Genomic DNA, 55,662 nt, shown 5'->3' on the forward strand with positions numbered 1-55,662 from the left:
ACGTTGGCGCCACCATTATACTACGCCCCACGCCCGAAACCTCCCCCTCCCCGTCATCTCGCGGAGCTCGAGCTCCATCACGATCCGCCGCGCCGCCTGCGGCGTGACGTCCAGCGTCTTGGCCACCATCCCGGCCGACACCAGCGGTTTCGCCATCACCAGCTCGACTAGCTCCGGTAACCTCGATGAAGTGCGACGCCCCTCCAGCTTCCGCTCGAACATTTTTCGCGCCAACACCAACCGGTCATGTTCTTTCATGCCGATCTCTGCGGCCGCGGTAAGGCCCCGGGCGATAGCGAGCAGCCGAGTCTCCCTGCAGCGATGCCGGCGCCGATCGACGGGGATCGTTTTGAGGCCAACATTGACGGCCGCGAGATGGGCGCCGGTGGTGATGCCGGACTGCCTCAGGATCGACGCGGCAAGCAGCCGGCCGAGCCAGGGTGCGTGCTGAAGCACGGACAGCTCGTTCCAGGCATCGAGGGCGATGATTGCTTGCAGCACTGCCGGCAGGTTTTCTGCCTGACGCAATACGCCACGCCATTCCTCCAGCCGGGCATCCTCGTACCAGTCGAGATCGTAAACGAGCGGGTTCCTCTCGGCAGACCGGCTGTCCGCTGCTTGGCTTGGTCGCATAGCGTCATCGATTGCCGCCTTGGAGCGGGCGAGCACCGCATCGATCGCGGCGTAGTCGATGTCGGGGAGATCCTCGATGTCTTCAACATCTTCCCCCTCCCCTATTGGATCGGTGGCGACCACCCGCCTGGTGGCGCCGACCACCGGCGTTTCATCCGTTTGGGCCGCCGTGATTTCCGCTGTTGTTCGAAGAGTGCGAATTCCGTCAGGCGACAGCGCCCAATCTGCGGACTGGCCGGTGATCCGCCGACGGGTGCGCAACACATCGTGGGCGATGGTCAGTTCGTGGGTGGGAGTGCGAATATCTTTCGTGGCGTCATGGAGGACGACGTCTTCGAGTTGAACGAGTTCGCCGTCGATCCACAACGAGGCGCAGGCATCGGCGAAGTGGGTGCGTTCGATCCAGCCCGCGCCAACTGGGGAACGGGCTATGCGCTCGTCCAGACGCGTCAGCGCGATAGCGGCGCGGAAAGCCGGCTCCATCAGGGCTGTCATGCTGATTTTCGCGAGATCGTAAGCCATTGAAATCATGATAAACGAATCGTTAAACGAACTCTATCCGAATATTGCGGTTCCTAACCGCGTATGATTTTGGCTTGGATTATCTACCATCGATAAGTAACCCTTATCGGAAGTGAAGTAGAGCTCCAAGAGCAATGTATCACCACATTGGACTTCTTGTGCGACGATTACTTTAAATTCTACTCCCATTAAACCCCCAGAGGAATGGACGCTGTAGAATAATGAACGTACGACTATAATCTGGCTGCGATGAAGGTGGACCTTCGCAGATTCAGCTCGCTTCCCGCTTGAGAGCGCTCAAATGGTCGAGGCAGGCTTCTTTCACCAGTTCGAGCAGGAGACTGGTGCGCTCTCCAAGCCACGCAAGCGCCTCAGCGCTGATTTGGAAGTGCTTTGAATATCGAGCCTTCACATAGGCTTCGCCTAATATATTGAACCAGGCTCGTTCGCGATGCTGGTCGCGGGGAAATGCGTCAGTCAGCCGGCGATCTTGTTCTTCGGCCAATGAGCGGAGGAATTTGACGTTGTGCGATGGTGGCGCGTAGTTCGTCAGCGTTAACAATACGCACGAATAAGCTTGTTCAAGCGCTTGATGCAATTCGAAGGCAGCGACACGAAGATTCCCGTTGGCCGCGTAAAAGCGGCTTCCTTTCATAAAGGTTTCGGCGAGTTCGAACCTATCGTCAAAGTACTCCTTCGCAATCCGCAATCTATCCGCCGGCGAAAGGATGCCAGGCTCCGCCAACGGCTCATCGTCGAGTTCATAGAGAACGACGCCGTCATGGCGAATTTCGGAAAAGAAGTACCGCCCTTCCTTCAGAGAAGAATTCACCTCGCGTCTGGAATGCACAATAAATTTGACAGGTGTATCGATCAGAGGATCTCGGTTCAGTCTATCCTCGGCCTTGTGCCAGAACGCCGCGAAATCGCATAGCTTACGGTGGTTGACGATGACCAGCAGATCGAAATCCGACCGGTAGCCCTTCATCGTGAACGGCTCGTCGACCCAACCGCCCTTCGCGTAAGAGCCGAACAGGATGATCTTCAGAATGCGCCCGCGCTTCTTGAAGTCTGCCGTCCCCTCCTTCAACGCATCCTCGAACTCCTCGTGCAGGATTTCGATAGCGCGCGCCAGCTCTCGCTGCTTGCGGGGCGGGATATGATCGAGAGAGGACTTCATCATGGACAGGGCGATTATTCCAAAGGGCAATAGTAAGGGCAGAGAAGTCTAAGCCGTTGGAGATTCTACATGAAGCATCGAAAACGGCAACCGGACGGCCATCGCCAAATTCTCGTCGCCGGCGAACTGGAGCTTCCATTTCTGCAATTCAAGAGTGATTTGGGGCCGCATTCTGCGCGTTTCGCGGCCCGTTCGCCCTCCAACCGCGTCTTTCGCGCTTCCTCGCGCATGCCTGTGCCTCCGCACTTCACAAAAGTTTAAAGTATAGTTTCCTCTTTCGACGCGTTCCGCGCTTGGAATGTGCACAGGCCGCAATCTATCCTTCCCGCAACGGTTGTCCATAGAACCCGCGTGTGGCCGCTGCGGCCAGGCGCGCTCAGGCAGCCGGGGAAGCGTCGAAGCATCGCCCAGGCACGCGCAGGAAGCCGTTCGAGGAGCTGTCATGACCATCCAAACCGCATCCGAGCTCGTGATGGCACTTGCCGACCAGGTGACGCGAAAGAACAGGCCTCTTGGGGATCTGGCTGACCAAACGGGCCTCCCTCTGGAGCGCCTGCGGCTACTCCACCGCGGCGCCTGGGAGACGCTGACTGTGATGGAGATCGCCGCCATCCTGGAGGCCCTCGAACTCGACCTCAGAGACCTCTGACTGTTCGCCGCGGAGCAGGAGTGCGCTTGGATGTACAAACTGTCCCGCCCACAAGCCACTGCCATCCTCTTTCGCCACGCCCTCAGCGACGGCGTAAGCGGGCAGCACGGCGGCGCCCGACGGCTGGACGGCGGCAAAGGCGAACCCGGAGGAGATCAATGCGGTGCCAACATCCAGGGCCGCATCTCCCACCTCGGCCGCGCAGACGACGAAGGTGGCATCGTCCTTTGCCGTCCCGACCGGCTGGCACGCGATGGTGTTCGTGGAGAACAGCGCCGCCAATGCACCGATCGAGCGCAGCCCGCAATCGCCCTCTTCGCCGTCAGGCAGCCTGTATCGCGTATCCCGGAGACAGGCTTGCACGCCGAACAGCCTGAATTTCGAATCTTCGTGAACCCACGTGTCGCCCGTCTCGAACTGGACCGCAGCCGGAAAGGACATAGCCCCCCCATCTGCGGCCGCCGGCCATGAAGATAACAGCATGAGGAGCGTCGACATCTCAGTCCGCATTCTGGAACCCCATCGATCGAGAGAGAGCCTGAGAGGCCTCCAGGTCCTGGCGCCGGGAACGGCCATCCGGCGTTCGGGCAATCGCGGCAAGGCCCAGGTACACCATGCTGTCGTCATCGTAAACCGTCCGAAGCGGCTCCCCCTCGCCGCCGACCAGCAGGAAACAGGAGGCTGGCAGGGCTCGATCGCGGTCTTCGTCGAGAACGAGGGTCTTGCAGAGAACGACGCTGGCACGGCGGTTGTAGACGACACCGGCATAGTCTTTCGCCGCGTCAGCGCAACGCCACACCTGGATGCGATTATAGACCACGGACTCCGAGGGACACGGATTCAAGCCGCGCAGCCTTATTCGCCAGCCCGCGAGCGCGCGCTCTATCGGGCCGTCGATGATCACATCGCTCGTGAGCCTTTCCACCGTGCGCGCGGCCAGATTTCCGGCGGCGTCGAACCGTTCGAGGACAAAGATCTTGACGCCTTCCACAGCGAACTGACGCAGATAGCGCGGCGGCGGCTCCGCATAGGGATCCACGCCCTCGGCGGCGGATGCGGCGATCCCCGGCCCCAGAAGGAGCGTGACAGTCGCTATAATTTTGGGTTGCACTCTAAAGATCATCTCGACCTTCCCCTGTTGACACGAATTTATCCGGCGAATAAATTATAGTTTATTCGTATCGAGCATCAACCGGGAATACGCTTTGAAAATCCACCTCTCCGCACTCCTCGTTCTTCTCTCGGCCACGACCGCGAATGCCTGCGCGCCTGTCGAGACCCACCGCGTTTCCAAGATGATCGAAGCCATTGCGAAGGAAGAGGCGCTGGACCCGGCACTCGCGCTCGCCGTGGCAGAGGTCGAGAGCGCTGGCGGCAAGCGGCAGGTCTCCGAGGCCGGCGCCGTCGGCATCATGCAGCTGATGCCGGAAACCGCTTCGGACTATGGCGTTGCCGATCGCTGCGACCCGGAATCCAACATTCGCGCCGGTGTCCGCTATCTCAAAAAGCTCTACAGCGAGTTCGACGATCCGCTGCTGATGCTCGCCGCCTACAATGCCGGGCCCGCGCGCGTCTATGAGAAGGGCGGCATCCCGGAGTTCAACGAAACCACCCTCTATATCGCCAAGGTCATGAACCGCTGGTCGCTGAACGCCAAGGCGTCGATCGCCGCGGAAAAGCGCGGCGGAATCCGCCTTGCCCGCGAGGACACGGTCGCCCTCGCCCCCTCGCCCTGGCGTGACCAGCACGTCTGGACGGCCGAGTAGCGCCGCCTCCTCCATTCTTTGCTCCAAACCGAAGGACATACGCATGAGCATCTTACCCGTCCCGTCGCGCGCCCGCAGAAAGACCATCCTGTCCCTGGCTGTGCTTGCGACCTCCATCGCGCTTGTGCCGGAGCTCGCTTATGCGCAGTCGGCCGCCCCCGTCGAAGGCATTCTCGAATGGTTCGTCGGCGTCCTGCAGGGTAGCGTCGCGCGCTCGCTCGCCATTATCGCTGTCTGCTTCCTCGGCTTCCTGTTCCTGACCGGGCGCATGGCCTGGCAGGGCGCGATCTCCATCGTGATCGGCATCGCGATGATCTTTGGCGCAGCAGAACTGGTCGATGCCATGAAGTCTTCGGCGGGTATCTGACATGCGCGACGATGCGCCCGATGTCGAACCGCTTATCCAGCCGCTGACCCGGCCGCCGATGTATTTCGGGGTCGACATCATGGTGTTCGTGGTGAACGGCATCTTCGGGATCGTCGTCTTCATCGCATCGTCGAACTTCCTCGCGCCGCTGGTCGTCCTGCCGATCCATTTCGTCGGGCTCTACCTTTGCCAGCGGGACATCCACATCGTGCGCGTCGCACAAGTCAGCCTGTCCATGCGGCGGGCGGTCCGCAACAGACGCTTCTGGAAAGCCGTGAGTTACGCCCCATGAGCATCGTCAATCACGACCTGAAGTTCGGCCGGGAGCGTGGACGGGACCTGGGGATCGGCACCCACGTCCCCTACCTCCGGCACGTCGATGAGGAAACCATCGTCACCAAGGCGGGCCTGCTGCTGCAGGTGATCCGGCTGTCTGGTTTGCCCTACCAGACGATGGATCAGGCGGAGATCAATGCCCGTCTTGCCAACCGCAACATGACCGTCCGCTCGCTCGGATCATCGCGCTTCGCCCTCTATGCCACCATCATCCGCCGCCAGATCGAGCCCGACATCGAAGGCGACTTCGATAATCCCTTCGCCGCGGAGCTGAACGCCCGCTACATGGCCGGGCTGAAGCACAGGACGATGTTCGTCAACGAGCTGTATCTCACGGTTATACGGCGGCCGATGACCGGCCGGGCGGGCAAGGTCGATCGTCTGTTCGATGCTTTCCGCAAGGCAGATGGCGGCGCCGAAGCGAGGGATGAGGCCCTACGGGACCTCAATGACATGGTCGCGGGGATCGTCGGCGATTTCCGATCGTATCGGCCTGAGGTTCTCTCCTGCGTTACGCGCGACGGAGGGCTCTATTCGGAGCCAGCCGAGTTCTTCGCCAAGATCCTCGCCGCCGGCGATGCGCGCGCAATGCCCCTGCCCCGCATGTCGCTCGCCGACTATGTCGGCACCGGCCGGATCCTGTTCGGCCGCAAGGCGGCGGAAATCTGGTCCTCGGACGGCACGCGTTCCAAGGTCGCAGCGATGGTGTCGATCAAGGAATACCCTCCGATGACAACGCCCGGCCAACTCGACGGGCTGCTGCGCCTTCCCTACGAGTTCATTCTCACGCACTCCTTCGCCCCCGAGGATCGCACGACAGTGACGGAGGCGATCGCGACGATCAGCCGGCAGATCTCCAACTCCGACGACGGCGGGACTGCCGTGGAAGACGATATCGAGACGGCCCGCGACCGGCTGGCCTCGGGCGAGGTCGTGTTCGGCAAGCACCATATGACGGTGGCCGTGCTCGAGCGTGATCTCTCCCGTCTCAACCGCGCCGTCGCGGATGTCACGGCCGAACTGGCGCGCATGGCCGTCGTCGCGGTTCGCGAAGACCTAAACCAGGAGGCGGCCTGGTGGGCGCAATTGCCGGCGAACTTCGCCTATATCGCGCGCCAGGGGCTGATTTCGTCCGTCAACTTCGCCGGGCTGTTTTCCGCGCACAACTTCCCATCGGGCCAGACGCACAAGGTTCATTGGGGGCTGCCGATTTCGCTCCTGGAGACTACCAGCCAGACCGCCTATTTCTTCAACTTCCACGAGGCCGACGTCGGCAATTTCACGGTGATCGGCCCGACCGGCTCGGGCAAGACGGTGGCGCTTTCGTTTCTGCTGGCGCAGGGCATGCGCGTTGAACCGCGGCCACGCTGCGTCTTCATCGACAAGGATCGCGGCGGCGAGATTTTCGTGCGGGCCATGGGCGGGCGATACGAGCGGCTGTCGCCGGGCGGGCCGACGGGCTTTGCGCCGCTGCAGCTCGACGATACGCCGGCCAACCGAAGTTTCGGCAAGACCCTGGTCTCCTACCTCGTCACGCCGTCTGACCGGGTGCTCAATGCCGAGGAGATGGCCGTCATCTCCGATGCCGTCGACAGCATCTACACCGATTTCGAACGCCCACAGCGCCGCCTCGACATGCTGGCCGAGGCCCTGCGCGGGCGGATGCGATCCAGCATCGGCGACCTTGCCGACCGCCTTAAAGAATGGACGAGCGGGGACAAGGGCTGGCTCTTCAACAATCCGGCCGACAGGATCGATTTTGCCGGCGCACTGATTGGTTTCGATATGACGGAGATCCTGTCTGATCGGCGAACCCGCTCGGCGGCCCTTCTCTACATGTTCCATCGCATCCAGGAGATCCTCGACGGCCGACCCTCGATGATCTTTCTTGATGAAGGCTGGCGACTCCTCGACGACGACGTCTTCGCCTCCTTCATCAAGGACTGGCTCAAGACCATCCGCAAGATGAACGGCATCGTCGGCTTCGGCACGCAGTCGGCCGCCGACGTCGTGCGGTCAGATCTCAGCAACACGATCATCGAACAGACGATGACCAACATCTTCTTCCCCAACGCCGCAGCCGACGAGGACAGCTACCGCAAAGCCTTTGGCCTTTCCGAGAAGGAGTTCCGTTTCGTCAAGCAGGCAGACAAGGCGAGCCGAACCTTCCTGGTCAAGCACGCCCAGGATTCCATCATTGCCCGCCTCGACCTCTCGGCGATGCCGGATCTCGTGAAGGTCCTGTCGGGGCGCCCCGAGACCGTGCGCGAATGCCAGGCGCTACGGGAGGTGCACGGCGAAGACCCGGCCGCCTGGCTGCCCCATTTCTGCGGATGGGACATCGCGAGGGCCGGGAATGCGTAGCCGGGTGCCCCTCCTTCTCGCGATCGTGATGGCAGCCATCTCGACCCCCGCAGCTTTGGCGGATATTCCCGTGCGCGACGACGACGTTCAGGAAAAGCGCGCGGAGGATGAGGGCCATTCCCGCAAGGACACGGAGACCCAAGGTCACCGGCTTAAAGGACAGACAGTCACGAACTGCAACATCTCCCGCAAAGAGAAGAGCCGGCGCCTTTATCGCTCTCCCGCACAGGCGGTGAAAGAGGACGCCGGAAACGTCGCGTTGATCCGGCACTATGCGCAAAAGCACAATGTGCCGGTGGGCCTTGCGCTCTCGGTGGCGCATGCGGAGTCCGGTATCTCCACGTGCTCCGGCTCGCCGACCGGCGTCAAGGGCGTGATGCAGCTGACCAAGCGGACCGGCCGAGGCATGGGCTTCGACCGCGATATCAACGAGGAGAATATCGAGGGCGGCGTCAAATATCTGGGGCTGGGGGTCAACAAGTGCGGCAGCACCGACTATCGCTGCCTTGCCTCCTGGTATAACGGCTCAACGCCCGACGAGCAGCGCAACTGGGCCGGCAAGGTCGGACGCAACCACGCCTGGTTCAATGCCTATGCCGGGGGCTCAAATATCGACGACATTCCCTCACCGGCGTTCAAGTCCTACGTCGACTATGGCTCCGGCACCACCCGCGGCTCCAACCGTGCGGCGGCCCGGGCCGTCGATCACGGTGTTTTGGGGATCGACGCGGCGACGGCACGCGCCCGGGACGCAGGACGCCGCATCGATGCGCTCTCGGCCACCGTCGGCGCTTCGGAGATCTACCAGGATGCCTGGGACGACAACACGCAGGCCCGCGCACTCAATGCCGAACTGCTGAACACCCTTATCTCCACCCGAACCCTTTTCAACGAGCTGCTGCAGGCGCGCCTGCAGATGCGGCTTTCGAAGGCGTCGGAAACGTCCAAGGCCCTGAAGGCCGATACCAAGGCCAATCCCTACAGCTGCGATCCCGTCATCCTGACCGAGATGAAAGCGCCGCTCGAGGCGTGGCCCGAGTGTGCCATCGGTCCGGTCGGTCAAGGCGAAGCGTCGGTCATACCCTCCGGCACGTCGGACACGGCGATCAGCAATACGCTCCTTTCCATCCAGAACGCCGCCAACGCTGCCGAATAGGAGGCATCATGAACAGGCTTCTCACCGTCTTCACCGCCCTCACCCTCGCATCGCCTGCGCTTGCCGACATTCCGGTGATCGACAAGACGAACCTCGCCGTTGCCAGGAAGAATGCCCAGAACACCGGTGAGATCATGAAAACGAACGCCGACATTCTGGCAAAGACGAAAGAGATCCTTGAAGCGCTTTCCGGCAACCGCGATGGTTCCATGGGCATCTCGTCGGCCGGCCTCGGCGGGAATATGTCGATCTCCGCCGCACCGTCCTTCTCCTCGATCATGAACGGCGGCACGCTCTCCTTCGGTGGCCTCAGCGCCGATGCCCAGAACATCGCCGCGACGCTCATCAACGGACTTCAACTTGTCAAACAGGTCAAGGCGATCGTCGAAGGCGAGGATTCCGGGGCAATGAACAATGCGTTTTCCGGCGCGGTCAACACGGTTGCCCTGCTCTCCGCGCTGACCCAGCAGGCCTCGAACGGGGTGTCGCAGCGGGAGCAATCGCTGCAATCGGCAACCGGCCAGATCGGTTCGGCAGAGGACGTCAAAGGCTCCGTCGATGCCAATACCCGGATGCAGCTGGAGACGGCGCGCACCATCAACGAGCTCATCGGCGTCTCGAATGGCGCGGTTTCGGCGCTGAACACCGAGATGCAGATGCGGCTGACGCAGCAGTCGGAGACCGCCAAGATGCTGCAATACAAAGACGTCAATCCGTTCAAGTGAGGCCGCATGCGATCGTTCGTTGTCATCATGCTGTCCGGCCTCGTACTTGTCTCCGGCTGCCAGGCGAAGGGGGAGAAAAAGGCCCCCTGCCCCCCGATATCCGGATACGCCGAGAATGAGGATCTGTGCGGGCCGACACTGCCGGTCAACGCCGTCTTCACGCCTGTCCTGAAGGCGTGAGCGCATGGCGGCGACCACGATCATCTCCGACATCTTCTCCAAGATCGACGCTATCGGCGAGACGTTCATCAAGAACGCCTATGACGGGCTCGCGCTGCAGGTGAATGTCCTGTTCGGGTCGATGCTCACCCTCTACGTGATCTGGTGGGGCTATATGATCCTCACAGGGCGAGCCGGGTTTTCCGTGCCGGAAGCAGCCTGGCGGCTCGGCCGCGCCTTCTTCATCTACTTCATGGCGACCAACTGGGCGGCGTTTTCGGCAACGCTCTATAAGCTGGTGCAGTCCGTGCCGAATGTGATCTCCGACACGATCATCGCATCGATCGCCGGCTCCGGCGGCGTTCTTGACGGCGGAACGGACGACACGACCGGCGTCGTGAAGATCCTCGACGCTGTCTTTGAAACCGCGGGCAAGGTCTATGAACAGGTTGCGACCGGCACCTTCGAATATGTCGGCGCGCTGATCGGCGCCGTGGTCTTCGTGGTTGCGATGATCTTTATCGCGGTGGCGGCTGCCGCGATCCTGGCCGCCAAGCTGATGCTGTTCATCACGCTGGCGCTCGCGCCGGTGTTCATCATCCTGGCGCTTTATCGCTGGACCTTCCGCTTTACCGATGGCTGGCTATTGCTGATGGTCAATCTGATGGTCACGCAGACCTTGATGATGGCGTTTCTCGCTTTCCTCTATCAGTTGATCGAGCTCGCCATCAACACGGCCAACAACACCGCGACGGAGAGCAAGCTTTCCTATGTCGCGCCCTTCGTGATCGTGTGCCTTCTCGGAATCGTGGTCTTCCGGTTCATTCCGGCTTTCGCAGCGGCTATAACGGGAAGCGCCGCGCCGGGTGAGGGAACCGCGTCATTTCGCGGAGGCAAGGAGACGATTATCCGCTCCACCAACCAGTTTTCGAGTCGCGCACGAATCTTGAGGACCGGCTTTGCTCGTCGACGGACATCTCTTGATGTTGTGAAGGCCCGCGCGCGCGCGCTCCAGCGGGAAACTGAGAAGAACGGCCATCTTTGAGGCGAAGCAACGATAAGCAAGACTTATCAGATTCGGCTTTTGCGAAGGAGTTTACATGCACCCTTGGAACGATCCGCGTCGTTATCATGCAGCTCTGCATCAGCAGGCTCAGATCAACAAAGAGGCTGCAGAGCGCGATCGCCTCGCGGCCAAGAAAGGCGGCGGTTTCGGTTGCCTCGTTTTTCTACTCGTCGTGCTCTTCTTCAAGCCTCTCGCCGAGTATTTCATCGATCTTTACAACACGCTGGCCGGGTACGCGCATAGCCTTGCAGCACTGCTCGACTTCTGAATGGGAGGTTCACGATGATGAAATCTGCTTCGGCAATCGCCGCCATCCTTGGGATGCTGCCCACCTCGGCATGGGCGCAATCGCCCAGCTCGATCCTCCCTTTGGTCACCGGCGCCTATGCACCGGCCGAAGCCGGCTGCGAAGCGGCGGCGGCGGCGTTCATCTACATCGAGGACCAGGGGATCGGCGCAAACAAGACCTCCGGAAAGGTGCTGTCCGTCAAACAGGACGGCGGCTCTTATGTGCTCGATGTCCTGTGGATCGAAGCGGGCGCCGATGAAACGGACGGGGACCGCGACACGGTCCGGATCGAGGTCGAGACCGAGCGTTCCTTCTTCTTCTCGAACACAGCCTCGGAGAAGACGCTGATGCGGTGGTGCAGCTAACGCCGCGGCGGCGCACCCAAGGCGGACGCCCTTGATCAATCGATGATCGGGGTGCCAACGAACCGATCCAGGCGCGGCGCCGTCACACGACCCGCCTCGTAAACTATAATTAACTCCGCCCTTGCGGGCGGTTGTTGGACACCAAGATGAGCAGTGTAGAATTGACCGGCCAAACACATGAGACGCCCCCGCATGATCTCACCGCCTACTGGAAAGCAGGTGCCTCCTGGGAGATCGAGCTTTACCGGAAGGAGCGCCGCTCGCGGCGCATCGCCTGGACTGTCGCTACAGTCGCCGGCGCCTCCACGATGCTCAGCCTCAGCGCCCTCAATCTCCTTGTGCCTCTGAAGCAGTTTGAAGCTGTGGTCGTCATTGCAGACAAGACCACGGGCTTTGTCGAGGTCGCCCGCTCCCTGGACGAAAGCAAGCTGTCGGAAAACGACGCGATCAAGACGGCTAACATCGTCCGTTACATCCGGGCGCGCGAGACCTACGATCCCCGGGCGCTGAAGGACAATTATGATCTCGCCCAGCTCTATTCGACCGGTCAGGCCGCTTCGGATCTCCGCCAAGACTTCGAGCCTTCGAACCCACGGTCCAAGGACAAGGTGCTCGGCCGCAACACCCGCATCGCCGTCACCGTCAAGTCGGCCTCATTCCTCAATGCGTCGACGGCAACCGTCCGCTTTTCGACCGAGACACGGCGTGAGAACACCCTGCAGCGAGAGCATTGGGTCTCGGTGGTTCGTTTCCGCTACACGACAGCGCCCCTGAAGAACGAATACCGTTTCGACAATCCGCTTGGCTTCCAGGTGGTCGAGTACCGGCGTGACCAGGAAACGCTGCCTGAGACCCTGCCGGCGGACAAGGCGGTACAATGATGCACAAATCGCTCTCGCCCTTTGCAGCGCTCGCCGTGCTTGCCCTCGCCAACGCGTCCGGGGCCGCTGATCCTCGCATCCGCTACATCACCTTCAACAACAATGCGGTCGTGACCGTGCCGGCAGGTCTCGGCGTGTCGACGATGATCCAGCTGGGCAGCGCCGAGACGATCGAGACGATCTCAGCCGGCGATACGGCCAGCTGGTCGATCGTTCCAAAGAAGGGATCCGGCATTCTCTTCGTGAAGCCCTTGCGGGAAAATGCCGAGACGAACGTCAACATCGTCACCAACCAGCGCGTCTATGCACTGCTGTTGAAGGGCTCGGCCGCCGAGGATCTGCGCGCGGCGTTCCAGGTCCGCTTCAAATATCCCGACGAGGACGTTAACGCCCGACTGCTCGCCGCCGCGCAAGAGAGCGTCAAGGATCCGCTCCTCAAGGATCTCGATCCGAGCCGCCTGAACTACGACTACGTGTTCCGGGGCGATTCCAGCCTAAAGCCGCGCGTCGCCTTCGACGACGGCACCCAGATGTATCTGGAGTTCCCGAACGAAATCCCGGCCATCTTCGTGGTCGAGGGCAAGCGGCAGGAGTCGCTCGTGAACCTTCGCACGCAAGGCAGGTACGTCGTCATCGACAAGATCGCCGCGCAGTTCACGCTGCGCGCCGGCGACAGGTGGCTTTGCCTCTATAACCGCCAGGCCAACCGTCAAGCCTTCGATCTCATCGAGGACGCCTACGGGCCGAAACGTCTCGGCGGAACGCAGGAGCGCCAGCGATGAGCAGGATCGACTTCGATCACCTCGACGGACGGAGCAGCGTCGCACGCGAACGCGAGGGGCGTCTCGGCAAGCTCGCCCTTCCTCTCCTCCTTGCCGTCGGCGCGGGCGTGCTGGCCTATGTGAACTGGCCGGGCGCGCAACAGACATCCGCCTTAATCGATGGCACGGGAGAGACCTTCGAAACTTCCAATGCCAGCATCCGCAATTTTCCCGAGGAGCCGGTGAAGCAGGCGGCCGATCCGAACCTGGTGCAAATCCCGATGAAAGAGGAGAAGAAGGTCGATGCCAGCACCGTCAACGTCACGGTCAACCAGGGCGACGATCTGGAAAAGCTGCGCCAGCTCGAGGAGGCGCGTCGGCGGGCAGAGGAAGAGCGGCGCCGCGCCGAAGAAGAGGCGCGTCTCGCCGAACTGGAAGCGAAACGTCGCGAGGAGGAAGAAAAGGCGCGGTGGGAGCGGCTACGCTCGGACCAGATCATCATCGACGGCAATAGCCGCGAGAGCCTCGCCGGCGAGGAGCAATCAGTGACGATCGCCGAAGACGGCCAGCTCGTCGCCGTGCCCGGCGCTGAAAGCGATGCGAACAAGGCTTTCCTGGCACAATCGGAAAAGCGGGCCGCCGGCATCGTCAAGGCGACGCGTTTCGATCGAACGGACGCGCTTGTTGCCCAGGGCACGATGATCAGGGGGTTTCTGGAAACGGCGATCAACACCGACCTTCCCGGGATGGTGCGCGCCGTCGTGCGCGAGGACGTTCGCTCGCTCGATGGCACACGCATTCTAATTCCCAAGGGGTCGCGCCTGATCGGGGAATACAAGTCCGGGATGGCGCGAGGCCAGAAGCGCATCTTTGTCGTCTGGTCGCGGGTCATTCGGTCCGACGGCCTCTCCGTCGAGATCGCCTCGCCGGGCGCAGACCGTCTTGGCCGCGCGGGACTTACCGGGAAGATCGACACGCATTTCTGGAAGCGTTTCGGCTCCGCGATCATGCTCTCGGTGATCGGCGGCGCCGCAGAGTTCGTCTCGGCGCTGGGCGATACGGCCACGGAGGCCGCCCGGACTATCTCCACAATCGATCCGATCACCGGCGCGGTCACGACGATCACGACCGAACCGAGCCGCACCGCGAGCGAGGCGCGTTCGATTGCAGCGGAAAAATCATCGGGCATTCTCCAGGAGATCGCCAATGAGGCCTTCAAAAACAGCGCCAAGATCCCGCCGACCATCCATGTCGCCCAGGGCGAAGCCATCATCGTCTATCTGCGGCGCGATCTGGATTTCTCGGATTTCTATGCCGACCCGCTGCGGGAGGAGATGACGCGGCTGCGGCGCGGCGGAGCGATCCGACGCAGCGTCGATCCGACCCCCTACTACCCGATTGCGCCGGTCTACAAATGAGCCCGTTCCCGTTTCTCGTCAAAGCGTTGGAGCGGCTGCGGCCCTACCTCTCGGATGAGCGCGTCTCGGAGATTTCCATCAATCGTCCGGGCGAACTCTTCATCGAGCGACTTGGCGTGAGCGAAATGGAGCGGGTTGTCGACGGCCGGTTTACCGCCGAGTGGATACGAACCTTGAGCGAGCGCGTGGCGGGCTCCACCGACCAGGTCGTCAACGATGAACATCCCATCCTGTCGGCGTCTCTGCCGACAGGAGAGCGCTTTCAATGCGTTCTGCCCCCGGCAGCGCCCGAAGGCGGTGCGATCTCCATCCGCAAGCAGGTCATCCATGACATCGGACTGGAGGTCTATCGGGAATGCGGCGCGTTCGAGCAGACCCGGATCGGGCGGCGCCTCGTGCTTTCGGCTGTCGAAGAAGAACTCACCGCCATGATGCACGCCGGCGTCGACGCCATGGAGTTTCTTCGCACAGCGGTGCGCTCGCGCGTTTCGATCGTCGTGTCCGGTGGCACGTCGACGGGCAAGACCACCTTTCTCAACGCCCTCCTGAAGGACGTGCCGGCGGACGAGCGCATCGTGACCATCGAGGACACCCGCGAATTGAAGCCAACTACCCGGAACACGGTGGCGCTGCTTGCGTCGAGAGGGAGCCAGGGCCGCGCCAAGGTGACGCCGCAGGAACTGCTGGAAGCCTCCCTGCGCATGCGCCCGGACCGGGTGATGCTGGGCGAGCTCCGCGGCACCGAAGCGTTCTCCTTCCTCCAGGCGATCAATACCGGGCATCCCGGGTCCCTGACCACGGTCCACGCCAATTCGGCACGCTCGGCGTATGAGCGCCTGGCGCTCATGGTGATGCAGAGCGGCATTGCGCTGCAGAAACGGGACATCATCGACTATCTGAAGGACGTCATCCCCGTGGTCGTGCAGCTTGCGCGCCTCCCGGACGGACGCCGGGTCGTCTCGGAAATCGTCTTCACGAAGGCAGACAGGCTTTGAACCCGGCAATCCTCCTGCTCGGGCTGGTTCTCGCCGCAGCCATCTCCGCGGTTGCGGCCTCTCTGGTTTACGCCGGTCTCGTCTATGCCTTCGACAACTCGGCCGCGATGCTTCAGGCGTTACAGGACGATATGCTTGCATCCTACCGGGCCGCGCAACTCGATCTTGCCGTTGGAAAATGGCATAGGCCTGCCATCGCGGCCGCCTCCGGCCTGATCATCGGCGCGTCGGTGCTCGTCGCCGCCTTAGCCGGAAAGAGAAAATCGACGGATGCGCGGTTCCTTAAACCCTTCGAGGCTCAAGCCCTCGGCCTGACGCGAACCGGCGGGGTTTTCGTCGGGCGGATCGGCGGCAGCCTGGTCAAGGTCCCGGGCCGGTTCACCGAGCGTGGATCCGCGCGGCGCCGACGCACAAGACCTCTGCTGCTCGGCGGAAAGAAGCTCTGGGTCGATGGCGACGACGTCGGCGGCTTCGTCATCGGCCCGCCCCGATCGGGTAAGGGCGCCGCATTGATCATCCCCAACTGCCTGCTCTGGCCGGATAGCATCGTCGTGCTCGACATGCGCGGCGAAACCTACGAGGCGACGGCCGGCTATCGCTCGAAATTCTCGCGCGTCCTGCGGTTCTCGCCGGCGGACGAAAAGGGCGAAACGGAATGCTATAATCCGCTCGACTTTGTCGCCATCGATCCCGATCAGCGCGACATCGACATCAACGCAATCGCGGCGGCCCTTCTGCCCACGCCGAAGGGCGATACCTACTGGGTCTTCGATGCGCGGGCCCTGCTGGCCGGCGTCATATCCTGGGTTCTGGAAAACCCTGACATTCCCGACGACGACAAGAACCTTGGAAGGGTTCTCCTCATCACCGAGGGTGGCGACCGGTCGCTGCGCGCCTGGTTGGAGGAGGCCACCGACCCTGCTTTGCGCGCAAGATGGGTCAGTTCCTTCACCTACACGACGCTCGCCCGCTTCGCGGTCATGGCCAGCAAGCAGTTCGACGGCGTCTACGGTGCGCTTGCAGCGGCAGTGCGCCCGTTCAAGAACAACCGCATCCTGCGGGCAACGGCGCGATCGACCTTCGACATTCGCACGATGCGCCGGGAAAACATGAGCTTATACCTGGATTTCCGCATCCAGCAGGTCGGCTCGATCGGGCCGATCTTCAACGTGCTGATGGTCCAGTTCATGGATTACATGTCGCGCACCATGATGCGCCAAGGCGAACGCAGGGTGCTGGTTCTTCTCGACGAGTTTCAGAACCTCGGCAAGCTGGAAAACGCCCTTACGGCCGCGAGCGTCCTAGGGGGCTATGGGGTGCCGTGCTGGTTCTTCGTCCAGTCGCTTCGCGCCGTCGACAATGTCTACACGCGCGAGGGCCGGCAGACGCTCGTCAACTCTGCCCGCGTCCAGATCTTCCTCGGCGCTCAGGATCCGGAGGATCAACGCTATGTTTCGCAACTGCTCGGCGAACGGAAGGACGTGACGATCGACAAGGCCATTTCCACGGGCGCCACCCTCTTTGATCGGAAGGGGGCGACCATGTCGCACAGGTCGGCGATGCGGCCGTTAATGCGTCCGGACGAACTCGGCGCGATGAACGAGAGCCGATGCATCATCAAGATCAGGAACCAGCAACCGATCTTCGGCGTCCGGAATCTCTACTATGCCGATCGACACCTCGCGCCGCGCGCCTGGCGACCGCTCCGCCAGGCAAAGGAACTCCGTGTGACAGGTCCGACGACAGAGATCGTCGCGCAGGAGGCCGTGCTCGACCACTCTCGAATGGCAGCGATCGTTCCTGGCGGCGCTTTCGTGGACAAGCACGCGGCATCGACTACTGCCAGCGCAACTCCGCGCTTATCGCACGAACGACGACGCTCTCTCGATTACAGGGACGCTGGAAAAGTGGCCATTGGTGTTGCCTCGGGGTCCCCGCCCCCGAATTTCAAAGGTGCCATGGAACGAAGCGCCATCCGGAAGGCCAGTGCAGAACAAGCGCTAGCCGCTGTTCTATCTCAGCTGGAAGAAACTCCGAAGAAGAAGCGCGCAGTCCGGAAACTACGAAAGGACATTGCTGGAGCCTTTTCCGACGACTAGCGCCGGCGCGACCGCCGTCGCAAGCCGTTGTATAGCGTCACACATTCTGTCGTACTTTGTCCTGCCCTGATGTAAGGATTGAGGGAGAAGATCCGACGTGTCCTGGGGAGGAGAAGACCGATGATGCCGAGCGCACAGATCAAGGCGCCGAATGCCGTTGATATTGAGGTTGGACGGCGCATTCGGCAGCGCCGCGCAATTTTGGGCTTTACTCAAGCCGCGCTAGCGGAACATCTGGGGATCACCTTTCAGCAGGTCCAAAAGTACGAGAAGGGCACCAATCGCGTCGGGTCGAGCCGATTGCAGACCGTAGCGCGGTTTCTGGATGTCCCGATTTCTTACTTCTTTGACGACCTTGAGACTCGACGTTCCGTCCCGTTGGATGATGCGACTGTCACGGTTGCAAGCTTCTTAAGTTCGGGCGACGGCTTGGCACTGAACCGCGCCTTTTTGAACATCAAGAGCGAAAAAGTTCGGCGGACGTTCGTCGCTATGGTCAAGTCGCTTGCCAACGACCAGGACAATGATGAGGGCAACAGCGAACCTTCGGCAAATGTGTAGGCTTGATTGCTGCTGAGCATTCGGCGCTGGCCCATCCACATAAGGCCACACGACCGACTGTGCTCCGAGCACCCTGGCTTTGAAGCAAGGCGTGAATGAGAATCAACTCGGAGGCGGGGGGCGGCTTATCAAGTTATCCGGATCTCGTTCGCTATCCGCCGCCTTGCCGCCAAGCTCGGCATCCACTTCCTTCTCCGCCTGAATCCAATGATCAAGAGCTACCCCGTCGGGGGTGCCCTCTCTCTGCCAAATCTCATGCGCGCGTTCCCGGATCCGATCTTCTCGGTCTAGGGCCATTGGACCATCTCCTGTTGCATTGTCAGGATCAACCTTCCCCGTCTCTGGATGTTCCAAGAGAGAGCGTACTGACCAAGTTGATCACGGTGAACTGCGCTGGTCACCTTCCAGTCGTGCTGAGCTGTCCAGCGATCGGGGTAAGAACACAGTGGAACCGCCCAACGGAGAGACGACTTGCTCTCCTCGACCGCCAACGCCAAGAACGAGACCATATGGACTTTACATACAGGTCAGATGGACTATCTTTGGTCTATAGGAGACCATTATGCAGCTCGTCGCCAAGCCGCACAAACCTACGGAACTCAATGCCGTTGCGCTGAAGGCCTACGCCAGGGTGGCCGATGCCTGGTCGCTTAGTCTTCGAGAGGCTGCAGCTCTCGCTGACATGTCGGAGAGTACCTGGAAGCGCGCGCGCAAGCCGGGTTTTGCGGGCGAACTGACGAAAGACCAGCTCCTGCGATTGAGCGCAGTGATCGGCATCTACAAGTCGCTCGAACTTTACTTTTCGGAGCAACTCGCCCGAAGCTGGTTTACCCGACAAAATGCCGGCCCGCTCTTTGGCGGCGCGCGCCCCGTCGACACTGCCATCGACGGTGGCCTCCCGCAGATCCTGGCGATCCGGACCTATCTGGACGCGCTACGGGGCGGCGCATGAGAAAGACCGAATTGTCGGTCCGCGGTCTGGTCCGGTTATTGCCCGCAACCTATCACAAGCCGCCAGCACTCCGCGGGCTGGTCGATACCGACGAAGAGCTGGACGTCCTCGCCGAGATCGAAGGCATGACCAGTGCCCGCCTGCTCGCCGAACGCGGGCGCAATCCACATCTCGATCCGCGGGAACTTGCCTGGCGGCGGCGTACCCACGACCTCAGAATTTATGGTGACACGCATGTCAATGCGGCCTTCACCTATACCAGGGCCGGCGGCAATCGCTTCAATTCCGAGGAGCGCGGGGCTTGGTATTGCGCCTGGGAAGCGATGGTGTCGGTCGCGGAGGTCGCATGGCATCGAACGCGCGAGCTCGGATTTACCGGATCGTATTACGACAGCGCCCGCTATGTCGAATTGCTCGCCGATTTCATTGGGGAGTTCGACGACATGACCGACGAGCCCGGACACGCGGCTCTAAATCCCGATCCGCAGCTCGGATATCTCGAGGGACAGGAGCTTGCCGCGCGGCTGAGGCGCGACGGAAGCCGAGGCCTGATCTATCCCTCCGTCCGCGCACCCGGCACAAACTGTCTGGTCTGTTTCGAGCCCGGAGCGGTTCAGTCTGTCCGGCCAGGCGCGTCCTGGGACCTCGTCTGGGAAGGAACGCCGGACTATTCCGTCATCGCCATATCGTAGCAGAGCAAGATGCAGTTCAATCTAATCGGCATTATCGAAATTCTGATGGTTGCCACCCTCGCAGGGTTCTTCTTGAGCAACGGCAACAGAAAAGCTTCCCGATCGGGAGGGTTCTGATCGCAACATGGCCGCCCTTCCCTTTCGGTAAGTTTTCATGGATTGTTGTGAATTCTTCCTGTACGGTAAGCCAGAATATGGAGGGAGACCTATCATGATCCGTTCGGCGGCAGAATTCGGCGCGCTTGTCCGAGAACACAGGAAGAAGCTGGGATGGACGCAAACGCAGCTCGCGGAGCGCTGCGGCACCGGGGAACGTTTCGTGGTCGATCTGGAGAACGGCAAGCCCAGCTGTCAGCTCGAGAAATCCCTGATCGCGGCCAGAACGGTCGGAATCAACCTCGGTGATCTGAATTCGGTCTCTCCCTCGCCCGCTCCAGCGGCCGATGATGATCTCGGCTACCTGCCACGCTTTCCCTGATCGGATACAACCTTGACGACGATCTACTACGAGAAATGGCCTGTGGCACACTTGTCGGACCAGGATGGCCTCTCTCTCTCTTATCACCCAGAGTGGGAGAAGCGGGCCTCTGCCTTCCCCCTGTCGCTCACGATGCCGATGCGCACCGGTAGCTATGGCCCCGAACGGGTCATGCCCTGGCTCGCGAACCTGCTGCCGGAAACCCACCTCTCTGAAATCGGTCAGCAGCTCAAGGTCTCACCCCAGGACGTGCTTGGTCTCCTGATGCGCGTCGGTCGCGATACAGCGGGTGCCTTTTCGATCGGTGAGCCGCGACGGGAGGGAGATAATTTCCGCATCGTCGATGACGAGGCAGCACTTGAGCGCATCATCGACGAGCTTCCGGAGCGGCCTTTCCTGATCGGTGAGCGTGGCGTCTCGATGTCGCTCGCGGGCGTCCAGGATAAACTGCCCGTTTACATCGATCACGACGTTCGGATCGGTATCCCGCTTGACGGCACCCCCTCGACCCACATCCTGAAGCCCGACATCAAGCGTCTCGCGGGCAGCGTCACAAACGAAGCGTTCTGCATGATCCTTGCCAGGCTCTGCGGTCTAGACGCCGCCGAGGTGACAATGGGCCGGGCAGGAAAGCGGGACTATCTCCTTGCGCGCCGCTATGACCGGGTTTCCGACGGCCAGGGGATCATCCGCCGCATACACCAGGAGGACTTCTGCCAGCTGCTGGGACTGTTCCCGGCAGAGAAATATGAGCAAACCGGTCTCGGTCGGCGTGGCGGCGCATCTCTGCCACAGATGTTCGAGGCTTTGTCGCGCCTTGTCTCGCCCGCGGAACGCATCCGTCTGCTCGACGCGGTGATCTTCAACATCCTGATCTGCAATTCGGACTCGCATGCCAAGAACTACTCCGTCCTCGTCGGTGCATCCGGCACGGCGAGGCTTGCACCGCTCTACGACCTGATGTGCGCGGCACCCTACAAGCAGGTCGATCAATCCCTGCCCCAGCAATTGGCCGGCAAGCGCAATGCGGATGAGCTGTACGGAAAGGATTGGCGTCAGTTCGCAACCGACGTCGGACTCAGCCCTGCCACCGTGACCAGGCGCGTCAGAGAGCTTGCCGCTCTTGTAGCGGCCAAAGCGGACGAAACGCTGGAACAGATGCGGTCATACCCGGTTTCGAACCGGGAAATAGCCTCCAACCTCGTCTTCCTCATCAAGAAGCGGTGTCGACGGATCGAGCGGCAGATTTCAGGCTGAAACCCGGCGAGATCAAAGCATAATACAATTTAGATATATTGTCATCGCTTCCTCACTTCACGTTTGCAGTGACGTCAATGTCTAATGTTACAGGCGAATTGCGATATATGTTTAGTGAGTAGGAGTGTGTCTTAAATGGTATACTCCAAAAAGCTCCCAGGGCAGCTCCGCAAGGATAATGGTTTTCCTTACAAATTCCGCCAATTCTCGTCTTAACTTTGTCGGAAAGATTGCCGACGACTTGCATTGCTTCACTTCCAGCAAAACCATTCGCAACCAAAGTTGCTACGACGTCGTCGTCCTCGGCCATGTTTGCGAGTACTCTGCTCAAGCAAATTTCCATGTCTTCAACGGTACCGAAGTCGGCCCATCGAAGAACGTTTTTCTCTGGATCGGAGACGCAAGCGGCGCGGTCTGGCCATTGGTATGCGGCAAACACAAGCGATAGTGGGAGAAAGCCCATAGGTTCAAATCGAGTATAGGTACCGATCCTCGTCTTTATGCCTAGTGCGCGGTCTTCTTCCGTTGGGTTATTGCGCGACCGAAGGAACGCATCGAGGACACCGGCGAGTAACGCGAGCGCCGCTGCAATTGCGAAAAGGGTTGGGAAGATTGGCCTAGGAGACATGAATCACATAACTGACTTCGACGGATACGCCTTTTGATTGATCTGTGTCATCATTTTTTCAGGCTAGATTGAAATCATTGCCGTCGTCAATCGGGGGGCACGATATTGTGATCCAAGAAATACGTTATTTATCAATCCCTTATGTTACCTGAGGGCCGGCATGCTCGCGCGCGCCACTCGGGTTTGGATGCGTTGGGTGCGAGTCCACACCTGTTGAAGAGTTGAGCTACAGCCAACAAAATGCCCTGGCGAAAAAGATCGTCGATCGGTGTATAGCCCAAGGTGTTAAAGTCGGATCCCGGGAGATGGAACCTTGTGCACAGGCGGAACTCACTCGTGAATTGGCAATGCGTCGTAAGGCCGCAAACATAGGACCAGCGATTGGCGCTGGCCTTTCGGCATACGGCCAGTCGCTTCAACAAAGCGGCAGCTATCGACCGTTGAACTGCACGACAACTCCGCAAAGCACTTTCGTCGGCGACACACCGAGCAGCTACAGCACCTCCTGCTATTGAGATAGAGAAGGTAAACGGTTGCGGGCGTCACGGCATCGCTCCGGCCGAATGCTCGTTGTCATGCGTTATCTCGTATTCGGAGACGCTCTGGCGACTTGCAATTAAGGCCTTGGGAACAATCCGGCGGGCCAGGAATTCGGCGTCCAGCGAAGCTGGGAGGCCGCTATGAAACTCGGATTGAAGCGTGAGAATGATCAGACGCTGGTCGCAGCCGGCGCGCTTGTCGTTGCCGGGCTGTTGATGCTGGGCATTCCGCCTTGGGTGCTTTTCGGGATGTGACCGGTTCAATGAAAATTCCGGCTTTTCACCTTCAGCCGGTCGATCAGCAAATCCGGAATGAAGATATCGCGCGCCGGCGCGGTTGCCGCGCGACGCTCCCGCGGGTCCGGCGCCCCGTTGCCATGCGCAAATTCGTCGCCGCGCCCATGAGGCAGCGGAAAAGCCTCCCCGCGCTCACCCAGCTGGCCGAGGTCCTCTGACAGGTCGAACAGCCGTTGGGCGACCAGATGCACGACGTCTCCCTCCCGCTGGATCTTGCCGTTGATGGCCACCATCGAGGCCGACAGCACAAGCCGGCGCTGCCGCTCGAAGACCTTTGGCCATATGACGGCGTTGACGATGCCCACCTCATCTTCCAGCGTCATGAACATGACACCCTTGGCCGAGCCCGGTCGCTGCCGGACGAGGACAAGGCCGCCCGTCATCAGCCAGCGTCCATCCGCGGCTGCATTGGCCTCAGCACAGGTGACGAGACGCTTCCGGCGAAGGTCCTCGCGCAGAAAGGCGACGGGATGCTGGCGGAGGGTAAGGCCGACATGGGAATAGTCCTCGACAACTTCATGCCCCGCCCGCATGGACGGCAGGGCAACCTCCGGCTCCTGCGCTTCGGCAATCTGCCGCGCCTCCCGCTCGGCTGCCGCCGTCCAAAGCGCAAGCGGCTCGTCGCGGAGCGCCTTGATTGCCCAGAGGGCGTCGCGTCGCTGGAGCTGCAGCGAGGCGAGAAAGGCGCCTGCCTCGGCAAGCTGAACAAGCGCTGCCGTCGGTGCGCCGGAGCGGCGCCACAGATCGTCGACGGACGCGAAGGGCTCATCGGCGCGGGCGGCCACGATCCGGGCGGCGTCCGCCGTCGTCAGGCCTTTGACCATGCGCATGCCTAGGCGAACAGCCCTCAGGCTGCCGTCGCCGGCGTCCTCGAGCGTACAGTCCCAGCGGCTTTGATTGATGCAGACCGGCCGCACCTCGACCCCGTGTTCGCGGGCGTCGCGCACGATCTGCGCCGGCGCGTAAAAGCCCATGGGCTGGGAGTTCAGCAAGGCCGCACAGAAAACATCGGGATGATGGCATTTCATCCAGGCCGAGGCATAGGCGATCAACGCGAAGCTGGCGGCATGGCTTTCCGGAAAACCGTAGGACCCGAACCCTTCCAACTGCGAGAACGTGTGCTCGGCAAATTCCGCCGTGTAGCCGTTCTTCACCATCCCGGCGACGAGTTTGTCCTTGAACCGCGAAACGCCGCCGGAGAATTTGAACGTGGCCATCGATTTTCGCAATTGGTCCGCCTCCCCGCCGGAAAAACCGGCGCAGACCATCGCGACCCGCATCGCCGACTCTTGAAACAGCGGCACGCCGAGGGTCTTTGACAGCACGGCCTCCAGTTCAGGCGTCGGATAATCGATCGGCTCCTTTCCCTCGCGGCGTCGAAGGTAGGGATGCACCATGTCGCCCTGGATGGGCCCCGGCCGTACAATAGCGACCTGGATGACGAGATCGTAGAACGTCCGCGGCTTCAGGCGCGGCAGCATCGACATCTGCGCCCGGCTTTCGATCTGGAAGGTGCCGAGCGTGTCGGCCTTGCGGATCATCGCGTAGGTCCGGGGATCTTCGGCCGGGATCGAAGCAAGGTCGCGCTCTTCACCCTTATGGTCCCGCATCAAGGAAAAAGCCTTGGCCATGCAGGTCAACATGCCGAGCGCCAGCACGTCGACCTTCATGAACTTCAACGCTTCGATATCGTCCTTGTCCCATTCGATGACCTGCCGGTCGTCCATGCGGGCCGGCTCGATCGGCACAAGGTCATCGAGCCTGTCCTGCGTCAGGACGAAACCGCCCGGATGCTGACCGAGGTGGCGGGGCGTGCCCATCAGCTGCTGCGCCAGTTCCAGGGTCAGCTTCAGGCGATAATCGGCGTTGTTGAGGTTGTTTTCCTTCAGCTGGCGTTCGGATACCCCTTCCGACCAGCCCCAGACGCCGGACGACAACTGACCGATCATGTCCTCCGGCAAACCCAACGCTTTACCGACGTCGCGAAGCGCGCCCTTGGCGCGGTAGCGGGTGACGGTGGCACAGAGAGCGGACCGGCTCCGGCCGTAGGTTTCGTAGATCCATTGGATGACCTCCTCGCGCCGCTCGTGTTCGAAGTCCACGTCGATATCCGGTGGTTCGTCGCGCTCTTGGCTGATGAAGCGTTCAAACAGGAGATCGTTGGTCTCCGGGTCGATAGAGGTGACGCCGAGGCAATAGCAAACCGCCGAGTTTGCCGCCGATCCCCTCCCCTGACAGAGGATGCCTTTTGATCGCGCAAAACGGACGATGGAATAGACCGTCAGGAAATAGGGCGCATAGTTCATCGCCCGGATCAGTTCGAGCTCATCTCGCAGCGATTTCCTGACCTTGTCGGGCACGCCCTCGGGGTAACGATAGGCAGCCCCTTCCCAGGTGAATTTGACCAGAGATTGCTGCGGATCGAGGCCAGGAACAATGGCTTCTTCCGGGTACTGATACTGCAGTTCCTTGAGATCGAAATTGCAGCGTTCGACGATCTCCCGGCTTCGGGCGAGTGCTTCCGGATACTCGGAAAAAAGCCGGTGCATCTCCTCAGGCGCCTTGAGAAAGCGATCAGCGTGACGCTCCCGATCGAAACCGACATCATCGATTGTCGTCCGCGTGCGGATGCAGGTTACGACATCCTGAAGCTGGCGCCGGCCCGGCTCGTGAAACAGCACATCATTGGTGACGACGGTGCGAACCTTCAAGCGCGCGGCCATAGCGGCGATACCGTGCAGGCGCAGACGATCGAGCGGCCGGCGACGCAGGCAGAGGCTGACATAGGCCCTATCGCCGAACAGCTCAGCCATCTTACGCAACTGCACGCCGCAGGCCTCATCGGCTTCGTCGGGCACCAGCACCCCAATCAATCCAGCAGCGTGCTCAGCGACATCTGCAAAATCGATCAGGCAATTGCCCTTGCCACCGCGGCTTTTTCCAAGGGACAGCAGCCGCGTCAGCCGCGAATAGGCCGGCCGATCCATGGGATAGACCAGGATCGACATGCCGTCGGCCAGGTCGAGCCGGCAGCCGACGACAAGCCGAACACCGGTGGTCTTGGCCGCATCCCACGCTCGCACGATGCCGGCGAGGCTGTTGCGGTCGACGACGCCGAGCGCGTCGATGCCGAGCGCGGCGGCCGTGGCGAACAACTCGGCGGCGCTAGACGCTCCTCGCAAGAAGCTGAAGTGGGTGGTTACCTGGAGTTCGGCGTATCTCATCCGAACACCCCATGAATAAACCACAGGTGCGAACCGGTCTCAGGATCGATACCGTCGCCAGCGCGGTAGACCCAGTAACGCTCGCCAAGCTCGTCCTCGACCACGAAATAGTCCCTGACAGCCTGAAACTCGCGGGGCCGGCGCCACCACTCGCCAAAAATCCGCTCCGGGCCATCGGCGCGCACGACTTTTCGGCGCCTTCCGCGCCACGCAAACACTGCCGGAGGCTGGTCCGGCAGGAGCGCAATCACCTCGATGCGCTCCGGGTTTGCGAAGAGCCGCGTCGGCCGCGGCCATTTCACGGCCCAGGCCTCGCCGATGTCAGGCGCGGTCGCGGCAATCCGCCGGACCGAACGCTCCGGCACGTCGGAGGCAACGGGCGCGACGCGAAAGAGCCGGTGGCCGCGATTGCCGAGAATGTCGACCAGCGGCGTGATGTCGGCGACCTCTTCTTCGATCAGCGAGGAAGCAATCTGACGTTCCTCTAGGGGCTCGGCAAAGACGGCGACCAGCACCAGCTTCTCGATGCCGAAGCCGGGATCGATCCTCTCGATGCGGTCGCAGAGCAGCTTCGACAGGCGCGCCGGATCGCGAACTGGTTTGGCAAGACCGGCACGCAGATGCTGCCTGGTGTTGTCGACGCGATGGACGAAGAGGTCGCAGCGCCGCGCGCCAAGACCGTCTTCGGCAAGGCGAGCGGAGAGCTGGCCGACCAGCCGGCGGACATATCGGATAATCGTTTCCGGTGCGCCGATCGGCTCGGCGAAGCTCCTCGAGACCTCGACGAGCTCTGGTGTACGGATCGGCTCGATCGGCTCGGCGATCCGCCCAAACAATTGATCCAGTCGACGCGCCACCTCCGGCCCGAACCGCAGCGTTAGCGGTGCGCGCGGCATGGCGGAGAGCTGGCCGACGGTGTCGATACCAAGAACGCGCAACCCCTTGATGATCTCCGCCGGCAGCCGTAGCGCTACGATCGGCAAGTCAACAACCGTTTTCGAGACATCGCCAACGGGCACGATCGTCGTCTCCGCCGCGAGCAGCCGCGCCAGCGCGTGCGCGGCGCCCCAGCTATCGGCCACGGCCGCGCGCGCCGTCAGCCCGTGACCGCGAAAGCGATTGACGAGACCCGACAGGAGAAGGCTTTCGCCGCCCTGAAGGTGGTCGGCACCTTCTGTATCCATGACCAGGCCGTCCCCGCCATCGACGGCGACCACCGGGCTGTATTGCCGGAGCGCCCAGAGCGCCAAGCGCTCCAGCGCCACAGCATCCTCTGCCGGCGCCGCGTCGACCACCAGGAGATCGGCGATCATCGCCTGTGCTTTGCTGGCCGGCATGCCAATGCGAAGACCGAGCTTCAGGGCAGCTGGATCGGCGGCCGAGACCCAGCGTTTCGAGCCGCTGCGCGCAATCACCACGAGCGGCCTGTCAGCCGGCAACGCTTCGCCAGCGCGCCGCCGGATACGCTCGGTCGAGAGCTGCGGGAAGTAGACAGATACGACCCTTGGCATCGGGAGCTCCAATTTCAAATTCGGCGCATTCGCCCGCCTTGACGCGCATGAGTTCTGCCAGCCAGCGCGCCCTCCCGACGCCCGCGACCGGCAACCGTTGCGATGGCAGCGTGCTGATGCGCCACCGGGTCGTCGATGCCGTCGGCTGCCCATAGTCCGAGGCCTCGTTCTGTCGTCGCCATCGCCGCAGGACGATCCCCATGGCGCCCGTCCTTTCGGCGGCAAGCTGCAGGCGCCTCGAGGCGTTCATCGGCAGACGAACGAGCTCGCCGACGACCGCAGCAAGCCCGCCGAAGGACAGCCCCTCCTCCATGGCGGACAGCGCCTCCTCTTCGCGGTCGCTTTCGCAAAAGACGACGCGATCCGGATGGAGCCCCGCCTGGGCAACGGCGGGAAAAAACAGGTCCGGGCGCGTCATGCACCAGAGCACTTTGCCCCGCGACCTGGCAGCGATGCCTGCCACGAAGAGCGCCGCCGCGGCCCCGTCGACCGTCCCGCCGCCGCCACCGGCGACTTCATGCAGCGCGCCGAAGGCAAGCCCTCCGCCCGGCAATGCCCGGTCGATCTCGGTAACACCGAAAGGCAAGACCTGCCGCGCGCGCTGCGGGCTGCCTTCCAGCTGGCCGATACGCTCGCGAAGTTCCGCCAGGACGGGGTTGAGGGCATGATTGGCCACGGCAGAATTGTTGCTCCTTCGGGGTTTGCAGCGGTTTTCCAAGCTGATATGTTCATTATTTGTTCCGATTGCTCAACTGAGTCAATCGGGCCTCCGGTCCGGAAAATGTTCCTTGGCTAAGTCGTTGAAACGAATCCGTTAGCCGCATCAAGGAGATATCCGGGCGTCGGGGGTCAGGAAAATTTTCTTATGGTGTCTGGGGACAAATGGCGGCGGCGCATCTCGAAAAACTGAACGACCGGCAGCGCGAGGCGGTCGAACACGGCATTGGCCTGGCCGAGGGACAGATCGGCGGACCGCTGCTCATCATCGCGGGCGCTGGAAGCGGCAAGACCAACACGTTGGCACATCGCGTCGCCCACCTGATCGTCAACGGCGCCGATCCGCGCCGCATCCTGCTGATGACCTTTTCCCGCCGGGCTGCATCGGAAATGGCAAAGCGCGTGCAGCGCATATGCCGGCAGGTGCTCGGCGACAACGCCGCTATCATGACGGACGCGCTGGCCTGGGCGGGGACGTTTCACGGGATCGGCGCGCGGCTCTTGCGGATGTATGCCGAGCAGATCGGCCTCAGCGTCGATTTCACCATCCACGACCGCGAAGATTCTGCGGATCTCATGAACCTCGTCCGGCACGAGCTGGGCTTTTCGTCCAAGCAGAGCCGATTTCCCACGAAGGGGACCTGCATCGCGATCTATTCCCGCGTGGTCAATTCGCAGGTGTCGATCAAGGAGGTCCTGAAATCCTGGTACCCCTGGGTGCTGGAATGGGAAGAGGAGCTGAAGCAGCTTTTTGCCGCCTACACCGAGGCCAAGCAGGTGCAGAATGTCCTGGATTACGACGATCTGCTGCTCTACTGGGCGCAGATGGTTTCCGAACCAGAGCTTGCAGAGGATGTCGGCAACCGCTTCGACCACATCCTCGTCGACGAATACCAGGACACCAACCGCCTGCAGGCGTCGATCCTCATGTCGCTGGCGCCGGGCGGCCGTGGCCTGACGGTTGTCGGTGACGACGCGCAGTCGATCTATTCCTTTCGTGCGGCAACCATCCGCAACATCCTGGATTTTCCACAGGAATTCTCACCGAAGCCCGCCGACGTCATCACGCTCGACCGCAATTATCGCTCGACGCAGCCGATCCTGGCAGCGGCCAATGCCGTCATCGAATTGGCACGCGAGCGATACACGAAAAACCTCTGGACCGACCGCGCGTCGGAGCAGCGCCCGATGCTGGTGACGGTCAAGGACGAGGTCGACCAGGCCGCCTATATCGTCGAGCAGGTGCTCGCCAACCGGGAAGTGGGCGTCACCCTGAAACAGCAGGCCGTGCTGTTCAGAACGTCAAGCCATAGTAGCGCTTTGGAAATCGAACTCACGCGTCGAAACATCCCGTTCGTCAAATTTGGTGGGCTCAAGTTCCTGGACGCCGCGCACGTCAAGGATTTGCTGGCGGTCATGCGGTTTGCGCAAAACCCGCGTGACCGGGTTGCCGGCTTCAGGGTGCTGAAACTGCTGCCCGGTATCGGGCCACAGACGGCCGGCAGGATTCTCGACACGATCGCGGCCGATCCCGAGCCGCTGCAATCGCTGGCGGAAATCCCGCCACCGGCCAAGACGGGCGATGACTGGCCGGCCTTCGTGGCGCTGGTCACTGCCCTGCGGAAAGCCGAGGCAGGTTGGCCGGCAGAGATCGGTACCGTGCGAATGTGGTACGAGCCCCATCTAGATCGCATCCATGAGGATGCCGACACCCGCAAGGATGATCTCATCCAACTCGAGCAGATCGCCAGCGGGTACGCCAGCCGCGAGCGTTTCCTGACTGAGTTGACCCTCGACCCGCCGGACGCCACCAGCGACCAGGCCGGCGTGCCGTTGCTGGACGAGGACTATCTGATCCTTTCGACGATCCATAGCGCCAAGGGTCAGGAGTGGCGCGCGGTGTTCATGCTCAACGTCGTCGATGGCTGCATTCCATCCGACCTTGGCACCGGCACGACCGCCGAAATCGAGGAGGAGCGTCGGCTGCTCTACGTCGGCATGACGCGAGCGCGCGACAATCTGGCCCTGATCACGCCGCAGCGCTTCTTCACCCATGGCCAGTCCGCCACGGGAGACAGGCATGTCTACGCGTCGCGCACGCGCTTCATCCCGGCCACCTTGCTGCAGTATTTCGAGACGGCAACCTGGCCGAAGGTCTCGGCCGCGGCCAGCGAGCGGAGCGCAAATCAAATCCGCGTGGATGTCCGGGAGCGCATGCGCTCGATGTGGAAGTGAGATGAGCGAAGACGCTGCGCCATCGATAAGAAAGATCATCCATGTCGACATGGATGCCTTCTACGCATCCGTCGAGCAGCGCGACAATCCGGAACTGCGCGGCAAACCGGTCGCCGTCGGCGGCTCGGCAGCGCGTGGCGTGGTCGCCGCTGCGAGCTATGAGGCCCGCGCCTTCGGTGTGCGGTCCGCCCTGCCCTCGGTCACGGCCAAGCGGCGATGCCCTGACCTGATCTTCGTGTCACCGCGTTTTGACGTCTACCGCGCAGTTTCGGCTCAGATCCGCGAGGTGTTTGCAGAGCACGCAGACCTGATCGAGCCTTTGTCGCTCGACGAGGCTTACCTCGACGTGACACACAACAAGCAGGACATTCCATTGGCGACAGACATCGCCACCCGGATCCGAGCGCGCATCAAAGAGGTGACCGGTCTCAACGCCTCGGCAGGGATTTCCTATTGCAAGTTCCTCGCCAAGATGGCCTCAGACCTCAACAAGCCCAACGGACAGGCGGTCATCACGCCTCGCGTGGGGCCGACGTTCGTCGAGAAGCTTGCCGTGAAGAAGTTCCATGGTGTCGGGCCGGCGACCGCTTCCAAAATGGAGCGGTTCGGCATCCTGACCGGCGCGGATCTCAAGGCAAAGTCCCTTTCCTGGCTACAGGAACATTTCGGCAAGTCGGGCGCCTGGTACTACAACATCTCTCGCGGCATTGATAACCGGCCTGTTCAACCCGACAGGCCCCGCAAATCCGTCGGCGCCGAGGATACATTCATGGTCGACATTATGGATCTTGGCCCCGCCCGGGCCGAAATCACTCCGCTTGCCGCCAAGGTCTGGCGCCACTGCGAGGGAAAGGGCCTCCACGGGCGGACCGTGACGCTGAAGGTCAAATATGCCGACTTCCAGATCATCACGCGCAGCAGGACGACGACAACGCCGATTGGCGCCCTGGATGATCTCGAAGCCATCGGGCAATCGCTTCTTGAGCCGCTGTTCCCCACGGCCAAAGGCATCCGCCTGCTGGGCGTCACCCTGTCGTCCTTCATCGACGACGAGGACACCGACGCCCGCCAGTTCGAGCTGGAGATCTAGATTGCCGCAAATCAGCATGAAGGTCGAAATCCGCACCGGCTGCCTTACATTCCCAATGCATCATCGGCGATGCGGTGACGTCCCGACAGTTCGGAGGAACAATGTGCAACGATTATCGTCTGACGGTCGAACTCGCCTCCGTCATCGAGGCATTCGAAAACCTCAAGATCGAAATCCGATTTCCTGAAGGTCGACCCAATATCGAGGCACGCGAGGACATCAAGATCACCGACACTGCCCCGATTGTCAGGGGCATTGAAGATGAGCGCGGGGCCGGCGAGCTGGTCCAGCGTCGATGGAGTTGGCCAAGCCCAACCAGAAAACCGGTCTACAACTTTCGCTCCGAGGGCCGTGAATTCACATCAAACCGCTGCCTGATCATCGCCGACGGCTTTTATGAGTTCACCACCCCGGCAGACCCGAAGAAGAAGCGTAAGGACAAATGGCTGTTTCGCAAGAACGGGGAGCCCATCTTTGCCATTGCCGGCATCTGGCGCGAGACGGCGGATGTTGGGGAGGCATACACGATGCTGACGATGGAGCCGGGACCGGACATCGCACCCTACCACGACCGTCAGATCGTCATTCTGCAGCGGGAGGCATGGGCCGATTGGCTAGATTCCTCGGTTTCCGCACAGTCACTGATCAGGCCACTTCCGGAACGCTCCTTGTCGGTGCAACAGGTCGGGTGACGCAGCTTTCCTTCACCCATCGCCAGGCCTTCCAGCGCCTCGCCATAAAATTCCTCTTGCCCACATCGTCTCGATCCCGTGCAGCACGCCCTTCTCATCACCGTGACGCGCCGATTAGGGCCATGGGTCGCGACCAGCTCGTCTCGATCCTTGGCGAAGGTGCGTCAGCACTCGCATTGAAAACCCGCTTCAATTTTCATGGCGGTTCCCCTGGAAAAAGCAGGGTGCATTGCGATTTCAATAGTAAGACTTATTGGTCCGGTTGGCGTTTGCTCCGACGACTTCGGCAGCTTGGGCGCGATTTGCTGGAGCCGGTCGCGCCCACTTTTTCGTCGCTTCCGCGGTGAGGCTCGGACCTTGGTCCGTCTTCTCGCTGTTACAGGATGGTGACATCATGCGACATGATCAACGATGTCAACGTCTTCGTGACCTGTCTCATTCTTGCGACGCGTTGGTTCCGCGTCGTTGTGGCTAGTTTTTGGTGGATTAGTCGCCCCTAAAGTTCCGAAAAAGCCTTAACCTATGATCGGCGTCGGGACGCAAAGCGCTTCCGAGGTCGTGAACGCCCTTGGCCGATCCCCGCCAATCAGCGGGCCGCGCTGCCTTCGCGCCCGCTTCAACTTACTCGACAGAGCTGCGATAGAGAGTGATCCAGTCAGCTGGCGCAATGCCCCGACATTCGCCCATCATGCTGAGGCCAGTCCGTGTGAAGGTTTCGCCCGTCCAGGCAAAGCTGCCGATGACGCCACAGTCGCCGATGCCGCGTCCTCTGGAGAAGAACTCCATCCGACCAGTCTTCGGGTCGAAATCCGCATTGACCAGCGTGTTGTCGGTATCGCTCTCGCCATGCGGAAGATGGACCGGCTTTGCCGTTGCAACATCCTTGCCCTTGATGAGCCAAAAGGCGGTCGTGAGATTGTAGGCGCCGCGCGAGCAGGCGAGGCCGATCAGGTGGCGCCCACCATCCAGCGGCCAGGCCTCGTCGGAATCGATGAGCACTTCGTCGTCCTCGCAAAGGTCTTCGCCTTGCCGCGTCAGCGCCTCGCGCATTGCCGTGGTGAGGGCCTTCTTGTCCGCGTCCGAAAGCGTGCCCGCGCCAGCCTTGGCGGTTGTCACCGGCAGCGGCAGGGCGGCCGGAACTTTCATGCCTTTGCCCTTGCGGATCAAGGCCGAGGTGGTGTCGAGGCGGCCCTGCTGCTCGTCGATCCACAGCACGGCGGCGACGGAGCCGGAAAGGGAGACGGTTGCAGTCATGCCGGGAACATCGACCGACAGTTGCGTCGCCTTGCGAGCGGCATCGAGGAAAGCCCCAACCTCAACAGGCTGGAAGGTTAGGGAGAGCGTGCCGCTCTCGTCCGGCACGGCTTGCCTGCTGACAGGGAAAGAAACGCCGTCGAGCTTGAGGCCGAGGGGAACGGACGGTGTCTTCCAATCGCCAAGCACGCGCAGGACGAGTCCCGCCGGCGCATCCGCCCCCGCGCTTCGTTCGAAACGCAGATACGCAATCGAGCTGTCGTCCTCTTTCGGCAAGGACAGCGCCGTGCAGTGCCTGACGTTGTCACAACCGGCCCGCCAATCCCGAAACGCCTCCATTTCCTCTGCCACCGCCCCGGTCGAGAGCAAGGTGAGACCGCCAACCAGCGCCAGCAGTTTGGGCATGTTCATGATCTTCATTCCGTTTCTGCGCCGCATCGTCACCGTTTCCTTTGCCTCGGACGCCGTCGTTCCTGCTCGGAAGAGGGCCATGAGCACCACGCACAGCCTCGCCCATATATTCGGCGGGAGATACGGTTTTCATGTAGGAGGAGAAACGGCGATCCAAGCGATGGGTCTGTCAAAAGCATTCGATGGCGTGCTCGTGAAGTGGTAGGCACCACCGCACGGTCCCGGATCAATGCCCCCTAGCCCATCGCTTTGCGCTGCTGCGTGCCTGCGCCCTCGATAACGCGAGACGGTCGTCTTCTGCCGACCACACGCGTCAGCGCCGACGGTTTGGCGCGGGATGCCATTTTGGAGCCAACCGCCACGACACTTCCAGCCCTCCCCGCCAGGCGACTAGGGGGCAGATTTCGTCCTATGATCCTGCGATTGCCCGTGACCGAGCCGTTATGAAACCCTCCCGCGCTCGGCGAGAAAGTCGAGCAGTGCCCGGATGCGCGAAGGCAACTGACCGCCCTGACCAACGTAAACGGCGTGAAAGGTTTCCTTCTCGCCGGCATTGAGATGGGCAAGAACAGGCTCAAGCCGTCCTGCGGCAATGTCGGCGCGCACCGTGAACTCGGCAATGCGGGCAAGGCCGGCACCGGCTAGCGCAAGGTGCCGCAAACCCTCGCCATCGCTTATCTGCACCCGGCTCGTGACAGGCACGACGCTCGTTTTCCCGCCCTCGCGGAGCGGCCAGCCATTTACCTCCCGCACATAGCCGAAGCCCAAGCGATTGTGCTGCTCCAGGTCGGCAATGGTATGCGGCTCGCCGTAGCGTTCCAGATAGAGTGGCGCGGCAACAATCGTCAGCGCCGATTCACCGAGCTTGCGCGCTACGAGACTGGAGCTTTTCAGCGGACCGGCGCGCACCGCGATATCTGTGCGCTCGGCCAGCAGGTCCACCACCACGTCGGTCTGCGCAATATCCAGCGTAACGCCCGGATACCGCGTGAGAAACTCCGGCAACACCGGCGCGAGGACGTGGTTGAAGTAGGATGCGCTGGTGTTGACGCGCACACGACCGACCGCCTGCTCGCCGACGCCAGCGGTACGCTCGGCATCTTCCATGTCTGCCAGGATGCGCGTTGCCCGCTCGTAGAAGGCACAGCCTTCGGGCGTAAGCTGCAGTTGGCGTGTCGAGCGATTGACCAGCCTTGCGCCAAGGCGTGCTTCGAGCCGCGCGATCAGTTTGCTGACAGCGGAGGGCGTCATGCGCGCCGCGCGCGCGGCTGGCGAGAAACCGCCCAGCTCGACCACGCGAACGAATATCTCCATTTCCCCGGACCGGTTGACATCGAGCCTGGCCATGATGAGTTCATCTCACAAATGATGTTCTTTCTGTCGTTCTATTTCATCCGAGGGCGAGGGTCTATCTTACGAATGTGATTTCAAACGAATGCCAGGGCCGGGGCCACCCACCTGCCTGCCGCCCCGGCTGTCTCGTAATTTATGACGAAAGGATCATCTCATGGATTATCGACCACTCGGCAAATCCGGTCTTAAGGTGCCGGTTCTGAGCTTCGGCGCCGGCACTTTCGGCGGCTCCGGCCCGCTTTTCAGCAATTGGGGCACTTCCGACGCTGCGGAAGCTCGCCGCCTCGTGGACATCTGTCTTGAAGCCGGAGTGAACCTGTTCGATACGGCGGATGTCTATTCGGACGGTGCTTCAGAAGAAGTGCTTGGCGCCGCCGTCCGGGGACGGCGTGATGCGGTGCTGATTTCGACCAAGACCAGTTTGCCGATGGGCAATGGGCCGAACGACTCCGGCTCCTCGCGATTTCGGCTGATCCGGACCGTCGAGGAAGCACTTCGCCGCCTTGAGACCGACTACATCGACATCCTGCAACTCCATGCCTTCGACGCCGGCACGCCGATCGAGGAAGTGCTTTCGACGCTCGACATGCTCGTTCACGCCGGCAAGGTCCGCTACGTTGGCGTTTCCAACTTCTCCGGCTGGCAGATAATGAAATCGCTGGCAGTCGCCGAGCGCCATGGCTGGCCGCGCTATGTGGCCAACCAAGTCTACTACTCGCTAATCGGACGTGATTACGAATGGGATCTGATGCCATTGGGCGCCGATCAGGGCATCGGTGCCCTGGTCTGGAGCCCGCTCGGCTGGGGGCGGCTGACCGGGAAGATCCGTCGTGGCACGCCGCCGCCGGAAGGGAGCCGTCTCCACACGACCGAGAGCTTCGCCCCTCCGGTCGACAACGAGTGCCTCTACCGTGTGGTCGACGCGCTCGACGCCATCGCGGAGGAGACCGGCAGGACGGTTCCGCAGATCGCGCTCAACTGGCTCCTGCAGCGTCCGACCGTGTCTTCCGTCATCGTCGGTGCGCGCAATGAGGAGCAGCTTCGTCAAAACCTTGGCGCCGTCGGCTGGAATCTCACGCAAGAGCAAATCGCAAGGCTGGATGAGGCAAGCGCGGTTGCCGCACCTTATCCCTATTATCCCTACTACCAACAGGAAGGCTTCGCCCGGCTCAACCCGCCAATGACAAGCTGAGAACAGGAGCCAGGCATAGAACGTCGTTCCCGCCGTGATGTTATGCCTTCCGCTCTTGGAGAATGTTGCCGCCATCGACGACGAGCACGGCGCCGTTGATATAGCTCGCCTTCGCTGACGCGAGAAAACTGACAGCAGCGGCGATCTCGTCTGGACTTCCAGCGCGCCCGCAAGGCGTTGCCTGCGCGGCGCGGCGCTCCTCTGTTGTCGAAGCCCCGGTTTCGACCCAACCAGGGGCGACCGCGTTCACGGTCACGCCATGCGGACCGGCTTCGAGGGCCAACGCATGGGTCATGCCCACCATCCCGGCTTTGGCGGCGGAATAGGCGGCCTCCCCGGGATTGGAGACATAGGGACCGGTTACCGAGGCGACATTGACAATGCGGCCGTAGCCATCGGCATACATCGCGGGCAGATAGATCCGTGTTGCGAGGAAGGCCGTCTTCAGGCTCACGGAGATACCGCGGTCCCAGTCCATTTCCTCCAGTTCGACAAATTCACGCTGCAAGGCCGGCTGCGCCACACTGCCCATGCCGGCATTGTTAACGAGAACGGCAGCCGGGCCTGTTGCCCGATACAGCGCTTCGACTGCCCCCCTGCTTGTCAGGTCGCAGATGTGACCCGTCGCGGTGAAACCGAACGCCCGAAGTTCGTCGGCGCGGGCAAGGATACGCTCGCTTGTCGCGACGAGATGGACGTGAAGTCCCTCTTCCGCCAGGCTTTTCGCGCAGGCAAAGCCGATACCGTCGATGGCGCCGGCACCGGTGATGATCGCAGTTTTGCGCTGCATGGGTAACCCTCAGTAGCCGGCCGTGACGCCAAAATCGATGGAAAGCGCCGCGCCGGTGATCGGCGCCCCCTCCGGCTCGCAGAGGAAGGCCACTGTCCGTGCGATCTCCCCCGGCTTGATGAAGCGTGCCGCCCCCTGCTGCGGATAGTTCGAGAGCAGTTTTGCCTTGTAGCCGTCGGGATCACCGCCGCCGTAGCGCTCGGCCTGGAACTCGATCATCGGGGTTGCAACATCCCCGGGGCAGACGGCATTGACACGGATTTGGCGCGGCGCAAGCTCCAGTGCCAGGGCTTTCGTCAGCAGCACCAGCCCGCCCTTCGACGCGCAGTAGATTGCGGCACCATTATTCCCGACCAGGCCGGCATCCGAGGCGATATTGACGATGGAGGCGCCGGCGCCAAGATGCGGGATCGCGGCCTGGATGAGGAAGAATGCGCCCTTGAGATTGACATCCAAGACGATGTCCCAGTCGGCTTCCGTCATAGTAACGGAATCCCCCTCGCGCCAGACACCGGCGGAATTGACGAGAACATCCAGACGCCCGCCCCAGGCAAGCACCGCGTCGACGGCAGCGGCACAGGCGGCGACTTGCCGTATGTCGAGGGACACGGCAAGCGCGTCTCCGCCGCCCGCCGTGATCTTCTGCACGGTCTCCGTCAGGCGTCCTCCAGGAAGATCGGCAATGGCAACGGCATAGCCGTCGGCAGAAAGGCGCGCGGCGATCGCCGCGCCCATGCCACCGGCCCCGCCGGCAATAAGCGCTACTCTTCGGATGGGCTGATCGGTCATGGACACCTCTGTCAGAACTGCGGCCCAACGATCGTGGGCAAGGATAAATGTGATTTGCGTCCGCGATGATAGCCCGAAGTGTAGCTCGGTTGCGAAGGGTTTGCCGAGCACCGGACTCGACCGCCCAAAGCGTCGCACCGCCTCTTGTGACGTGGCTCCGGCGCCCGGTTGCAGTGGCCCATTTCGCCTCCGGACCGGATGCGAACGCCACGGGCCTACTGCCAGCCGGTCTTTCCTGGTGCCCCGCCACGCAACACCTGCCGCCATGTTGGGTTAAATGTCATCGTCTTCTATCCCTCCGGTCCGCACCCGGCTGAAGACAGTGATGTCCATTCGATTTCGGAACAACCGATTTCTCTTTTGGGGTATCACCCGCAAAGCCATACGGCGCGGGCATCTACACGCGGTCTTATACTGCCTAACCGCCGGCCACTCAAACCGGGGCAATGGTGGAACGAACGGATTGCGGTCTTAGCCATCGCTAGAGCTGGTCGTTGAGCCCGGCGCAGAAAGTCGGTTTGTTACCCCGCCATGATGGCGGGGCTTCTTCTTCACGCTGGGTTGCGGCTCAGTGTCCCATGACGCTGCCATCGACCGGCAGCCCGCTCTGGTGCTGCACAGCCACAGATCCGACGACGCCCGGACAGACGGCGTTGATGCGGATGCCGCGTGGGGCATCTCGACCACGGGCTCTCCGAAAGCGGTCGATTTCAGTGCTTCGTGCGCCGGTCGCCGCGATCGCCTTCGCCGGGCTTGGCCTCGGTTTTCGCCTCGTGGCGGCGGTCGGCGGACAGGGATCGGCCGACATCGACGCTTTCCTTGAACTGGCCCTTCTCGTCACGGCGAACATAGCGCTTGTTGGTTCCGGTATCGATGGTTTCACGTTTGGTCATCGCAATATTCCTTTCCGGTTGTGCCGTGGAGAACGCACGGAGCCGCAAGAAAGATGCAGTGAATCAAGGACATATTGCAGACTCGCAATGAGGGAGGTCGGCCGCGCTTAAGTGGTTGATTTCCGATTCATTTTCGAATCGGAACAAATTCGCGAGTGATTCGCTTGACTCGCTTTGGTTGCGTCGAGTCGGGAGTTTCGAGATGGCCCAGCGTGCTCAGTGGAAAGGCTTCATCAAATTCGGCGAGGTGAGCTGCGGCGTCGGCCTTTACACGGCGGCGAGTACGTCCGAACGCATCTCGTTCCATACGATCAACAAGAAGACCGGCAATCGCGTCAACCGCATCTTCGTTGACAGCGATACCGGCAAGGAAGTCGAGCGCGAGGACCAGACCAAGGGCTTCGAGATCGAGAATGGCCAGTACATCATGATCGATCCGGAGGAAGTGGCTGCGACGATACCCGAAAGCAACAAGACGCTGACGGTCGAAGCCTTCATTCCTTGCGTCGGCGTCGACGACGTCTACTTCGACAAGCCGTATTATCTCGTGCCGACGGACCGCGTCTCGTCTGATGCCTTCACCGCGCTGCGCGACGCCATGGAGAAGTCGCAGGTTGCCGCTGTGGCGCGCACCGTCCTGTTCCGCCGGATGCGGACGGTACTGATCCGCACGCACGGCAAGGGGCTGATCGCCACGACCATGCAATACGACTATGAGGTTCGCTCGTCGGACAAGGCCTTCGAGGATGTGCCCAAACTGAAGATCAAAGGCGAGATGCTGGATCTCGCCAAGCACATCATCGCCACCAAAAAAGGTTCGTTTGATCCGGCCGAATTCGACGACCGGTACGAAGCCGCCGTCGCAGAGCTGGTGAAGGCGAAGATCGAGGGGAAGGCTCTGCCGAAGCGCAAGGAGGTCAATGTCTCCAAGCCGGACGATCTTCTCGCGGCGCTGCGCGAGAGCGCGAAGGTGCTCAAGGCGGGCGACGGCAAGCCGAAGCGCGCGCCCGCCAATGCCAACAAGAGTACCGGTCGCATGCCGGCGGCGCGGTCCGCGGCATCGAAAACGCGTAGTCCAGCAGCCGCGCATCGTAAAGCTGGCTGAGGAGAGAACCCATGGCGCCCCGCCCCTATTGGAAAGGCTATCTGAAGCTCTCTCTCGTCACCTGCCCCGTCTCCATGTCGCCGGCGACGTCGGAAAGCGAGAAGGTCCGGTTTCACACTTTGAACAGGCAGACCGGTAACCGCGTGGTCTCCCAGTATGTCGATGCCGTCACCCGCAAGCCGGTCAAGGATGCTGACGAGGTGAAGGGTTATGCCCGAGGCGAGAACGACTACGTGCTCCTCACCGACGACGATCTCGACGCCGTGGCCCTGGACACGGTCAAGACCATCGACATCGAGAAGTTCGTGCCGCGAGACAGCATCGAATGGATCTATCTGGAAAAGCCGCATTATCTGGTGCCCGACGATCCCGTCGGACACGAGGCCTTCGCCGTCATCCGCGACGCAATGGCGGCCGACAAGGTCTATGGCGTCTCGCGGCTGGTGATCGGTCGGCGCGAGCGCGCGGTCGTGCTGGAGCCGCGCGGCGAAGGCATCGTCGTCTGGACGCTCCGCTTCGGCGACGAGGTGCGACCGGAGCAGTCTTATTTCGAGGACATCGACGACAGGTCCGATCCCGACCTCGTCCCGCTGGTGCAGAAGTTCATCAAGCAACACACGAAGGAATGGTCGCCGGACATGGTCTCCGATCCGGTCCAGGACGCTCTCCTCGAAATCATCGCGAAAAAGAAGAAGGCGCTGAGAGCGTCGAAGAAGAGCAAGGCCAAGGGAGGTGAGCGTCCGTCGGGTGGCAATGTCATCGACATCATGGACGCGCTGCGTAAGAGCCTCGCGGCCGGTGAAAAAGGCAAGCGCGCATCCTGAAACCGTCACGAGCAGCACATATGTTCGATCTCTCTCGCACGCGAAATAGGCATCCATGAAGAAGCGCCGAACCATACCCTTGCTCGACGAATCCGGTACGGCACTCCAGTCGCGGCCCGTGCGCAAACGCGATCCCGCGCAGCCGAACCTGCCCTTCGATCCGATGCCGGAGCGCGTGGAGCCGTGCCTCGCGCTTCTCCGGCCGACGCCGCCGGAAGGGCCGGATTGGCTTTATGAGATCAAATGGGACGGCTATCGCCTAGCGATCCACATCGAGCCGAAGGGCGTGCGGATCATCACGCGCGGCGGTCATGATTGGACCCACCGCTTCCCTGGAATTGCCAATGCAGCGAAGAAACTCGGCGTCGGGACGGCAATCCTCGACGGCGAGGCCGCGGTGCTCAACACGCAGGGCCACTCGGACTTCGGCGCGCTGCAGCGTTCGCTCGGCGGTCGGGGCGGCAAGCGCGCCTCGACCGAAGCAGTGTTCTTCGCCTTCGACCTTCTTTATTTCGACGGTCACGATCTGGCGCGGACAGAGCTTGCCGTTCGCCGGCACCTTCTCGAGGATTTCCTCGACGGCGCCGTCGGCGCGGTGCAGCTCTCCGAGGAGGCCCATGGCACCGGCGCCGAACTGCTGGCGAATGCCTGCGCGATGGGGCTCGAGGGCATTATCGCCAAGCATCGCGACCGGCCCTACCGTTCCGGCCGCACCGGTGACTGGATCAAGATCAAATGCGTCGAGAGCGAGAGCTTCATGATCGTCGGCTACGAGCGCTCCGAATCCGCTCGCGGCGGGATCGGCAGTCTGTTGCTGGCCGCGCGGCGCGGCGACACCTGGGTCTCGGTCGGATCGGTCGGGACCGGCTTCAAGACAGCCGACGCCGAATACCTGCGCAAAACGCTCGACAAGCTGAAGACCAGGAGACCAGCCGTGCCGCTGAAGGGCAAGAACTATGTCTTCGCCCTGCCGACGCTAATCGCCGAGATCGAGTTCCGCGGCTGGACGGACGACGGCAATCTGCGCCACGCTTCCTACAAAGGCCTGCGCGAAATCCAGGACAACGCCGCGGTGTTCGATATTGGCGACAGCCCGGTTCGGTAAGGGCCTGATGATCGGGTCAATCACCCGGCTCCTCAACGCGCTCCAGTTCGAAGAAAAATAGGCGATCGTCACCGCTTATCGCCATCGCCCCCATGACACGCTTGCCGTCGATCCGCCGAAAGTGGTCGACGATGGGCTGCTCGTCGTAGACCATGGCGGCACTCGCCAGACCATCGAACGATAGCATCTGAACCGAGGCGACAGGACCGTTCGCCCTCAGGCGGCGCTGGAGGTAGGAGAACAGGTTTCGTGCGGCCCGCGTCTTCCCGAGGCGGTGAAAGCGGAGCGCCAGCCGAAGCGGTATCCGCTTGGGATCAATCGCGACGAGCCGGCGCTCCTCCGACCGAAACAAGAGCGCGTCCGCGCGGAGGTCCGAGGTGAACCGCTTGCCGAACCAGCCGAGGTTTTCCAGCACACCGTCAAAGGGATGGCCTGGCGGGATGCTCCGCCCTCTCCAAAGCCCCACAAGCTCGTGCGGTTCAACTGGTGACAGCTCCCAGAATTTCTTAATCGGCGTCTGCTGAACGTTCATCGAACGATCCGTTCGCGCAATATCGCCCCACACCTCATCTCATCGGTCGAGGTCGGTGTGATCGAGACCAAAGTGATCGAGCACAAGCTGCAGATTGCGGCGGTTGGATTTGAAATAGACGTCGAAAACGTCGCCGAGCACCGGCACGCTGCCGGCCACCGCATCGAACCCGACATTGACGAGCATCTTGAGAAGCTTGTCGTTCGGGACGCCGAGGCGCCGCGCCTCATTGACAATGAAGAGGCTGACCGCAGCCGCGCCAAAGTCGCCGACGCCCGGGATCAGACCGAGGACCGAGTCCGCGCCGAACGAGAGGCGCGTGCCCGGAATCCGCAGCGCCGTATCCATCAATCTCGCAAGGCCGCGGATCCTGCGAAGACGCACCAGCCGGTCGATTGGGATTTCTTGCCTCGCCCCCGCTCCAGATCGTGAGCCTTGCCAACTTTGCTTCATGCCGCTGCCTTTTGTTTGCCCAGCCGCTTGATGGCCTGCTCCAGCGGGCGTTGCCCGTCACAGTAATTCTCCCATGCGCTCGTCTTCGACAAAAGCGCCGGGACTGTGCGGACGGTGAACCGCTTCGGGTCGAGATCGGACTTGACCTGCGTCCAAGTGAGCGGCATCGAGACGGTCGCGCCCGGCCGCGCGCGCGGCGATAGTGGCGCCACAGCGGTCGCCATGCGGTCGTTGCGCAGATAGTCGAGGAAGATGCGCCCTTCCCGCAGGCTCTTTGTCATCTTGATAAGATAGGCATCGGGATTGTCTCGCGCCATCGCCTGGCAGACGTCGTGGGCAAAACCCTTCGCATCCGCCCAGGACAGCGGCTTGCGGGTATTGACGGCGAGCGGCGTCACCACATGGAGGCCCTTGCCGCCGGTCGTCTTGCAGAAGCTGATGAGCCCGAGGTCGTCCAGTCGGTCGCGCATTTCGCGCGCGGCCGTGACGACGGCCGAGAATGGCACATCCGGTCCGGGGTCAAGGTCGAAGACCAGCCGTCCCGGCACCTCCGGCTTGCTCGGCTCGCAATTCCAGGGGTGCAACTCGACCCCGCCGATCTGCGCGATAGCAATGAGTCCTTCGACCCGGTCGACCTGCAGATAAGGCTTCTTGTCCCCGAATACCTTGACCAGTTCAAGCAGGTTCGACGTGCCGGGCATGGCGTGGCGTTGGAAGAACTGTTCTCCGCCGATGCCATCCGGCGCGCGGATAATCGAGCACGGCCGTCCCTTCACATGCTCGATGAGCCAGGCACCGACCGCTTCGTGATAACGGGCAAGATCCTCTTTGGTGACCGCGTTACCGTCGCCGCCGGCGTCCGGCCACAAGGGTTTGTCCGGATTGGAAATGAGCACACCCATCACCTCGGCCTTGGAGCCCTTTCCGTGCGTGAACTTCGCCTTTGCCACTGCAGCTGGCTCCGGTGTTTCGGCCTTTGCCGGCGAAGCGGGCTTTTCCGCCTCGACCTCGGCGGCCGGCTTGTCCTCCCTCAAGCCTTTGAACGCGGCTTGGCGGACCAAGCCATCAGCGGTCCAGCCGGCAAACTCGATCTCCGCGACCAGTTCGGGTTTGAGCCAGAAGACCTCCTTTTCCTTCTTCGGCGCACCAATGCCCGTGAAGGGTGATGTTGCCGCTTCCATAGCTTTCAGCTTCGGCAGCAACGTCTCCACCTTCTTGGCGCCGTAGCCCGTGCCGACCCGACCGACATAGACAAAATGCTCGCCGCGGTTGACGCCGACCAGCAGTGACCGGAATTTGCCGTTCGTCTTGGCGTAGCCGCCGATGACGACCTCATGGCCCGCCCGGCATTTTGACTTGGCCCACGTGTCCGTGCGCCCTGACCGGTAAGGCGCATCCGCCTGCTTCGAAACGATACCTTCAAGTGACAGCTTGCATGCCGAGCGCAATACGGCGTCGCCGCCGCTCTCGAAGTGCTCGACGAAACGCAGATGCGGATCGTCGGTGCCCTCGGCAAGCAGTTCCTGCAGCCGGCTCTTGCGGTCTGTCAGAGCTTTCTCCCGCAGGTCCTCGCCGCCGTCGAACAAGAGGTCGAACGCAAAATACACCAGGTTGCCTGTGGTGCCCTCCGACAATGCGGCCTGAAGCGCGGCAAAGTCTGGAGCACCGTTATCGTCGAGCGCGCAGATCTCACCGTCGACGATGCAGTCGGGAAGCGCGGCGGCGGCTTTCGCGATCTCAGGATATTTCCCCGTCCAGTCGAGGCCCTTACGGGTCTTCAGCGTCACCGCGCCGTCGGCAACCCGCATCTGGATTCTATAACCGTCGAACTTGATTTCGTGCAGCCAGTTGTTGCCGGCCGGCGGCCGCTCCAGCGTCTCGCAGAGTTGCGGCGGGATGAAGTCAGGAAGGTCGGTAGCCGTGGACGTCGCAACCTTCTTGCCGGACCGATTTTTCTTGCGCTCGTCGGCGGCGAGCCCGTGCTTGCTATCCCAGACAGCATCGGCCTCGACCTCAGTCGCCATCATAAACGGCGTCGGCTTGCGCCCCTTGCCGACGGCGATCTGCTCCATCGTTCTATTCGAAGCGACCGACGTGGTGTTCTCTTCCAGGATGGCCGCGCCATTTTCTTCGACGGCGTGCTCGTCATGGTGCTTGATCAACAGCCAGTTGGTGCGCTTGCCATCGTCGCGATCGTGCCGCATGCGAACCAGCACGAAGCTGCCGTGCAGCCGCTTGCCGTGCAGCACAAACTTGAAGTCCCCCTTCTTCAGCGCCTCTTCGGGAGATTTGCTTCCCTCAGGTTCCCAATACCCGCGATCCCACAGCATCACTGTCCCGCCGCCATACTGGCCCTTCGGGATCGTGCCTTCGAAATCGCCATAGTCGAGCGGATGGTCCTCAACCTCGACCGCCAGCCGCTTGTCATGCGGATCGAGCGACGGTCCCTTGGTCACCGCCCAGGATTTGAAGACGCCGTCGAGTTCGAGGCGGAGGTCGTAATGGAGGCGCGTCGCGTCGTGTTTCTGAATGACGAAGCGGAGTCGGTTCGACGGTTTGACGTCCGTGGCGCCGCTTGGTTCCTGCGTCTGCTTAAAGTCACGCTTCTTCTTGTAGGTTGAGAGCTTGTCAGCCGCCATCTTCGACCTCGATACGCTTCGCGTTGCCGGCACCCGGATCGAGGGAAAAACCCGTTGCTGAGCATAGTTGTTCCGTCGCTGTCGCGCCGGCTGAAGATGCTTGGTTGCAGGTGTTCGCTATGCTCAATATGCTGCGCCCGCGGCACAGGGCCGCTGCGTATCACGAGGATCAAATGGCGACGGGCACAGTGAAGTTTTTCAATCAGGACAAGGGCTTTGGGTTCATCACGCCCGACGATGGCGGGCAGGATGTCTTCGTCCATGTCTCGGGTGTGCTGTCAGGTGGCCCGCTCCGGGATGGCTCGAAGGTAAGCTATGACCTCGGCCAGGATCGCAAGACTGGCAAGTCGAAGGCCGAGAACGTTCGCGCTATCTGATCGAGCGACCTGGTGTGCGGCGCTATCCGGCGCCGCCGCCGATCGGTCGCGCTGGCTGCCGTCAGATGGGCGCGGCCGCCAGCAAAACCGCGACGGGGACAGTGATCGCCGACGCGCTAAGCGCCACGGCAGCTGCAAGCCTGATCAAGCGCGCACGTCGCGCACGCCGAGCATCCCATTCATACGCCATCACCAGTTCCTCCACCCAACAGAACAGCATGTGCCAGCCCGAGAGTCCACCCCGGCGTGTCGCCTCCTCAAAAGGCGCCATTGCAAAGTGGCAGTCGGCTCTTATGTCTTCGTCGCGGAGACAAATGGAGAAGCCGACAATGAGAGGATTCGTCACCAACGTCGCGATTGGCGATGCTTTCGAAATCACGGTACCAAGCAAAAGCAAAGGCCGCGACCAATGCACGACCGTCTGTCTCTGTTGCGACAGGGCGGACCAGCCCATGGACGATGATGGCTGCGGCATCTGCGACGCGTGCCTCGGCCTGCCGATTCGCGAGAATGAGGCTCTGGAAGGCCTTGAAGTACACGCGCGCCCCACCCATCTATCGCTCACCACCCGTGATTGATGACTGCCTGCAGCGATAATGTCTTGTCGCGCGTTCGTAGTTGTTCGGGTCCGAAGGGCGCTCCCCGAAAGGGTCGAGCGCCCTTCGTCATTTAGATTACTCGCCGGCAATTGACTTCCTGTCGTCGCGCGCCACATCAGGACTGCTATCCGTCATAAGCGGATGACTCGTGAAGATCAGAGCAGTGTCGCTGCACCAGGCCTTCTCGACACATAGACATGCATGCAGGGAACGAAATGCCCCTCATAAGGAAAAATGGCGCATCGGTGCCGAAGGAACTCGGTCTGTTCTGGCCGATGCAGACGATTGAGGGAACCACGATTGACGTCGTCGTCTATGCCAGCGCGCTGCAGTCGTTCGATCCGGCTCCAAGTGGCCCGGTCGGGCTGCTGAAAAAGCACCGGCCGCTCCTCGAACGTATTGCTAGCGAGAAATATGATCGAGACGGCACGGCCGCCAACAATCTCCTCCATCTCACCGACGATGATCTACGAGCTGCGAAAGCAAACGAGGGCACGGCGAACGAGACAGAGTAATGGGGGGACGTCCGCGGCGTTATCGGACATGCCTCGGCGGCGCTTCGGCTTCCTTGACGCTCATCGCCTTATCGATCTGCCGGATCACCTTCACCGCTTCCAGCAGGATCGCCTTCATCTCGTCGTCGTAGAGATGAAGGGGAATGCGACCGGCCTGAATGAGGTCCATGGCTTCGGCACTCTCTTGAAGCTTGGCCGGCTCGCCAACCAGCTCCCAGCCCTCCTTGATCGTGACATAGGCGCGTCCGAGTAGACGAAGCTTCTCGCTCGCGGTGAGGGTGTTCACCTCCTCGGCGGCCATGGTCAACTCGGCAATGACATCTGCGATCGTCTTCACCGCCAACCTCGATGTGCGAACACAAAGCTTTCACCTAAAAAAGGTAGCGCTCACATTGCCCAAGACAAGCGTCATCGGCCCGTCAGGCTAAGGAACAAGGCGACCTGCTCGTGGTTAGGCAAGCGATGAGGATATTCCATGCCCCGATACTTTTTCCATGTCCGCGAGCGCGATCATCTGCTGCTGGACCATGAAGGAGCGGATCATGATCGACTGCTGCGCGGCCGCCCGCTTCTGCGCGGTGATATCACGGGCGATCTTTGAGGCGCCGAGAATTTGACCCGCTTCGTTGCGGACCGGCGACACGGTCAGCGGCACCTCGATGAGTCCGCCGTCCTTGCGGCGCCGAACCGTTTCGAAATGATCGATACGCTCTCCAGCGCGCAGCCGGCGCAGGATTCCGTCCTCCTCATGGTGGCGATCCTCCGGGATGACGAGCGTGATCGGTTTGCCGATCGCCTCGGCGGCCGTATAGCGAAGAGACGCTCGGCGCCCCGGTTCCAGGTGGTGATGATCCCGCCGAGGGTTTTGCTGAGGATAGCATCGTCGGAGTTCTCGACGATGGCCGCAAGCCAAGCGGACGCCTCGGACGCACGACGTCGGTCATTGGCCGTGCGAGGGTCAAGATGGAAATCGTCGCCGCTGGCAGTGGTATTTTCTATCACAAGGAGCCTCCGGGACCGAAGATCGTCCTCGAGAGGATCTTGCCCACGATTTTCTACCATCACCTGCGACCCCACTATGTAGAGTGGTCCGCGTGCATTGTAAGGCTGGCGTTCGGTAGTCGGTTCCAAGCGGGTTTGAGCCGTTGAACGACCATACGCGGAAAAATGAGGTGAGCGATGCAGTACAAAGCTCACCCCTAAGACTCCGCGTCGGGACATCCGCAGAGCATATGTTGTCGGCCGGACATCGGGATAGGGTGCAAACCCAACGTATCTGCACATCGTGTTCCCCGACCGTAGAGGCCGATCGGCAGTTAGCCGCTAATCTCGGCTCCCAGCTTAAGAGCGGTCATGGGCTATTGGGCAGGCAGGAGAATGTTGTTCTCCGTGGTGCTTTTCACCGGCTTCTCGCCGGGAACATGCGACATCGTCCGGGTTTTGCTCTGAAGCTCGTCACCCTTGACGCGCGTCTTCGTCATCGACTTGCTGAAAGTGCCCTTGTCCATCGCCTGCGCTTTTGACTGCGCCTTGAGCTGGTTTGGGTTCTCATTGATCTTGGTCCGGCTCTTGGCTTTGCCGTCGGTCGCCGCCGCGCTTCCTGCCGAACCGATGGAGGCTGTGGTCCCGTCATCGGTTGCACAAGCGCCCGCTGTTCCGAGGGTGCTTGCAGACGTTCCGCCAGCAGCAGCGCTACCCGCAGAGCCGACCGTGCCAGCCGCGTTACAATCCTGCGCCTGCGCAGTTGCAGCCGAGAAGGCTACCGCCAGAGCGACGGCGGAAATGGAGAGAAGCTTTCTCATCATGATCTCCTACTTGTTCGGTTTAACAATGTCGCAGGTCCCGTCGGACCGTCGTGTGACGACGGAGCCATCTGGCCGTGTTACACTGGCACTCGAAAAAGCCTGTGCGCCATTCGTACTCGAGCTTGTCGAGGAACCCGCGCTTGACGATGCTGAACCGCTGCCCGAGTGCATCGTCGTTGTCTTGCCATCGATGGTCGTTGACGACGTGACGCTTCCACCGCCGGCCGTGACCGACGAGGTTGTGCCGCCTCCTGTGATACTGTTGCCCTCGATGACTGTGCAGGTGGTGCCATCGCCGAGCGTGACGGTTTCGGTGGCAAAGGCGCTGGACGTGAACAGCAGCCCGAGCGTCAGCGCCGCGGCGCGAAGCCTCAGAGTTTGGAATTTCATGTCGAAGCCTCCAAAAGTGTGGTCGGCCGCACGATTGCGGCCGACCGTCTTCCTCAGCACTTTTTGCCGTCTTTCTTCTTGGCCTGGCCGGGAGGGCAGTCTTTGTTGCTTACGTCGTCCTGAGCGGCGTCAGCAGCGCTGCCAGCGGTTCCGACCGAGCTGCTCGATTCTCCGCCGCCCGCAGAGGTGCCGCCGGTTCCCGTGGTCGAAGCCGCTCCCGAACCGCTGCCAGAACCCGCGGCCGAGCCGCCGGTGCCTACGGAGCTGCTCGATTCCCCGCCGCCTGCCGACGTACCACCCGTGCCGAGCGTCGAAGCCGAGCCCGAACCACTGCCGGAGCCTGCTGCTGAGCCGCCGGTGCCAACCGAGCTGCTGGATGTGCCATCGCCTGCAGATGTGCCGCCCGTGCCGAGCGTCGAGGCCGAGCCCGAACCGTCGCCAGAACCCGAGGCCGAACCGGCCGTGCCGACAGAGCTGCTGGACGTGCCGCCGCCGGCCGACGAACCGCCGGTGCCGAGCGTCGAGGCCGAGCCCGAACCGCATCCCTCGGTATCCGGCGTACAGTTCGTGCCGCCGGCTGAGGAACCACCCGTGCCTACGGTGCTGCTGGAGGTTCCTCCGCCGGCGCTGGTGCCACCGGTGCCGACAGTGCTGCTGGACTGTGCGTTTACCGACAGGGCCGTACCTGCCAGGAGGGCAGCGGCCAAGGCTGCGCTTTTAAGAATATTCATCTTCATCTCCTTGTTTTTCGCTTCGACTGGATCGCCGTGAAGCCGACAAACCAACCTTTCCGATCACAGCGTGTTCCTGAATAGGACCATTGCTGCTGGGGTTCAGACCTTCGTCCAAATGCCGGCGTGCGGTGGTCCGGGGCCAGGAACTTTGCCGAATCTCGGGGCTTCGTTTCCGTCAACCGAAACGAGCGAAGCCGTGTGCGGAAGGAGACAATCGCAATCGGCAAACCTCTCCCGAAGACTGTCGTCCTGACGCCGTCTCCTGAAGACCCAGCCTACGCCTATGCCGTCGTGAACAAGCAGCGCGTGATCGCCGATCCGGTTGTTCAGGTCATAAATCGACGGCGCATTTCACGCGGATCGGTTCCGCACGCTTGTTGCTAACCGGGGGCACCGTAACGTGCTCCCTAAGGATCGAGACCATGGCCAGACATTCACTTCACAAACCGCGAGAAAACTCATCCGGATTGGGTCTCGTCAGCGGATCGATCGCTTGCTGTATGCTGCTGATCACGGCCTATCTTGTCGCGGCGGACTTAAAAAACGCACCGCCGACCCGCGTGTATCTCGCCTCCGACTTTAGCGGGACGCACTGATGATCGAGCTAAGCGTCTTCCACTGGATGTCGGACATCTTCGATGCGGTAAGAGTCAGCGACGTTTATCGATCCGGGAACCCCATTCGCCCCACCAACCGCAAATGCGCTCCTATCGGCACTTACGACAGTGTCGCCGCGTCCTACCTTCAGACCCTCGAAGATATCGAGACCGTCCTTGCAGCAAGCCGGCGTTTTTAGCGCGTCGGGGAAAATTTAATGGATAGGTCGAACGGCGTGATAGAACCGTCAAAACGGCTCGTCCAGATCGGATGCGTTCTGACCGTTGCGAGGTGACAGTCCGGCACCAAGCAGGGCAGCTCCATTCTTGAGTTTGACGTCCGAAGACGAGAAATCCGGCCTGACCTATCTAGGAACCAATCACGTTCAAAGTCGCAGTCCCCATCGACTGGCGTATAGGCGGCACCAGGAATCGGCTTGCGGCGGTGACATCGGCACTGCTGTTGGGGCAATGAAACAAGGCGCCGAGGGCAGGCCCGCACGAACGGGTACCGACACGGCCGTCGCCCTGGCGAAGCCGCGCCACAAGGAAAACATCGCGAGTGAAGTCCGCCTCCTCGACACCGCCATCATTTCCTGCAAATTCGCCTGACGGGGAACTTCTGATCCCGGTCCGGGTTTCGTTGCGATCATGGCAAGGAGACAAGAAATGACCGCCAGTTCTATCGGTGAGCCAATCCCGCGTGGGGTGATATCATACCCAGGCCGCGAGGACGCGGCCGATGCGCAGGAAACCGCAGCACAAGACGCGACCTACCCTTGGAGCCAATTCACCGAAATCGGCTTGCGCCTAGCCTTCCTGCCCGCAGTGGCGTTGGCCGATTTCATAACCGCTAGCACAACCCTATGGCAGTCATGGGCGTTTCCATACTTGAAAACAAGTGACGCAAAACCGGTCCCTGAACTGAGGTCTGTTGATCGCATATCGTTTCCGAGCTGAGTTAACGGCTCGGAGCACATCGAGGGATATGTGGACACGGGACCCATTCCGCCGCCTCTGTCGTCGCTGCTAGACGACCGGGCGGATCATTGACGACCGGAGTTTTTGATATGGCTGGTCGTTGCACGAGCCCGAGACGGCTGACATCGCTGCTTGCGCTCACAGCAATTGCCGGCGCGATGATATGGCTCGGGGCATCGACGCGGCGAGCGACCAAGTTCGATGTTCATGAAATCGACGTCCGGGGCCGTACAGCCGACGTGCCGGAAGCAATACCGGTCAAAGGTCTTCGCGATGTCCTCTGGCGGGTGGTCCATGAGGTTTCGAGCGACCGGGTGATGCTCATCTCGGCAGGGGTGACATTCTACGTACTGCTGGCTATCTTTCCCGCTTTAGCGTCACTGGTCGCGCTATATGGCCTTATTGCCGACCCATCGACGATGGCAGATCATCTGAATGTCCTGGCCACGCTCCTTCCGCCCGGCTCCTTCGAGATCGTGGCCGATCGGGTCGCCAGTCTTGCCGCTAGCCGTGACAGAACCCTTGGACTGACCTTCTTCGCTGGGCTGACTATTGCACTTTGGAGTACGCGAAACGGCATCCTTGCCCTCTTCGACGCCATGAATGTGGCCTACGACGAGGATGAAAAGCGCGGTTTCTTCAAGCGGAACCTGATAGGGCTGGCGTTCACCGTCGGTGGGATCACGGGGCTCACTGCCTTGATCGGCGTCGTTGCCGTCTTCCCGGCCATCCTGGCGTATCTCTGGCTGGACGGAGCTGAGGAACGGCTGCTCCTGATCCTGCGGTGGCCGATTCTTCTGGTCCTCGCTTTCGCCGCCGTGACCTGCATCTATCGGTACGGACCAAGCCGCTCGCCGGCGCGCCTACGGTGGCTGACATGGGGCGCGGCGCTGACCGTCACCGCCTGGATCGCCATGTCCGCCGGCTTCTCATTTTATCTCCGCAACTTCGCCGACTACGATGCCGCCTATGGCGCTTTTGGCGCCCTAATGGGGCTTCTCGTCTGGACATGGCTGTCCGTCGGCATTCTCATTGTGGGTGCTGAGCTGAACGCGGAACTCGAACACCAGACCGCGCGGGACACAACGACGGGTCCGCCGCGGCCAATGGGCGCGCGTGGTGCGTTCGTCGCTGATACGCTTGGCGCAACAGCGGACGAAAGAAAGAGCATCGAAGAATAAATGCGAGATGACGGCACCGGTGGAGCCGACGTGTGCGACGACGGGAAAGGTGTGCCACGACGCCTGTCCGCTCCTCGCAGAGCGTCTAGGGAGCAAACTTCGTCGTCACGGCTGCCCGGAGGAATTACTCCATAAGTGAGACTTGGCGCAGCGTTGCGCTCTCATCATGCATGAAAGCGCCCCCGCTGAGATGCGGGGACGGATCGTCATGAATTGAGTGAAGGTCAGGCGTGCGTTATCTTCGTTCCGAGTACTTTCAGGCACTCGCGCATAAACGCGGCGAGCCCGGTCCAACCCTTGGCCGAGACCATATTCCCGTCGACGAAAGCTTCTGTCGGCTTCACGTCGATATAGATGCCGCCGACAGCAGTCACCTCCGGCTCGCAAGCGCCGAGGCCGGCGACCTTTCGACCCTTGAGCACACCTGGGACGGCCATGAGAATCTGCACGCCGTGGCAGATCGTGAAAATCGGCTTGCCGCTCTCATGGAAATGGCGGACCATGTCCTGGATGCGTTTGTCAGTGCGGATATACTCCGGACCGCGCCCGCCCGCTGCATAGACCGCATCGTACTCTTCGACGCGAACTTCGGAAAATGTCTTGTTGATGTCGGCGTAGTGGCCGAGCTTTTCCGTATAGGTCTGGTCGCCCTCGAAATCGTGCAACGACGTTTTGATCCGGTCTCCGGCCTTTTTGTCCGGGCAGATCACGTGGACGGTATGGCCCACCGCTTCCATCCCCTGCTGGAAAACGAATATCTCGTATTCCTCGGTGAACTCGCCGGTCAGCATGAGGATCTTCTTGCCGCTCATGTCATATCTCCTGTTATCAATGAGGGGGTGATGCCCGAATGACCGGGCATCACTGAGGGTCAGAATGGGGAAGCGGGGAAGTAGAACTGGTCAGCGTTGTCAGGCGTGATGAGCGGCGCTCCGAGTAGGAAGGAACCCCGCACCGGCGCTTGTCCGTTGAACTGGGCCGCGGTCATGTAGATGGCCGATTTGATCATCGACGGCGGATAGGGCGTCGAGATCGGCGTGCGCTCGTTCTTTTCCTTCACCATCTCGATGACCTGCTTCATGCCATTGCCGCCGAGAGCGTATTTGATGTCCTTGCGGCCGGCATTGTCGACCGCCTCGATGACGCCAAGCAGCATGTCGTCATCGTTTGCCCAGACGGCATCGATCTTCGGGTACTTCGCAAGATAGTCCTGCATCAGCTTGAAGGCTTCGTCCTGGTTCCAGTTGGCATACTGGATGTCGAGGATCTTGATGTTCGTCTTGGCGATGACATCAGAGAAGCCCTTGATGCGCTCGTCGTCAATGACTGTCGGGATGCCCCGCAGCACGACGATCTCCCCTTCCCCGCCGAGCTTGTCGGCAAGCCAGTGCGCCGTGTTGGCGCCGACCGCGATATTGTCGCCGGCCACATAGAGATCCTGGACCGACGGATCCGTGAGGCCACGGTCAACCACGGAGATGAAGGTGCCCTTCTGCTTGATCTGCTCGACCGGCCCAGTCAGTTCCTCCGACGTGAAGGGCAGAATGACAAGCGCGTCGAGCTTGCGGCTTGCTGAGAGGTCTTCCAGTGCGGAAACCTGCGCGGGCGCCGAAGAAGCGGTAGACAGAACGACATCGATGTTGGGGAATGCAGCCTCGATTTCCTTTTCGGCCTGCTCGGCGTGATAGACGACACCCCCAGTCCATCCGTGCGTCGCAGCAGGAATAGAGACGGCAATGGTGACCTTCTCCCCTTCTGCTTGTGCGCTGCCGAGCGGCAGGGCCAGAATGAGTGCAGCAGTCGATAACAACAAAACGGTTTTCTGCATGATGGACTTCATTTTCTCCTCCTTTGAAGTCAGTGCTGTTTTCAGCGGTTGGCGGTGAAGCGATGCGCCAGCATGGCGATGATGATGATCGCGCCCTGTACGGCGGCGACGAGGTATTCGGAGACCATGTCCGACAGGACCATGACGTTGGCGATGACCTCGAGAATGAGTGCGCCGGCCACCGTGCCGCCGATACGTCCCCTTCCACCGCGTAGAAGGGTGCCGCCGATAACGACGGCGGTGATGACCTGCAGTTCCCAGAGCTGCCCGGTCGTCGGCGTCGCCGCACCAAGGCGCGGCACGTAGCAGATCGCCGCGACGGCGACGCAGATGCCCTGTATGACGTAAGCGACGGTGCGGACGGCCGCGACGTTGACGCCGGAAAAACGTGCGACCTCGACATTCGAGCCTGCCGACGTCAGGCGGCGCCCGAACTTCGTCTTGTAGAGAAGGAACGCGCCCAGCATCACCACAACGAAGGTGATCAGGACCGGATAGGGAATGCCGAACACGCTGCCGAAGTACACCGGCCGATAGGCCTCGCGCAGGCTGCGGTCGATCGGCAACGATCCACCGTCCGTCATGAAGGTGATGAAGGCCCGGAAGATCCCCATCGTGCCGAGTGTCACGATGAAGGGTTCTATTTTTCCGATGGTCACGATGAGCCCGTTGAAAAGCCCGCACATCGAACCGACGACAAGCGCCAGACCCG

At 61.5% G+C, this 55,662-nt stretch carries 56 protein-coding genes and 1 pseudogene (1 of these 57 only partly in view); 33 read left to right on the forward strand and 24 right to left on the reverse strand.

All coding sequences use genetic code 11. The features are described from left to right. Positions 1 to 15: 15 nt before the first annotated feature. The 4 genes from V8U06_RS19115 to V8U06_RS19130 form a co-directional block, all read right to left on the reverse strand. Entirely contained in the window at positions 16 to 1,164 is a 1,149-nt protein-coding gene (locus V8U06_RS19115) for an RHE_PE00001 family protein (RefSeq protein ID WP_427142028.1), read from the reverse strand. A gap of 262 nt (positions 1,165 to 1,426) precedes the next feature. Beyond that, positions 1,427 to 2,338 carry a nucleotidyltransferase and HEPN domain-containing protein gene (locus V8U06_RS19120; protein WP_427142029.1) on the reverse strand — a complete coding sequence of 304 codons (912 nt, stop codon included), beginning with the start codon at positions 2,336 to 2,338 and terminating at the stop codon, positions 1,427 to 1,429. Between the two features lie 556 nt (positions 2,339 to 2,894). Next, positions 2,895 to 3,482 (reverse strand): thermonuclease family protein, encoded by a 588-nt coding sequence (locus tag V8U06_RS19125; protein ID WP_427142030.1) that lies wholly within the window; start codon positions 3,480 to 3,482, stop codon positions 2,895 to 2,897. Position 3,483: 1 nt separating this feature from the next. Further along, positions 3,484 to 4,107 (reverse strand): hypothetical protein, encoded by a 624-nt coding sequence (locus tag V8U06_RS19130; RefSeq protein ID WP_427142031.1) that lies wholly within the window; start codon positions 4,105 to 4,107, stop codon positions 3,484 to 3,486. A gap of 82 nt (positions 4,108 to 4,189) precedes the next feature. Here V8U06_RS19130 and V8U06_RS19135 point away from each other — a divergent pair, with 82 nt between their 5' ends. The 15 genes from V8U06_RS19135 (at position 4,190) to V8U06_RS19205 (ending at position 18,292) form a co-directional block, all read left to right on the forward strand. Then, positions 4,190 to 4,750 carry a lytic transglycosylase domain-containing protein gene (locus V8U06_RS19135; RefSeq protein ID WP_427142032.1) on the forward strand — a complete coding sequence of 187 codons (561 nt, stop codon included), beginning with the start codon at positions 4,190 to 4,192 and terminating at the stop codon, positions 4,748 to 4,750. Positions 4,751 to 4,793: 43 nt separating this feature from the next. After that, positions 4,794 to 5,117, forward strand: a complete 324-nt coding sequence (locus V8U06_RS19140) for a TrbC/VirB2 family protein (protein WP_427142033.1) — start codon at positions 4,794 to 4,796, stop codon at positions 5,115 to 5,117. 1 nt (position 5,118) lies between these two features. Beyond that, positions 5,119 to 5,409 (forward strand): type IV secretion system protein VirB3, encoded by a 291-nt coding sequence (locus tag V8U06_RS19145; RefSeq protein WP_306035903.1) that lies wholly within the window; start codon positions 5,119 to 5,121, stop codon positions 5,407 to 5,409. Further along, positions 5,406 to 7,817, forward strand: a complete 2,412-nt coding sequence (locus tag V8U06_RS19150) for a VirB4 family type IV secretion/conjugal transfer ATPase (RefSeq protein WP_427142034.1) — start codon at positions 5,406 to 5,408, stop codon at positions 7,815 to 7,817. Before V8U06_RS19145 ends, V8U06_RS19150 begins: the two co-directional genes overlap by 4 nt. Before the next feature lie 70 nt (positions 7,818 to 7,887). Beyond that, positions 7,888 to 8,973, forward strand: coding sequence for a transglycosylase SLT domain-containing protein (locus tag V8U06_RS19155; RefSeq protein WP_427142035.1), 1,086 nt, complete (start codon positions 7,888 to 7,890; stop codon positions 8,971 to 8,973). Between the two features lie 8 nt (positions 8,974 to 8,981). Next, complete coding sequence (locus V8U06_RS19160) at positions 8,982 to 9,698, forward strand: type IV secretion system protein (protein WP_427142036.1); 717 nt, start codon at positions 8,982 to 8,984, stop codon at positions 9,696 to 9,698. 184 nt (positions 9,699 to 9,882) lie between these two features. Then, a complete protein-coding gene (locus V8U06_RS19165) occupies positions 9,883 to 10,902 on the forward strand; it encodes a type IV secretion system protein (protein ID WP_427142037.1) in 1,020 nt (339 codons plus the stop codon). Between the two features lie 55 nt (positions 10,903 to 10,957). Then, on the forward strand, positions 10,958 to 11,191 hold the full coding sequence (locus tag V8U06_RS19170) for a hypothetical protein (RefSeq protein ID WP_427142038.1): 234 nt from the start codon (positions 10,958 to 10,960) through the stop codon (positions 11,189 to 11,191). A gap of 14 nt (positions 11,192 to 11,205) precedes the next feature. Beyond that, positions 11,206 to 11,577 (forward strand): hypothetical protein, encoded by a 372-nt coding sequence (locus V8U06_RS19175; RefSeq protein ID WP_427142039.1) that lies wholly within the window; start codon positions 11,206 to 11,208, stop codon positions 11,575 to 11,577. A gap of 146 nt (positions 11,578 to 11,723) precedes the next feature. Beyond that, positions 11,724 to 12,458: a virB8 family protein gene (locus V8U06_RS19180; protein ID WP_427142040.1), complete on the forward strand. Its 735-nt coding sequence runs from the start codon at positions 11,724 to 11,726 to the stop codon at positions 12,456 to 12,458. Beyond that, positions 12,455 to 13,240, forward strand: a complete 786-nt coding sequence (locus tag V8U06_RS19185) for a TrbG/VirB9 family P-type conjugative transfer protein (RefSeq protein ID WP_427142041.1) — start codon at positions 12,455 to 12,457, stop codon at positions 13,238 to 13,240. The genes V8U06_RS19180 and V8U06_RS19185 overlap by 4 nt, the downstream gene beginning before the upstream one ends. Then, positions 13,237 to 14,637: a type IV secretion system protein VirB10 gene (gene virB10, locus V8U06_RS19190; RefSeq protein WP_427142042.1), complete on the forward strand. Its 1,401-nt coding sequence runs from the start codon at positions 13,237 to 13,239 to the stop codon at positions 14,635 to 14,637. The genes V8U06_RS19185 and virB10 overlap by 4 nt, the downstream gene beginning before the upstream one ends. After that, positions 14,634 to 15,632: a P-type DNA transfer ATPase VirB11 gene (virB11, locus tag V8U06_RS19195; protein ID WP_427142043.1), complete on the forward strand. Its 999-nt coding sequence runs from the start codon at positions 14,634 to 14,636 to the stop codon at positions 15,630 to 15,632. Before virB10 ends, virB11 begins: the two co-directional genes overlap by 4 nt. Next, positions 15,629 to 17,731, forward strand: coding sequence for a type IV secretory system conjugative DNA transfer family protein (locus tag V8U06_RS19200; RefSeq protein ID WP_427142044.1), 2,103 nt, complete (start codon positions 15,629 to 15,631; stop codon positions 17,729 to 17,731). Before virB11 ends, V8U06_RS19200 begins: the two co-directional genes overlap by 4 nt. 123 nt (positions 17,732 to 17,854) lie before the next feature. Next, a complete protein-coding gene (locus V8U06_RS19205; RefSeq protein ID WP_427142124.1) occupies positions 17,855 to 18,292 on the forward strand; it encodes a helix-turn-helix domain-containing protein in 438 nt (145 codons plus the stop codon). Between the two features lie 102 nt (positions 18,293 to 18,394). Here the strand turns inward: V8U06_RS19205 and V8U06_RS19210 are convergent, their stop codons facing one another. After that, positions 18,395 to 18,589 (reverse strand): DUF2934 domain-containing protein, encoded by a 195-nt coding sequence (locus V8U06_RS19210; protein WP_427142045.1) that lies wholly within the window; start codon positions 18,587 to 18,589, stop codon positions 18,395 to 18,397. 265 nt (positions 18,590 to 18,854) lie between these two features. Here V8U06_RS19210 and V8U06_RS19215 point away from each other — a divergent pair, with 265 nt between their 5' ends. The 4 genes from V8U06_RS19215 to V8U06_RS19230 all read left to right on the forward strand — a co-directional run bounded on the left by V8U06_RS19215 (position 18,855) and on the right by V8U06_RS19230 (position 21,671). Beyond that, positions 18,855 to 19,244, forward strand: coding sequence for an antitoxin Xre-like helix-turn-helix domain-containing protein (locus tag V8U06_RS19215; RefSeq protein ID WP_427142046.1), 390 nt, complete (start codon positions 18,855 to 18,857; stop codon positions 19,242 to 19,244). Then, positions 19,241 to 19,936 carry an RES family NAD+ phosphorylase gene (locus tag V8U06_RS19220; protein ID WP_427142047.1) on the forward strand — a complete coding sequence of 232 codons (696 nt, stop codon included), beginning with the start codon at positions 19,241 to 19,243 and terminating at the stop codon, positions 19,934 to 19,936. The genes V8U06_RS19215 and V8U06_RS19220 overlap by 4 nt, the downstream gene beginning before the upstream one ends. A gap of 211 nt (positions 19,937 to 20,147) precedes the next feature. Next, positions 20,148 to 20,414, forward strand: coding sequence for a helix-turn-helix transcriptional regulator (locus tag V8U06_RS19225; protein WP_427142048.1), 267 nt, complete (start codon positions 20,148 to 20,150; stop codon positions 20,412 to 20,414). Between the two features lie 12 nt (positions 20,415 to 20,426). Further along, positions 20,427 to 21,671, forward strand: coding sequence for a type II toxin-antitoxin system HipA family toxin (locus V8U06_RS19230; RefSeq protein WP_427142049.1), 1,245 nt, complete (start codon positions 20,427 to 20,429; stop codon positions 21,669 to 21,671). Between the two features lie 1,427 nt (positions 21,672 to 23,098). Here the strand turns inward: V8U06_RS19230 and V8U06_RS19235 are convergent. The 3 genes from V8U06_RS19235 to V8U06_RS19245 are packed head-to-tail and all read right to left on the reverse strand — an operon-like array spanning position 23,099 to position 28,546. Next, positions 23,099 to 26,359, reverse strand: coding sequence for an error-prone DNA polymerase (locus tag V8U06_RS19235; RefSeq protein ID WP_427142050.1), 3,261 nt, complete (start codon positions 26,357 to 26,359; stop codon positions 23,099 to 23,101). Next, positions 26,356 to 27,870, reverse strand: a complete 1,515-nt coding sequence (locus V8U06_RS19240) for a Y-family DNA polymerase (RefSeq protein ID WP_427142051.1) — start codon at positions 27,868 to 27,870, stop codon at positions 26,356 to 26,358. The genes V8U06_RS19235 and V8U06_RS19240 overlap by 4 nt, the downstream gene beginning before the upstream one ends. After that, entirely contained in the window at positions 27,788 to 28,546 is a 759-nt protein-coding gene (locus V8U06_RS19245; RefSeq protein WP_427142052.1) for an ImuA family protein, read from the reverse strand. Before V8U06_RS19245 ends, V8U06_RS19240 begins: the two co-directional genes overlap by 83 nt. A 206-nt stretch (positions 28,547 to 28,752) precedes the next feature. On the opposite strand from V8U06_RS19245, the gene V8U06_RS19250 reads away from it, so the two are divergent. The 3 genes from V8U06_RS19250 (at position 28,753) to V8U06_RS19260 (ending at position 32,604) form a co-directional block, all read left to right on the forward strand. Continuing rightward, positions 28,753 to 30,822, forward strand: coding sequence for an ATP-dependent helicase (locus tag V8U06_RS19250; RefSeq protein ID WP_427142053.1), 2,070 nt, complete (start codon positions 28,753 to 28,755; stop codon positions 30,820 to 30,822). A 1-nt stretch (position 30,823) separates the two neighbouring features. Then, on the forward strand, positions 30,824 to 31,912 hold the full coding sequence (gene dinB / locus V8U06_RS19255) for a DNA polymerase IV (RefSeq protein WP_427142054.1): 1,089 nt from the start codon (positions 30,824 to 30,826) through the stop codon (positions 31,910 to 31,912). Between the two features lie 101 nt (positions 31,913 to 32,013). Continuing rightward, positions 32,014 to 32,604 (forward strand): SOS response-associated peptidase, encoded by a 591-nt coding sequence (locus tag V8U06_RS19260; protein WP_427142055.1) that lies wholly within the window; start codon positions 32,014 to 32,016, stop codon positions 32,602 to 32,604. Positions 32,605 to 33,225: 621 nt separating this feature from the next. Here the strand turns inward: V8U06_RS19260 and V8U06_RS19265 are convergent. After that, positions 33,226 to 34,278, reverse strand: a complete 1,053-nt coding sequence (locus tag V8U06_RS19265) for a DUF1176 domain-containing protein (RefSeq protein WP_427142056.1) — start codon at positions 34,276 to 34,278, stop codon at positions 33,226 to 33,228. Here V8U06_RS19265 and V8U06_RS19270 point away from each other — a divergent pair. Then, complete coding sequence (locus V8U06_RS19270) at positions 34,262 to 34,474, forward strand: hypothetical protein (RefSeq protein ID WP_427142057.1); 213 nt, start codon at positions 34,262 to 34,264, stop codon at positions 34,472 to 34,474. The two genes, V8U06_RS19265 and V8U06_RS19270, sit on opposite strands and share 17 nt — an antisense overlap. A gap of 236 nt (positions 34,475 to 34,710) precedes the next feature. On the opposite strand, the gene V8U06_RS19275 is transcribed toward V8U06_RS19270, so the two are convergent. Continuing rightward, entirely contained in the window at positions 34,711 to 35,616 is a 906-nt protein-coding gene (locus tag V8U06_RS19275; RefSeq protein ID WP_427142058.1) for a LysR family transcriptional regulator, read from the reverse strand. A 160-nt stretch (positions 35,617 to 35,776) separates the two neighbouring features. Between V8U06_RS19275 and V8U06_RS19280 the strand changes: the two genes are divergently transcribed. Beyond that, a complete protein-coding gene (locus V8U06_RS19280; protein ID WP_427142059.1) occupies positions 35,777 to 36,814 on the forward strand; it encodes an aldo/keto reductase in 1,038 nt (345 codons plus the stop codon). 40 nt (positions 36,815 to 36,854) lie between these two features. Here V8U06_RS19280 and V8U06_RS19285 read toward each other — a convergent pair whose 3' ends face one another. From V8U06_RS19285 to V8U06_RS19295, 3 genes are all read right to left on the reverse strand, one after another. Further along, positions 36,855 to 37,604, reverse strand: a complete 750-nt coding sequence (locus tag V8U06_RS19285; protein WP_427142060.1) for an SDR family NAD(P)-dependent oxidoreductase — start codon at positions 37,602 to 37,604, stop codon at positions 36,855 to 36,857. A 9-nt stretch (positions 37,605 to 37,613) separates the two neighbouring features. Then, positions 37,614 to 38,393: an SDR family NAD(P)-dependent oxidoreductase gene (locus V8U06_RS19290; RefSeq protein ID WP_427142061.1), complete on the reverse strand. Its 780-nt coding sequence runs from the start codon at positions 38,391 to 38,393 to the stop codon at positions 37,614 to 37,616. 710 nt (positions 38,394 to 39,103) lie between these two features. Further along, a complete protein-coding gene (locus V8U06_RS19295) occupies positions 39,104 to 39,286 on the reverse strand; it encodes a hypothetical protein (RefSeq protein ID WP_427142062.1) in 183 nt (60 codons plus the stop codon). Between the two features lie 202 nt (positions 39,287 to 39,488). Here V8U06_RS19295 and V8U06_RS19300 point away from each other — a divergent pair, with 202 nt between their 5' ends. From V8U06_RS19300 to ligD (V8U06_RS19310), 3 genes are read left to right on the forward strand one after another with little or no spacing between them, the layout of a single operon-like run. Continuing rightward, positions 39,489 to 40,391, forward strand: coding sequence for a Ku protein (locus V8U06_RS19300; RefSeq protein WP_427142063.1), 903 nt, complete (start codon positions 39,489 to 39,491; stop codon positions 40,389 to 40,391). An 11-nt stretch (positions 40,392 to 40,402) separates the two neighbouring features. Beyond that, positions 40,403 to 41,215 carry a Ku protein gene (locus V8U06_RS19305; protein WP_427142064.1) on the forward strand — a complete coding sequence of 271 codons (813 nt, stop codon included), beginning with the start codon at positions 40,403 to 40,405 and terminating at the stop codon, positions 41,213 to 41,215. A gap of 55 nt (positions 41,216 to 41,270) precedes the next feature. After that, on the forward strand, positions 41,271 to 42,320 hold the full coding sequence (gene ligD, locus V8U06_RS19310) for a non-homologous end-joining DNA ligase (protein ID WP_427142065.1): 1,050 nt from the start codon (positions 41,271 to 41,273) through the stop codon (positions 42,318 to 42,320). A 16-nt stretch (positions 42,321 to 42,336) separates the two neighbouring features. Here the strand turns inward: ligD (V8U06_RS19310) and V8U06_RS19315 are convergent, their stop codons facing one another. The 3 genes from V8U06_RS19315 to ligD (V8U06_RS19325) are packed head-to-tail and all read right to left on the reverse strand — an operon-like array spanning position 42,337 to position 45,944. Beyond that, positions 42,337 to 42,852 (reverse strand): DUF4334 domain-containing protein, encoded by a 516-nt coding sequence (locus tag V8U06_RS19315; RefSeq protein ID WP_427142066.1) that lies wholly within the window; start codon positions 42,850 to 42,852, stop codon positions 42,337 to 42,339. Between the two features lie 39 nt (positions 42,853 to 42,891). After that, a complete protein-coding gene (locus tag V8U06_RS19320; protein WP_427142067.1) occupies positions 42,892 to 43,305 on the reverse strand; it encodes a DUF4112 domain-containing protein in 414 nt (137 codons plus the stop codon). Further along, complete coding sequence (ligD, locus tag V8U06_RS19325; protein ID WP_427142068.1) at positions 43,302 to 45,944, reverse strand: DNA ligase D; 2,643 nt, start codon at positions 45,942 to 45,944, stop codon at positions 43,302 to 43,304. The genes V8U06_RS19320 and ligD (V8U06_RS19325) overlap by 4 nt, the downstream gene beginning before the upstream one ends. A gap of 173 nt (positions 45,945 to 46,117) precedes the next feature. On the opposite strand from ligD (V8U06_RS19325), the gene V8U06_RS19330 reads away from it, so the two are divergent. The 3 genes from V8U06_RS19330 to V8U06_RS19340 all read left to right on the forward strand — a co-directional run bounded on the left by V8U06_RS19330 (position 46,118) and on the right by V8U06_RS19340 (position 47,435). Further along, the gene (locus V8U06_RS19330) at positions 46,118 to 46,321 is read left to right on the forward strand and encodes a cold-shock protein (RefSeq protein WP_272809088.1); all 204 of its coding nucleotides are present in this window, start codon (positions 46,118 to 46,120) and stop codon (positions 46,319 to 46,321) included. A 329-nt stretch (positions 46,322 to 46,650) separates the two neighbouring features. Then, a complete protein-coding gene (locus V8U06_RS19335; RefSeq protein WP_427142069.1) occupies positions 46,651 to 46,899 on the forward strand; it encodes a hypothetical protein in 249 nt (82 codons plus the stop codon). Positions 46,900 to 47,135: 236 nt separating this feature from the next. Then, the gene (locus V8U06_RS19340; protein WP_427142070.1) at positions 47,136 to 47,435 is read left to right on the forward strand and encodes a hypothetical protein; all 300 of its coding nucleotides are present in this window, start codon (positions 47,136 to 47,138) and stop codon (positions 47,433 to 47,435) included. Positions 47,436 to 47,454: 19 nt separating this feature from the next. Here V8U06_RS19340 and V8U06_RS19345 read toward each other — a convergent pair whose 3' ends face one another. The 5 genes and pseudogenes from V8U06_RS19345 to V8U06_RS19365 all read right to left on the reverse strand — a co-directional run. After that, positions 47,455 to 47,772 (reverse strand): hypothetical protein, encoded by a 318-nt coding sequence (locus V8U06_RS19345; protein WP_427142071.1) that lies wholly within the window; start codon positions 47,770 to 47,772, stop codon positions 47,455 to 47,457. A 114-nt stretch (positions 47,773 to 47,886) separates the two neighbouring features. Further along, entirely contained in the window at positions 47,887 to 48,348 is a 462-nt protein-coding gene (locus V8U06_RS19350; RefSeq protein ID WP_427142072.1) for a PAS domain-containing protein, read from the reverse strand. Positions 48,349 to 48,793: 445 nt separating this feature from the next. After that, positions 48,794 to 49,237 (reverse strand): hypothetical protein, encoded by a 444-nt coding sequence (locus V8U06_RS19355; protein ID WP_427142073.1) that lies wholly within the window; start codon positions 49,235 to 49,237, stop codon positions 48,794 to 48,796. Between the two features lie 9 nt (positions 49,238 to 49,246). Next, positions 49,247 to 49,630, reverse strand: a complete 384-nt coding sequence (locus V8U06_RS19360) for a hypothetical protein (protein WP_427142074.1) — start codon at positions 49,628 to 49,630, stop codon at positions 49,247 to 49,249. 308 nt (positions 49,631 to 49,938) lie between these two features. Next, positions 49,939 to 50,361: pseudogene (locus V8U06_RS19365) on the reverse strand (hypothetical protein); the annotation flags it as partial. 126 nt (positions 50,362 to 50,487) lie between these two features. Here V8U06_RS19365 and V8U06_RS19370 point away from each other — a divergent pair. The 3 genes from V8U06_RS19370 (at position 50,488) to V8U06_RS19380 (ending at position 53,122) form a co-directional block, all read left to right on the forward strand. Then, a complete protein-coding gene (locus V8U06_RS19370) occupies positions 50,488 to 50,748 on the forward strand; it encodes a DUF1236 domain-containing protein (protein WP_427142075.1) in 261 nt (86 codons plus the stop codon). Between the two features lie 211 nt (positions 50,749 to 50,959). Continuing rightward, entirely contained in the window at positions 50,960 to 51,160 is a 201-nt protein-coding gene (locus V8U06_RS19375; protein ID WP_427142076.1) for a hypothetical protein, read from the forward strand. A gap of 870 nt (positions 51,161 to 52,030) precedes the next feature. Then, complete coding sequence (locus V8U06_RS19380) at positions 52,031 to 53,122, forward strand: YihY/virulence factor BrkB family protein (protein WP_427142077.1); 1,092 nt, start codon at positions 52,031 to 52,033, stop codon at positions 53,120 to 53,122. A gap of 224 nt (positions 53,123 to 53,346) precedes the next feature. On the opposite strand, the gene V8U06_RS19385 is transcribed toward V8U06_RS19380, so the two are convergent. The 3 genes in view from V8U06_RS19385 to V8U06_RS19395 are tightly spaced (at most 59 nt apart) and all read right to left on the reverse strand, a layout consistent with a single transcriptional unit that may run on beyond the window. Further along, positions 53,347 to 53,934 carry a DJ-1/PfpI family protein gene (locus V8U06_RS19385; protein ID WP_427142078.1) on the reverse strand — a complete coding sequence of 196 codons (588 nt, stop codon included), beginning with the start codon at positions 53,932 to 53,934 and terminating at the stop codon, positions 53,347 to 53,349. Positions 53,935 to 53,993: 59 nt separating this feature from the next. Further along, complete coding sequence (locus V8U06_RS19390) at positions 53,994 to 54,962, reverse strand: substrate-binding domain-containing protein (RefSeq protein ID WP_427142079.1); 969 nt, start codon at positions 54,960 to 54,962, stop codon at positions 53,994 to 53,996. Positions 54,963 to 54,991: 29 nt separating this feature from the next. Continuing rightward, a protein-coding gene (locus V8U06_RS19395) for an ABC transporter permease (RefSeq protein WP_427142080.1) crosses the window boundary here: on the reverse strand, positions 54,992 to 55,662 show its 3' portion. The gene runs 325 nt beyond the window's last position; 671 of the gene's 996 nt are visible here — the last part of the coding sequence; its start codon lies beyond the right edge, outside the window — the gene reads right to left on this strand; the stop codon is at positions 54,992 to 54,994.

Origin of the sequence: Shinella sp. G-2, assembly GCF_050172695.1 — a bacterium.
Lineage (GTDB): Bacteria > Pseudomonadota > Alphaproteobacteria > Rhizobiales > Rhizobiaceae > Shinella.

Excerpts from the sequence above, each read along its gene's own strand:
- V8U06_RS19115 (WP_427142028.1), bottom strand. The coding sequence starts at position 1,164 with ATGATTTCAATGGCTTACGATCTCGCGAAAATCAGCATGACAGCCCTG.
- V8U06_RS19120 (WP_427142029.1), bottom strand. The coding sequence starts at position 2,338 with ATGATGAAGTCCTCTCTCGATCATATCCCGCCCCGCAAGCAGCGAGAG.
- V8U06_RS19125 (WP_427142030.1), bottom strand. The coding sequence starts at position 3,482 with ATGTCGACGCTCCTCATGCTGTTATCTTCATGGCCGGCGGCCGCAGAT.
- V8U06_RS19130 (WP_427142031.1), bottom strand. The coding sequence starts at position 4,107 with ATGATCTTTAGAGTGCAACCCAAAATTATAGCGACTGTCACGCTCCTT.
- V8U06_RS19140 (WP_427142033.1), top strand. The coding sequence starts at position 4,794 with ATGAGCATCTTACCCGTCCCGTCGCGCGCCCGCAGAAAGACCATCCTG.
- V8U06_RS19145 (WP_306035903.1), top strand. The coding sequence starts at position 5,119 with ATGCGCGACGATGCGCCCGATGTCGAACCGCTTATCCAGCCGCTGACC.
- V8U06_RS19150 (WP_427142034.1), top strand. The coding sequence starts at position 5,406 with ATGAGCATCGTCAATCACGACCTGAAGTTCGGCCGGGAGCGTGGACGG.
- V8U06_RS19160 (WP_427142036.1), top strand. The coding sequence starts at position 8,982 with ATGAACAGGCTTCTCACCGTCTTCACCGCCCTCACCCTCGCATCGCCT.
- V8U06_RS19165 (WP_427142037.1), top strand. The coding sequence starts at position 9,883 with ATGGCGGCGACCACGATCATCTCCGACATCTTCTCCAAGATCGACGCT.
- V8U06_RS19170 (WP_427142038.1), top strand. The coding sequence starts at position 10,958 with ATGCACCCTTGGAACGATCCGCGTCGTTATCATGCAGCTCTGCATCAG.
- V8U06_RS19175 (WP_427142039.1), top strand. The coding sequence starts at position 11,206 with ATGATGAAATCTGCTTCGGCAATCGCCGCCATCCTTGGGATGCTGCCC.
- V8U06_RS19180 (WP_427142040.1), top strand. The coding sequence starts at position 11,724 with ATGAGCAGTGTAGAATTGACCGGCCAAACACATGAGACGCCCCCGCAT.
- V8U06_RS19185 (WP_427142041.1), top strand. The coding sequence starts at position 12,455 with ATGATGCACAAATCGCTCTCGCCCTTTGCAGCGCTCGCCGTGCTTGCC.
- virB10 (WP_427142042.1), top strand. The coding sequence starts at position 13,237 with ATGAGCAGGATCGACTTCGATCACCTCGACGGACGGAGCAGCGTCGCA.
- virB11 (WP_427142043.1), top strand. The coding sequence starts at position 14,634 with ATGAGCCCGTTCCCGTTTCTCGTCAAAGCGTTGGAGCGGCTGCGGCCC.
- V8U06_RS19205 (WP_427142124.1), top strand. The coding sequence starts at position 17,855 with ATGCCGAGCGCACAGATCAAGGCGCCGAATGCCGTTGATATTGAGGTT.
- V8U06_RS19210 (WP_427142045.1), bottom strand. The coding sequence starts at position 18,589 with ATGGCCCTAGACCGAGAAGATCGGATCCGGGAACGCGCGCATGAGATT.
- V8U06_RS19215 (WP_427142046.1), top strand. The coding sequence starts at position 18,855 with ATGCAGCTCGTCGCCAAGCCGCACAAACCTACGGAACTCAATGCCGTT.
- V8U06_RS19220 (WP_427142047.1), top strand. The coding sequence starts at position 19,241 with ATGAGAAAGACCGAATTGTCGGTCCGCGGTCTGGTCCGGTTATTGCCC.
- V8U06_RS19225 (WP_427142048.1), top strand. The coding sequence starts at position 20,148 with ATGATCCGTTCGGCGGCAGAATTCGGCGCGCTTGTCCGAGAACACAGG.
- V8U06_RS19235 (WP_427142050.1), bottom strand. The coding sequence starts at position 26,359 with ATGAGATACGCCGAACTCCAGGTAACCACCCACTTCAGCTTCTTGCGA.
- V8U06_RS19240 (WP_427142051.1), bottom strand. The coding sequence starts at position 27,870 with ATGCCAAGGGTCGTATCTGTCTACTTCCCGCAGCTCTCGACCGAGCGT.
- V8U06_RS19250 (WP_427142053.1), top strand. The coding sequence starts at position 28,753 with ATGGCGGCGGCGCATCTCGAAAAACTGAACGACCGGCAGCGCGAGGCG.
- dinB (WP_427142054.1), top strand. The coding sequence starts at position 30,824 with ATGAGCGAAGACGCTGCGCCATCGATAAGAAAGATCATCCATGTCGAC.
- V8U06_RS19260 (WP_427142055.1), top strand. The coding sequence starts at position 32,014 with ATGTGCAACGATTATCGTCTGACGGTCGAACTCGCCTCCGTCATCGAG.
- V8U06_RS19270 (WP_427142057.1), top strand. The coding sequence starts at position 34,262 with ATGTTCATGATCTTCATTCCGTTTCTGCGCCGCATCGTCACCGTTTCC.
- V8U06_RS19265 (WP_427142056.1), bottom strand. The coding sequence starts at position 34,278 with ATGAAGATCATGAACATGCCCAAACTGCTGGCGCTGGTTGGCGGTCTC.
- V8U06_RS19275 (WP_427142058.1), bottom strand. The coding sequence starts at position 35,616 with ATGGCCAGGCTCGATGTCAACCGGTCCGGGGAAATGGAGATATTCGTT.
- V8U06_RS19280 (WP_427142059.1), top strand. The coding sequence starts at position 35,777 with ATGGATTATCGACCACTCGGCAAATCCGGTCTTAAGGTGCCGGTTCTG.
- V8U06_RS19285 (WP_427142060.1), bottom strand. The coding sequence starts at position 37,604 with ATGCAGCGCAAAACTGCGATCATCACCGGTGCCGGCGCCATCGACGGT.
- V8U06_RS19290 (WP_427142061.1), bottom strand. The coding sequence starts at position 38,393 with ATGACCGATCAGCCCATCCGAAGAGTAGCGCTTATTGCCGGCGGGGCC.
- V8U06_RS19295 (WP_427142062.1), bottom strand. The coding sequence starts at position 39,286 with ATGACCAAACGTGAAACCATCGATACCGGAACCAACAAGCGCTATGTT.
- V8U06_RS19300 (WP_427142063.1), top strand. The coding sequence starts at position 39,489 with ATGGCCCAGCGTGCTCAGTGGAAAGGCTTCATCAAATTCGGCGAGGTG.
- V8U06_RS19305 (WP_427142064.1), top strand. The coding sequence starts at position 40,403 with ATGGCGCCCCGCCCCTATTGGAAAGGCTATCTGAAGCTCTCTCTCGTC.
- ligD (WP_427142065.1), top strand. The coding sequence starts at position 41,271 with ATGAAGAAGCGCCGAACCATACCCTTGCTCGACGAATCCGGTACGGCA.
- V8U06_RS19315 (WP_427142066.1), bottom strand. The coding sequence starts at position 42,852 with ATGAACGTTCAGCAGACGCCGATTAAGAAATTCTGGGAGCTGTCACCA.
- V8U06_RS19320 (WP_427142067.1), bottom strand. The coding sequence starts at position 43,305 with ATGAAGCAAAGTTGGCAAGGCTCACGATCTGGAGCGGGGGCGAGGCAA.
- ligD (WP_427142068.1), bottom strand. The coding sequence starts at position 45,944 with ATGGCGGCTGACAAGCTCTCAACCTACAAGAAGAAGCGTGACTTTAAG.
- V8U06_RS19330 (WP_272809088.1), top strand. The coding sequence starts at position 46,118 with ATGGCGACGGGCACAGTGAAGTTTTTCAATCAGGACAAGGGCTTTGGG.
- V8U06_RS19335 (WP_427142069.1), top strand. The coding sequence starts at position 46,651 with ATGAGAGGATTCGTCACCAACGTCGCGATTGGCGATGCTTTCGAAATC.
- V8U06_RS19340 (WP_427142070.1), top strand. The coding sequence starts at position 47,136 with ATGCCCCTCATAAGGAAAAATGGCGCATCGGTGCCGAAGGAACTCGGT.
- V8U06_RS19355 (WP_427142073.1), bottom strand. The coding sequence starts at position 49,237 with ATGAGAAAGCTTCTCTCCATTTCCGCCGTCGCTCTGGCGGTAGCCTTC.
- V8U06_RS19360 (WP_427142074.1), bottom strand. The coding sequence starts at position 49,630 with ATGAAATTCCAAACTCTGAGGCTTCGCGCCGCGGCGCTGACGCTCGGG.
- V8U06_RS19375 (WP_427142076.1), top strand. The coding sequence starts at position 50,960 with ATGATCGAGCTAAGCGTCTTCCACTGGATGTCGGACATCTTCGATGCG.
- V8U06_RS19380 (WP_427142077.1), top strand. The coding sequence starts at position 52,031 with ATGGCTGGTCGTTGCACGAGCCCGAGACGGCTGACATCGCTGCTTGCG.
- V8U06_RS19385 (WP_427142078.1), bottom strand. The coding sequence starts at position 53,934 with ATGAGCGGCAAGAAGATCCTCATGCTGACCGGCGAGTTCACCGAGGAA.
- V8U06_RS19390 (WP_427142079.1), bottom strand. The coding sequence starts at position 54,962 with ATGAAGTCCATCATGCAGAAAACCGTTTTGTTGTTATCGACTGCTGCA.